We start from the raw sequence: 43,649 nt of genomic DNA on the forward strand, positions 1-43,649 counted from the left end.
CAGCAAAAACTCTTCCTCGACGCCATCCACAAGCCCTACGGCATGGTGCTTGTCACCGGCCCGACCGGGTCCGGCAAGACCGTGAGCCTGTATACCGCGCTGGGTATCCTCAACGATGAGACCCGCAACATCAGCACGGTCGAGGACCCGGTGGAAATCCGTTTGCCCGGCGTCAACCAGGTCCAGCAGAACGCCAAACGTGGCATGACCTTCGCCGCCGCCCTGCGCAGCTTCCTGCGCCAGGACCCGGACGTGATCATGGTCGGCGAAATCCGCGACCTCGAAACCGCCGAAATCGCGGTCAAGGCCGCCCAGACTGGCCACATGGTGCTCTCCACCCTGCACACCAACGATGCCCCGCAAACCATCGCCCGCATGATGAACATGGGCATCGCGCCCTACAACATCACCAGTTCGGTGAACCTGGTCATCGCCCAGCGGCTGGTACGCCGCCTGCACAACGACTGCAAGCGCGCGGTTTCGCTGCCCGAGCACGCCCTGCTGGCGGAAGGATTCACCGCAGACGAGATCCACGAGGGCTTCCAGGTCTTCGAGGCGGTGGGCTGCCCGGAGTGCACCGGGGGCTACAAGGGCCGCGCCGGCATCTATCAGGTGATGCCGATGAACGACGAAATCCAGCAAATCATCCTCGCTGGTGGTAATGTCCAGCAATTGACCGAGGCATCGTTGCGCAGCGGTGTCCGCGATTTGCGGCGCTCTGCACTCGACAAGGTGAGACAGGGGGTCACCAGCCTCGTCGAGATCAATCGCGTCACCAAGGACTGAAGGGGAACGCCATGAACGCACGCGCCGCAGCAATCGCGAAGTCACGCAACCGGGCCGAATCCCGCCAAGCGAACCCACTGCAGGAGTTCGTTTGGGTCGGCAAGGACAAGCGCGGCAAGGAGATGAAGGGCGAGCAATTGGCGCGCAGCGCCAACCTGCTTCGCGCGGAACTGCGCAAGCAGGGCATCACCCCGACGGTGGTCAAGAACAAGCCCAAGCCACTCCTCGGCGGCAGCGGCAAGAAGATCACCGCACGAGACATCGCCGTGTTCAGCCGCCAGATCGCCACCATGATGAAATCCGGCGTGCCGATCGTGCAGGCCCTGGAGATCATCGGCGGTGGCAACAAGAACCCGAACATGAAGAAGATGGTCAATGGGCTGCGCAACGACATCGAGGGCGGTTCGTCCATCTACGAGGCGATGAGCCAGTACCCGGTGCAGTTCGACGAGTTGTACCGCAATCTGGTGCGCGCCGGCGAGGCGTCCGGCGTGCTGGAAACCGTGCTGGAAACGATCGCCAACTACAAGGAAAACATCGAGAGCATCAAGGGCAAGATCAAGAAAGCGCTGTTCTATCCCGCAGCTGTCATCGCGGTGGCGATCTTGGTCTGCGCGGTGCTGATGGTGTACGTGGTGCCCATCTTCAAGGAGACGTTCAAGGATTTTGGCGCCGACCTGCCCGCCTTCACGACCCTGGTGTTCGGGATTTCCGATGTCCTTGTCAAGTGGTTCTGGCTGATCGGCATCGTGGCCGCCGGCGGCATCGGCTTCTTCATCTACAGCTACAAGCGCTCCGACAAGCTCAAGCGCGCCGTCGACGGCATGATGCTGCGGATGCCGATCATCGGCGGCGTGCTGCACCAGTCCGCAGTGGCCCGCTTCGCACGCACACTGGCGGTGACCTTCAAGGCAGGCGTGCCGCTGGTCGAGGCCCTCGACAGCGTGGCAGGCGCCACCGGCAGCATGGTCTACGAACAAGCCGTCCGCAAGATGCAAGAGGACGTTGCGGTGGGCTATCCGGTCAACGTGGCGATGAAGCAGATCGGCCTGTTCCCGCACATGGTCGTGCAGATGACCGCGATCGGCGAAGAAGCAGGTGCACTGGACACCATGCTGTTCAAGGTGGCCGATTTCTATGAGGAAGAAGTCAGCAACACGGTGGACTCGTTGTCCAGCCTGATCGAGCCGATGGTGATGGTCATCATCGGCGGCTTGGTCGGTTCGATCGTGGTGGCAATGTACTTGCCGATCTTCAAGATCGCCATGACGGTGATGTAATCCGACAGGAATCAACCGACAGATGGCTTACCTGGATGCGCACCCCGGCTTCGGCTTGCCCGCCGTCGCCGGGTTGGGCCTGCTGATCGGGAGTTTCCTCAACGTCGTCATCTTGCGCCTGCCGCCGCGGCTGGAATGGAGCTGGCGGCGCGATGCCCGTGAGATCCTCGAACAGAACGACCTCTACGAACCCCCGCCACCGGGCATCGTGGTCGAGCGCTCGCACTGCCCGCGCTGCAACCATCAACTGGCGTGGTTCGAGAATATCCCGCTATTGAGCTGGCTTGCCTTGCGCGGCAAGTGCCGCAGTTGCAGCAACCCGATCTCGTTCCAGTATCCCTTGGTCGAACTGCTGACCGGGCTGCTGTTCCTGGCCTGCGCCTGGCGCTTCGGATTCGGCTGGAAGTGCTTCGGAGCGCTGCTGTTCACCAGCTTCCTGATCGCGCTGTCCGGGATCGACCTGCGCACGAAGCTGCTGCCCGACCAACTCACCCTGCCCCTGATGTGGCTGGGACTGGTCGCTGCCAGCGACAACCTGTACATGCCCACCAAGCCGGCCCTGCTTGGCGCAATGGCCGGGTACATGAGCCTGTGGTCGGTGTATTGGGTGTTCAAGCAACTCACCGGCAAGGAAGGCATGGGCCACGGCGACTTCAAATTGCTGGCGGCGCTGGGGGCGTGGATCGGCCTTGCCGGCATCCTGCCCACCATCCTGATGTCGTCCTTGCTCGGCGCCTTGATCGGATCGATCTGGCTGCTCGCCAAGGGTCGCGACAAGGCCACGCCGATCCCGTTCGGGCCCTATCTGGCCGTTGCTGGCTGGATCAGCTTCATGTGGGGCCCGCAGCTGGTGGACTGGTACATGGGTGTCGCCGGGTTGGCGTAGTTCGCCCGCACGCCATAATGCCCGCATGAGCGATTACATCATCGGACTGACCGGCGGGGTGGCCTCGGGGAAAAGTGCAGTGGAGAAGCGCTTCCGCGCCATGGGCGTGACCGTCGCCGATGCCGACGCGGCAGCGCGCGCAGCAGTGGCGCCGGGCAGCCCCGGGCTGGCCGAGGTGGTGGCCTCCTTCGGCGCGGATGTGCTGGCCGCGGATGGCAGCCTCGACCGCGCCGGCATGCGCCGGCGCGTGTTCAACGATCCAACGGCACGGACACGCCTTGAGGCCATCGTGCATCCGATCGTGCGCACCTCACTCGCTGCAGCCTGCAGCGCTGCAACCGGGGTCTACGCGATCGCATCGATCCCCCTGCTTGCCGAGGGGGGAGGGCGCACGCCCTATCCTTGGCTTGAACGAATCCTGGTCGTGGATGCCCCCGAGGCCACGCGGCTGGAACGGTTGATGCGACGTGACGGCATCGATGCCAACCTGGCCCGCACGATGATCACGGCACAGGCCACGCGAGAGGGGCGTTTGGCGATAGCGGACGACGTGCTGATCAATGATCGGGACGAGGCTGGCCTGGATGCACATGCGGCGGCATTGGATCGCCTCTATCGGCGGCTGGCAGCAGCGCACTGCGCACGTCCACCGGTTGCAGTGTCCCGATAGGCGCCTAGCCGAGAGCGGTCCCACGCGTTTGCGAAGCGCTTCCGTTGGCCTCCCGCAAGCGCTTCAGCAGTTCCTCGACCACGGGACGATCCGCAGGCGGCATCGGGTAGTCGGACAACTTGTGCAGCGGCACCCAGGCCAGCGCCTGCCCTTCGAGCCCGCGTGGACGCCCGCTGTGGCTGACTTCTCGCACATCCAGCAGCAGCCTTTTATCAACATCTTCGTGGGCCACACAAACGACCGGCGCGCCCACCGTGACCGCAATCCCCAATTCCTCGCGCAACTCGCGTACCAGCGCAGCTTCGGGGGATTCTCCACGCTCAACCTTGCCGCCCGGGAATTCCCACAATCCGGCCAGCTCCCGACCGAGCGTTCGTCGGGCCAACAGGATGCGACCACGCAGGTCACGCAGCACGCCGGCAACCACGTGGACTTGTTTCATGGCGATCACATTCCCTGCCTGCGCATCCGGAGAGGCAACGTCATTCGGCGGGGATTCGAGGCACACCCATGGCCCCCCACGGTCAGCGTGAGGAGCTTGGAGATGCAGCCCGTTCCAGACATCACCACGGGCAACCCGGCGTCAGCTGAGCTTCCCGTGGCAATACTTGAATTTCTTGCCGCTGCCACAGGGGCAAGGATCGTTGCGGCCGATATTGGCCTGTGCCAGGTCACGCACCACCTCCGCCGCTTCCTCGTCAGCCCCCAGTCCGCCGCTTTCGGCATGCTGGAATTGCGACTGCCGCGCCGCGGCTTCGGCGCGCGCACGTTCCTGCGCTTCGGCCTCGACCACCTCCTGCTCGCTGCGGATGCGCACCCGCGTGAGCAGCGAAACGACCTCGAGCTTGACCTTCTCGAGCAATTCGGTGAACAGCTCGAAGGCCTCGCGCTTGTATTCCTGCTTGGGCTGCTTTTGCGCGTAGCCGCGCAGGCCGATGCCCTGGCGCAGGTAGTCCATCCGCGCCAGGTGTTCCTTCCAGTTCTGGTCGAGGACATTCAGCATGATGTGCTTTTCCAGCATGCGCATGGTGTCGCCACCGATCTGCGCTTCCTTGCCGGCAAGCAGATTCGCCACTGCATCCTCGACCCGGGACAGCATCATGGCCGCGTCAAGTTCGGTTTCCTGCTTGTGCAAGCCAACCAGGTCCATCTGCATCCCGAACTGGCCCTGCAGTTCCGCCTCCAACCCTGGCAGGTCCCACTGCTCGTCGATCGAATCCCGTGGCACGAATTTCTCGACCATCGCAGCGACCACGTCTCCGCGGATGCCGTCGATGTTGTCCTTGATGCTCGGGGCTTCCAGCAGTTCGTTGCGTTGACTGTAGACCACCTTGCGCTGGTCGTTGTTGACGTCGTCGTATTCGAGCAATTGCTTGCGGATGTCGAAGTTGTGCGCCTCGACCTTGCGCTGGGCATTGGCAATCTGGCGGGTCACCAGCGGCGACTCGATGACGTCGTCTTCCTTCAGGCCCATCTTCGCCATCACCTTCTGCACCCAGTCGGCGGCGAAGATGCGCATCAGGTTGTCTTCCAGCGACAGGTAGAAGCGGCTGGATCCCGGGTCGCCCTGGCGGCCCGAACGACCACGCAACTGGTTGTCGATGCGCCGGCTCTCGTGGCGTTCAGTGCCGATGATGTGCAGGCCACCGGCCGCGATGGCGGCGTCGTGGCGCTGTTGCCAATCGCTCTTGAGGCGGTCGCGCTCGAGCATGCTGGCATCGTCGCCGAGTGCGGCCATGGCCGCATCCAGCGAACCACCAAGCACGATGTCGGTGCCGCGGCCAGCCATGTTGGTGGCGATCGTGACCGCGCCCGGCACGCCGGCGTTGGCGACGATCTGCGCCTCGCGCTCGTGCTGCTTGGCGTTGAGCACTTCGTGCGGGATCCTCGCCGATCCCAGCGCATTGCTGAGCAACTCGGACACTTCGATCGAGGTGGTGCCGACCAGCACCGGCTGGCCGCGCTGCACGCAATCCTCGATGTCGCGAATCACCGCACGATACTTGCCGGCGCGGTTCAGGAACACCTGATCGGAGTGGTCGACGCGCACCATCGGCAGGTTGGTGGGGATGACCACCACTTCCAACGCATAGATGTTGTTGAACTCGAAGGCCTCGGTGTCCGCAGTGCCGGTCATTCCCGACAGCTTCTTGTACATGCGGAACAGGTTCTGGAAGGTGATCGAGGCCAGCGTCTGGTTCTCGCGCTGGACCGGCACACCTTCCTTCGCCTCGACCGCCTGGTGCAGGCCATCCGACCAGCGTCGCCCCGGCAGGGTGCGGCCGGTGAACTCGTCGACGATGATGACTTCACCGTCCTTGACGATGTAATCGACGTCGCGCTGGTAGATCGCGTGGGCGCGGATCGCAGCATTGAGGTGGTGGACGACGTGGATGTTCTGCGCTGCGTACAGGCTCTCATCCTGGCCAAGCACGCCCGCATCGCGCAGCAACTGCTCGGCATGTTCCTGGCCGATTTCGGACAGGTGGATCTGCTTCTGCTTCTCGTCAACCCAGTAGTCGCCCTCGCCGTCCTCTTCTTTCTGCCGCACCAGCGTCGGAACGATCCGGTTGACCTTGATGTACAGGTCCGGCGACTCGTCAGCCGGACCGGAAATGATCAGCGGCGTGCGCGCCTCGTCGATCAGGATCGAATCCACCTCATCCACGATGCCGAAGTTCAGCCCGCGCTGGAAACGGTCTTCCTTGGCCAGCGCCATGTTGTCACGCAGGTAATCAAAGCCGAACTCGTTGTTGGTGCCGTAGGTGATGTCGCACGCATAGGCCGGACCCTTGTCGGCATGGTTCATGCCCGGATAGATCACACCGACCGTGAGTCCGAGCCAGTTGTAGAGCTTGCCCATCTGCGCGGCATCGCGACGCGCAAGATAGTCGTTCACGGTGACGACGTGCACGCCCTTGCCTTCCAGCGCGTTCAGGTACACCGCGAGTGTCGCAGTCAGGGTCTTGCCCTCGCCGGTGCGCATCTCGGCGATCTTGCCGGCGTGCAGCACCATGCCACCGATCAGCTGGACGTCGAAGTGGCGCATCCCGAACACCCGCACCGAGGCCTCTCGACACACAGCAAACGCTTCCGGAAGCAGCCGGTTCAGGGTTTGGCCTTCGCCGATGCGGGCGCGAAACTCGGCGGTCTTGGCTTTGAGTTCATCGTCCGAGAGCGCTTGCATCTTCGGTTCGAGTGCACTGATCTTCTTGACGATGGATTTGTACTGCTTGAGCAGTCGATCGTTGCGGCTGCCGAAAATACCGGTGAGCAGGTTATTGAACATGGGTGGTGCAATCCTTGGCGGGATGCGCGCAGTGGCGCGGCATCGGGATTCGGCGACAGCGATGGGCTCCGACCCGAGCGCGTTGCCCGGGCGGAGCCGACCATTTTAACGGGATGTGGTCCGCCGTGCCTGCGGACCGGCCGTCTTGTCAGCCGCGCGACGGCCCGTGGCGGGCCAGCGCGTCGTTGTGGCCAAGGAAACGGAGCGGATCGACGACAACGCCGTCCTGCCAGACCTCGAGGTGGACGTGGGACCCGGTGGAACGCCCCGTGGACCCGGCCTTGGCAATTTCCTGCCCCGCGCGGACCAGATCGCCGACCTGATGGGTCAGGCGCGAATTGTGGGCATAGCGGGTGACGTAGCCATTGCCGTGATCGATTTCGATGGTATTGCCATAGCCGTTGCGGACCCCGGCAAAACTGACCACGCCATCGGCCACCGCCAGCACCGGATCGCCGGTATTGGCCTCGAAATCGATGCCCTTGTGGAATTCACCACCGCCACCGAAAGGATCGGCACGACGTCCGAATCCGGAGGTGATGAAACTGCCGATGACCGGGAGGCGAGAGGGCGTTGCGCGGAGATCGAGCAGGCGATTGAACAACAGGGATTCGATCACCGACAGCTGGGTATTGGCATGCCGATAGTCGGTTTCCAGCGCCGAAAGACGCAGTTTCAACTCAGCCACCGGCATGTCGCTGGTACGTTTCCCGCTGCCACCCTGGCCCACCGGATGGTTGAAATCGAATTCGCCGTCCTCGAGCTGTCCGTTCTGGGCCAGCCGGCTACCCAAGGCATTGAGGCGGTTGGCCTGCGCCTGCAACTCGGCCAGCCGTGCGGCCAGCGCATTGACCTCGCGCTGGGCGTCGCGACGCGCCTTGTCGAGTTCGGCTTGGCTCTGCGCATTCGATGCCTGCAATGCCTCCACCTGCGCCATCCCCACCGCGCTGCGCACCGCCGCGCCACACAGCATGCCGGCACCGAGCAACAGCGCCAGCGCAGCCAGCGGCCGTGCCAGCGCCCAATGGCGAAAACGCTCCAGCGGCAGGTGCATGCGGGTCCGGGTATCGTGTTGCGTGTTCGTCTTGTTGGTCATCTGCCATGCCTGATTCGCGATCCACGCCCCCGCGGGGCAATACCCCGACCCAGGATCCGCGCGCTGCGCTGGATGCACTGCTCGCCGGTTCCGCCGGTGGCACCTTGCGTCGCGCACTATGGCTCGACGCGGTGGACCAGATGTTGCGTCCGCACCTGCCCCCGGGCCTGCCGGCGCATGCGCGTCTGGCCAATATCCGCGGTGACAAACTGGTTTTCGTCGTCGACTCGCCGGTGTGGCACGCCAAACTCCGGCTTGCCGCACCCGCGCTGGTCGACGCTGCCCACTCCATCGGGCTCGAAGTCACCAGCGTGATCGTCAAGACCACGCCCGATCCACTGCGCCCCGCATTGCCGGACGGCAGCAGCCACACTCCGATGTCAGCAACCGCCCGCGCTGAGCTGGCGGCCGCCTTGGCCTTGCTGCGGCCCCGGCCCGTGGAGGATGAATCCACGGGGCGACCGTCGGGACGGAAAAAGCGGGGAACGTAGAACACCCCGATGACCGGCCACAACCCATCGTAACCGTGTAACTGCCCGAATTTGTTAAGAAATCCGAAACGGGCGGGGAACGTGCGCCCAGAACACCAAGGCGTCGACGGATCCGTGACGCCGGTCACGCCCCTCCCGAACGGGATCAATACGCCGGCTGGATCGCCCCATACAAGGGCATCGGAAGCGACGGCGCAGCCTCGTCGGCAGACACCAACTCCCACGCCTCCGCATCGGCCAGCAGGGCGCGCACCAGCGCATTGTTCAGGGCATGGCCGGATTTGTAGCCTTCATAGGCACCGAGGATGGCGTGCCCGGCGAGGTACAGGTCGCCGATCGCATCCAGTACCTTATGACGCACGAATTCATCGGCGTAGCGCAGGCCGTCCTCGTTCAGGACCCGGAACTCGTCAAGCACGATCGCATTGTCCATCGAGCCGCCAAGGCCGAGGTTGTGCTCGCGCATGGACTCGAGATCGCGCATGAAACCGAAGGTCCGGGCGCGGCTGATTTCGCGGATGTAGTTTTCGGTCGAGAACGCCAACTCGACCCGGGACAGCGCGTCCGGGATGGCCGGATGGTCGAACTTGACCGTGAAGCCGAGTCGGAATCCTTCATAGGGCTCGAACCTGGCCAGTTTGTCCCCCTGGCGCACGTCCACCGGCTTGCGGATGCGGATGAAGCGCTTGGGTGCGTTCTGCTCCACGATCCCGCCCGATTGGAGCAGGAACACGAATGGCCCGGCCGAACCGTCCATGATCGGCACTTCCGGTGCAGTCAGGTCGACCACGACATTATCGATGCCAAGGCCAGCCAAGGCCGACATCAGGTGCTCGACCGTCTGCACCTTGACGCCGTCGCGGCCCAGCCCGGTGCACAGCGTGGTCTCGCTGACCAGCAGTGCGCTGGCGGGTAGGTCCACCGGCGGATCGAGGTCGATGCGACGAAAAACGACACCGGTGTCGACCGCGGCCGGACGCAAGGTCAGGAAGACCTTTTCACCGCCATGCAGTCCGACGCCGGTGGCGCGGATGACGTTCTTGAGTGTGCGCTGTCGCAGCATCATGGAAGCCTAGCACGCAAGAGCCTGAACCCAGCCCGAAGCGCAACCCTGGCGCGGGTTACAGCCGCCGGGGAAAGCGGCCGGTCGGCGTGCCGACCGGCCGAAAGGCACCTCGGGCCGGTCACCCGAGGTGCAAGGACCGTCCACGGCATCCATGCGGTACCGCTTCGGAATCGGATCGCAGCAGCCGCGCCCCGATTCCCCGCGGCCGGCCATCCCTGGCCGGCGCGGTCTTCCATCAATCCGCCTGGCGACGCAGGAAGGCGGGAATATCGAGGTAGTCGTCCTTCGGCAACTCGGCACTGATCGGTGCCGACGCCGTCGAACCGCCGCTACCGCCACGACGCAGCGCGCTGGCGAACGAGGTCTGCGCCATCGGCTCGAACGGATCGGCCACCGCATCGATCGCAAGACCGGTGGTGCCGTCGCGGCGCGCGGCGGTGTTGATCAGCTGCACCTGCGGGCGACGCGGAGCATCGCTGGTCGGCTCGAAGCGGTAGTCGCGACGTGCGTTGTCGCTGGTGATCGGCTGGCGCAGGCCGGCGGTCGCGCGGCTGAGGCCGGTGGCGACCACGGTGACGCGCACTTCGTCCTGCATGTCCGGATCGAGCACGGTGCCGATCACCACGGTCGCGTCCTCGGAGGCGAACTGCTCCACGGTGCGGCCCACTTCGTCGAATTCGGCCATGGTGAAATCCGGGCCGGCGGTGATGTTGACCAGGATGCCATTGGCACCGGACAGGTTGACGTCGTCCAGCAGCGGGTTCTGGATCGCCGCTTCGGCCGCTGCCTGGGCACGGTCGTCGCCGCGGGCGCTGCCGGTGCCCATCATCGCCAGACCCATTTCCGACATCACCGTGCGCACGTCGGCGAAGTCCACGTTGATCAGGCCGGGGCGAACGATCAAATCGGCGATGCCCTGCACCGCGCCTTGCAACACATCGTTGGCGGCGCGAAAGGCCTGGATCATGGTGGCATTGCGGCCGAGCACCGTGATCAGCTTTTCATTGGGAATCGTGATCAACGAATCGCAGTGCTGCGACAGTTCCTCGATGCCCTTCAGCGCCACCTGCATGCGGCGACGACCCTCGAACGGGAACGGCTTGGTGACCACGGCCACCGTGAGGACGCCCATTTCCTTGGCCAGTTGCGCCACCACCGGCGCGGCGCCGGTGCCGGTGCCGCCGCCCATGCCGGCGGTGATGAACACCATGTCCGCACCCTGCAGCACGTCCATGATCGCGTCGCGATCCTCCAGCGCAGCCTGGCGACCGACCTCCGGGTTGGCGCCGGCGCCCAGGCCCTTGGTGACGTTGCCGCCGAGCGTCAGTTGCCGGCTGGCGCCGCAGTTCTTGATCGCTTGAGAATCGGTGTTGGCGGTGATGAACTCCACGCCATCAATGTTGCTGTTGACCATGTGCGCCACGGCATTGCCGCCGCCGCCGCCAACGCCAATGACCTTGATCACCGCATTGGGCGCCACCTGCTGGATCAGTTCGAAATGTGCCATGTCCGTGTCCTTGTTGATGTGGTTTTGGTTCTTTGTTCGCTGAGTCTTCACGTTGCTGATTGCATCGCTCCGCCGCCGCCCTGCCGCCTGTTTTCATCCCCCCGAGCCGTCTTCAGAACTCCCCGCGGAACCACCTGAAGACCCTGTCGATTCCCTTGCCGGCCTTGCCTGTCGGCGGCTTAGGCCGCCGTGGTGCATCGGCCTGGCTGCCGATCAACAGCAGCCCCACGCCAGTGGCATGGATTGGATTGACGACCATTTCACCCAGCCCGGTGACGTTCTGGGGCACGCCGATCCGCACCGGCATCTGCAGCATTTCCTCGGCCAACTCGACCACGCCTTCCATCTTCGCGGCGCCACCGGTGAGCACCATGCCGGCACGCACCCGCTGCTCGAAACCGGAGCGCCGCAGCTCAGCCTGCACCAGCTCGAAGATCTCCTCGTAGCGCGCCTGCACGGCCTGCGCCAAGGCATGGCGTGGCAATCGCCGCGGCGGCCGATCGCCGACGCTTTCGACCTGGATGCTTTCTTCGGCTCGCGCCAGCTGTGCCAGCGCGCAGGCGTACTTGACCTTGATGTCCTCGGCGTGCGGCGTGGGCGTACGCAGCATGTGCGCGATGTCCTCGGTGATCTTGTCGCCGGCCACCGGCAAATTCGCGGTGTGGCAGATCGCGCCCTGCACGAACACCGCGATGTCGGTGGTACCCGCGCCCATGTCCACCAGCACCACGCCCAGCTCGCGTTCGTCGTTGGTCAGCACTGCCGTACTCGACGCCAGCGAGGACACGATCAGCTCGTCGACCTGCAAGCCACAACGCTGCACGCACTTGCTGATGTTCTGCGCCGCCGACTGCGCGCAAGTGATGAGGTGGGCATGGACTTCCAGTCGCACCCCGGTCATGCCAACCGGGTTCTTGATGTCTTCCTGGGAATTGTCGAGCACGTATTCACGCGCGATCGCGTGCAGGATCCGCTGGTCGGCCGGGATCGCGACCGCCTTGGCCGCCTCCAGCACGCGATCGAGGTCAGCCTGCGCCACCTCGCCATCGCGGATTGGGGCCACGCCGTTGGAATTCTGGCACTGCACGTGGTTTCCGGAGATCGAGGCATAAACGCTACGCACCTCGCAGCCGGCCATCAGCTCGGCTTCCTCCACCGCGCGCTGGATCGACTGCACGGTGGAATCGATGTCGACCACGACGCCACGGCGCATGCCCCGCGACTCATGGGTGCCGATGCCGATCACCTCGATCGGTGAGCCCGGCGCATATTCGCCCACCAGTGCCGTCACCTTGGAGGTGCCGATGTCGAGGCCGACGATGAGGGATTTGCCGCCTTTGGGGTTCATGTCCTGGTGCCGGGAGTCTGGATCGGAGAAGGTAGGGTTGGGCGCGCATCGGTCTCCGATGGGCGCGTGACGGCGGGATCAGCCTTTACCCAGGTCAGGGCAAAGCCGTTGGTGTAGCGGAGGTCGGCGCGCGCGAGCCGGCGCTGCGGGTCTTGAGCCTGCAGCTGCGACAGCAAGGCAGCGAAGCGAGAAAGCCGCTGCTCGGGATCATTGCGGCCCAACACCAGGTTGGTGCCGTCCTTCAGCGTGATCGTCCAGCTGCCGCGGCGATCAAGCACCACGCCATGCACGCCGCCAACACTGGCCAACTGGTCGCTTGCCTGGTTGTAGAGCCTGACCACATCGGGCACACGCGCATCCGGACCATCGAACACGGGCATGCCGGCGGGCAGACGCAGCGTTCCGGCCGGGAATAGGTGGCCTCGTTCCGACAGCACCCGACCCCGTCCCCAATGCGCGTACGGCCGGTACTCGCGGATCCGCACTTCGATGACATCCGGCCATTGCTTGCGCACCTCCGCGCGTTCGACCCAAGCCACCTTGCCGACCGCGCCCTGGATCGCGGCGAGATCCACGGCGAAGAATCCACGACGCGCCAAAGGCAACACCGCGGCGCGCAGCTGCGCGCGATCCACCCGCTGCAACGCACCATCCACACGCAAGGTGCGCAACGGCCAGTACGCGCCGCCCCACCAGCCTTGGACCACGCCGGCCACCGGCAGCGCGATCAGTGCCAACGCAAGCAGCCACACCAGCAGGCGCGACACGGCATTCACGGCGTCGCACCTCCGTCGATCGGCAGCGTCTGTTCCAGGATCCGCCAGCACAGGTCCTCGAACGCAACCCCGAATTCACGCGCCGCCTTGGGGAACAGCGAATGACTGGTCATGCCCGGTGCGGTGTTGACCTCCAGCAACCAGAGCTTGTCGCTGTCGATTTCACGCATCACGTCGACTCGGCCCCAGCCCGTGGCCGCGGCCGCCCTGAACGCCGCCAAGGCCAGCGCACGGATCGCGTGTTCTTGCTCGCCCTGCAAGCCCGGGCACAGGTATTGGGTGTCCTCGGCGACGTACTTGGCCTGATAGTCGTACCAGCCGCCCTTGGGCACGATCCGGATCGACGGCAGCGCGACATCACCAAGGATGCCGACGGTCAATTCGTCACCGACAACCAAGGCTTCCATCAACATTTCACCGCCGTATTCGCGTGCGACGCGCTCGGCTTCTTCCAGCGCCGCTTCGTTTTCCACCCGCACCGCACCGACGCTGGACCCTTCACAGGACGGCTTGACGAATACCGGCAAACCCAGTGCCTGCGCCGCTGCGCGCAGGTCGGCGCCGGGAGGCAGGCGGACAAATCGCGGGGTCGGCAGGCCGGCGCTCAGCCACACCTGCTTGGTGCGGATCTTGTCCATGGTCAGCGCGCTGCCGAGCACGCCGGAGCCGGTGCAGGGGATCTCGAACGCCGCCAGGAAGCCCTGCAGCACGCCGTCTTCGCCGCCACCCTTGTTGCCGTGCAGGATGTTGAACACGCGGTCGAACATGCCGTGCACCAGCGCGTCGACCAGCGCCGGAATGCCGTCGACCGCGTGCGCGTCCACCCCGCGCGATTGCAGTGCGGCAAGCACGTTGCGGCCGGAATCCAGCGAGACGGCGCGCTCGCTGCTGGTGCCGCCCATCAGCACGGCCACGCGACCGAAGACAGCCGGATCGGTGGTGCGCAGCGCCGGCAGGAGGGTCGTGGTCATGCCAGTCCTCCCTGCGCGCATCCGTTCGGCAGGCCGTCGCGCGCCAACTGCTGCGCGGCCGCGCCGATGTCGCCCGCGCCCATCATCAGCAGCAGGTCGCCATCGCATAACATCCCCGCAAGCGTTTCGCCCAGTTCGGCGGCGCTGCCAACCACCACCGGGTCGACCCGCCCGCGGGTGCGAATCGAACGTGCCAGCGACTTCGCGTCGGCGCCGACGATCGCCGCTTCACCGGCCGGGTAAACTTCGGTCAACAGCAGCGCATCCACGCCCGAGAGGACCGCCGAGAATTCGTCGAACAGATCGCGGGTGCGTGTAAAACGATGCGGCTGGAAGGCCACCACCAGACGCTTCTCTGGCCAACCACCGCGGGCCGCCGCGAACACCGCCGCGAGTTCCTTGGGATGGTGGCCGTAGTCGTCGACGAGCAGCGCCTCGCCACCCGCAGGCAACTGCAACGCGGCCAGTTGATTGAACCGCCGACCGATGCCCTGGAAATTCTCGAACGCCCGAGCAATGGCCGCGTTCGGCACCCCAAGGTGCCAGCCGATGGCAGCCGCGGCGAGTGCGTTCTGCACGTTGTGCCGGCCCGGCAAGGCCAGCGTGCACGGCGTGCGGGTTCCGTCCGGAAGGCACAGGGTGAAAAGCATGCGGGCACCCTGCTGGCAGACGTCGGCCGCGCGCACATCGGCCTCGGGATTAAACCCATAGGTCACGAGGTGGCGACTGACGTGGTGCGCCAGTGCCGCCACTTCCTCGTTGTCGATGCACAGCACCGCAAGACCGTAGAACGGGAGGCGATGCAGGAATTCTGCAAAGGCCTGCTTCACCCGTTCGAAGTCGCCGCCGTAATTCTCGAGATGGTCGGCATCGATGTTGGTGATCACCGCCACCGCCGGATTCAGGCGCAGGAAGCTGCCATCGCTTTCGTCGGCCTCGGCCACCAGCCACTCGCCCTTGCCGAGGCGTGCGTTGGCGCCAGCAGCAAGCAATTTGCCGCCAATCACGAAGGTAGGATCCAGCCCGCCTTCGCCAAGCACGCTGGCAGTCAGCGAGGTGGTGGTGGTCTTGCCGTGGGTGCCGGCCACGGCGACGCCGCGCTTGAAGCGCATCAACTCGGCCAGCATCTCTGCGCGCGGCACCACCGGGATGCGCTGCGCGTACGCCTCCAGCAATTCCGGATTGTCTGGCTTGATCGCGCTGGAAATCACCACGCACTCGGCGTCCAGCACATGCGCGGAGGCATGGCCTTTGTGGATGACGATGCCGAGATCGGCGAGCCGGCGCGTCACCGGGGAATCGGCGGCATCGGAGCCACTGACCGGGTAGCCCAGTGTGCGCAGCACTTCGGCGATCCCACTCATGCCGGCGCCGCCGATGCCGACGAAGTGGACGCGCGGCTTTGCCCGCGACACATCGCCGAGATGCCGAAGGTAGGGAATGTGCGCGTTCATCGAGCCGCCTCGCCGGACAGGGTTGCAAGCACCACGGTGGCGACCTCGCGGGCGGCATCGGGGCGCGCCAGCGAACGCGCGGCCATCGCCATCGCCAGCCGCTTGCCGGGATCGTCTGACAGCTCGGCAAGCACATCGCGCAAACGCTTTCCCAAGTCGCCGGACTGCGGCAGCAGCTGTGCCGCACCGCGCTCGACCAGATACTCGGCATTGCGGGTCTGGTGATCGTCCACCGCCTGCGGGAACGGCACCAGCACGCTGCCGACGCCGACTGCGCACACCTCGGCCAAGGTCAATGCTCCGGCACGGCAGACGACCAGATCGGCCCAGGCATAGGCGCTGGCCATGTCGGCGATGAATGGTTCGACGTGGGATTCGACGCCGGCATCGGCATAGGCCTTGCGCGCTTCGTCGAGCAATTTCTCGCCGGCCTGATGCAGCACCTCCACAGGCCGGCCCAGCGCCGCGACCGCTTCCGGCACTGCGGAATTGAGCGCACGCGCGCCCTGGCTACCACCCAGCACCAGCAGGCGCAGCGCGCCGGCATGGTTGAACGCGCGCGCTTGCGGCGGTGGTACCTGCGCGATCTGCGCGCGCACCGGGTTGCCGACCAGGGTTTCCTTCGCGAATGTTTGAGGGAACCCGACCAGGACACGTCGGGCCAGCTTCGACAGCACCTTGTTGGTCATCCCGGCCGCGCGGTTCTGTTCATGCACCAGCAGCGGAATCCCGGCCAGCCTTGCCGCGATCCCGCCCGGGCCAGCCGCATAGCCGCCGAAGCTGACCACCGCATCGGGCTTTTCCCGGCGCAGCACGTTGCCAGCCGCACGCACCGCACGCAACACGCGCAGCGGCGCACCCAGCAAGGTCAGCACGCCCTTGCCACGCACACCCTTCACCGCGATGGTGTCGATCGCAATGCCTTGCGGCGGCACCAGCCGGGTTTCCATGCCACCGTCCGCGCCCAGCCAGCGCACCCGCGCACCGGCATCCAGCAGCGCCTGAGCCACCGCAAGGCCGGGAAAGATGTGGCCACCGGTGCCGCCGGCCATCACCACCACCAGGGGCGAATCCATGCTCAACGCGCCCTCCCCAGTGCGGGCTCGCAGGCAGGACGCCCCAGCACCGGCTCGATCCGGCCACGACCGCGCACGCTGCCGCGCACGCCGGATTCCACCGCAGTCACAGGTGGTTGTGCGGCTACGGGCGGCACCCCCTGCGCGGATGCACTGCCGACCGACCGCCGCAGCGCAACTTGCCTTGCCGCGCGCTCGTATTCCCAAGACACCCGCAGCAGCAGTCCCACCGCGCCGCAGGTCATCAACACGCTGGAGCCGCCGTAGGACACCAACGGCAGGGTCAGGCCCTTGGTCGGCAACATGCCGAGGTTGACGCCCATCGAGACGAAGCTTTGCAGCGTCACCCACAGGGCGATGCCGAAGGCAAGATAGCCGGAGAAATGACGCTTCATTTCCACGCACTTCAGGCCCAACCAGAATGCCCGTCCGGCCAGCAGCAGGTAGAGGCCGACCACCACGCAGACGCCGACCAGACCAAGCTCTTCGGCCATCACCGAGAAAATGAAATCGGTGTGCGCTTCCGGCAGGTAGGACAGTTTCTGTACCGATGCGCCCAGGCCGACGCCGAACCATTCACCGCGCCCGATCGCCATCAGCGCATTGCTGAGCTGGTAGCCGGCGCCGAGTTGGTCCTGCCACGGATCCATGAACGAGGTGACGCGCCGCATGCGGTAGGGCTCCAGCACCACCAACGCGATCAAGCCCGGGATCAGCACCAGCACGGGCAGGATCAACCGTTTGATCGGCGCCCCGCCCAACAGCAGCATGCCGGCGGTGATACCCAACAGCAGCACCGAGGAGCCAAAGTCTGGCTGCACCAGCAACATGCCGACCAGCAGCACCGCCACCATGGCGGGCTTGATCATCGCGTACCAGGTTTCGGCGACATCCTCGTTGTAGCGCTTGAGGTAGCTGGCCAGCCAAACGATGAAGAACACCTTCACCATCTCCACCGCCTGGAAGCTGGCGGGGCCCAGGTTGATCCAACGCCGCGCACCATTCACGGTCTTGCCGACGAAAGGCAGCCACACCATCGCCAGCACCGCGAAGCAGGCCAGCAACAGCCAAAGGCCATTTTTCTCGATGGACTTCAACTCGACCCGCATGACCAGCGCCGCAACCACGAACCCGCAGCCCAGATAAAACGCATGCTTGGTCAGGAAATGCCACGGCCCCGCGCCCTGGCCACCGCCGGCGATCGCCGCCGAACCCACCATCACCACCCCGAGGCAGGCCAATGCGAGCACGCTTCCCAGCAACCACGGATCGTAACGGCCACCGATCTCGCCGACCCGGGTGGCCTGGCGGCGGCTGTCATGGGTGGCGGCGTCGAGGACGGCGTTCATCAGCGCACCTTCAACGTGGCCAAGCCGACCAGCACCAGCACCACGCTGATGATCCAGAAGCGCACGATCACCCGCGGCTCCGGCCAGCCCTTGAGTTCGAAGTGATGGTGGATCGGCGCCATCCGGAACACGCGCTTGCCGGTGATCTTGAAGCTGGCGACCTGGATCATCACCGACAGGGTCTCGATCACGAAGATCCCGCCCATCAGCACCAGCACCAGCTCCTGGCGCACGATCACGGCGATGGTGCCAAGCACCGCACCCAGCGCCAGTGCGCCGATATCGCCCATGAATACCATCGCCGGGTAGGTGTTGAACCAAAGGAAGCCGAGACCGGCACCCGCGATAGCGCCACAGATGATGATCAGTTCGCCTGCCCCTGGCACCTTCGGGATCTGGAGATAGGTCGCGAAGGTGGCGTGGCCCGAGGCGTACGCGAACACGCCCAGCGCACACGCAACCAGCACGGTCGGCATGATCGCCAAGCCATCCAGCCCATCGGTCAGGTTGACCGCATTGGAAAAGCCGACGATCCAGAGATAGGCGATCGCCACGAACCCCGCGCCTGCCATCGGCAAGGCAATCGATTTGAACAGCGGCACGTAGAACGTCGTCGCCGCTGGCACATCGGCGAATGCGTACAGGTAGATTCCCGCGACCAAGCCAAGCAGCGACTGCAGCGCGTACTTGGTGCGCGAGCGCATGCCGTTGGGATCGCGCTTGACGATCTTGATCCAGTCGTCGGCCCAGCCGATCGCACCGAAACCAAGCATCACCACCAGCACCACCCAGACATACTTGTTGCGCAAGTCGCCCCACAGAAGCACGGCAACCGCCACCGACAGCAGGATCAGCGAGCCACCCATGGTCGGCGTGCCGGCCTTGGAAAAATGCGACTGCGGGCCGTCGGTGCGGATCGGCTGGCCGCCCTTCAGTTGGGCCAGTTGGCGGATCATCCGCGGCCCCCACCACAGCGACAGCACAAGCGCCGTGAGCGCAGACAGGATGGCGCGGAAGGTCAGGTAGTTGAACAGCCCGAAGTGGCGCTGCAGGGTCTCCAACCAGCGGGTGAGTTCAAGCAGCATCGGGAGTCTCCTTGCCACGACCGACATCGCCCTGCAGCAGCGCGTTCACGATCCTGTCCATCGCGCTGCCGCGTGAACCCTTGACCAAGATGGCCAACGCCACTGGACGCCGCGGATCGGCATCGGCCTCCCGCAGGGCGGTCGACAACGCGGCGATCAAGGCCTCGTGACTGTCGAAATGGCGCCCTTCGGAACCGAATCCTTCGACTGCGCGTGCGCTCAGTGGTCCATGGGCATACAGCCGCGAGATTCCCGCCGCGCGCGCGCGTTCGCCGGCGAGGGCATGCAGCTCGGCTGCGCCATCGCCCAGTTCGCGCATGTCGCCCAGCACCAGCCAGCGCTGGCCAGAAGCCTCCGCCAACACATCGATGGCCGCGTCCAGTGATCCCGGGTTGGCGTTGTAGCTGTCATCGATCAGCAGCGCGCCATCGCCAAGGCGGTGGGTGACGAGGCGCCCTGAGACCGGCGCTGACTGCGCCAGGCCTGCGCGGACTTGCTCGAGGTCGGCCCCCACCGCCAGCGCCATCGTTGCAGCGGCCAGCGCGTTGCGCACGTTGTGCCGACCCGGCAACGGCAAGGACACTTCGACCTCGCCGATGGGGGTGGACAGCACGAATTGCACGCCGGCCATGCTGGCGTGGATTTCACTTGCCGTTACATCGGCATGGGCGTCCAAACCGAAACGCAGGGTGCGACAACCATGGACGCGCTCGGCAAAATACAGTGCGAACGCGTCATCGGCATTGACCACGGCCACGCCATCCTCCGGCAAGGCGTCGTAGATCGCACCCTTGGTCTCGGCCACGCCTTGCAGGCTGCCCATGCGCTCCAGGTGCGCCGCTGCGACATTGTTGACCAACGCCACGTCCGGACGCGCGATCGCCGTGAGGTAGGCGATATCGCCCGGCTTGCCGGCGCCCATTTCGTACACCGCGTAGCGCGCCATCTCCGGCGCGTCCAACACAGCCAGCGGCAGGCCGATCTCGTTGTTGCGGTTGCCGGGATTGGCGTAGGCACCACCGAGTTCGCGAAGGATCGAATGCAGCAGGGTCTTGACCGTGGTCTTGCCATTGCTGCCGGTGATCGCCAGCACGCGGGTGGCGCGCTCGCGTTGCACCGCGGCGGCGAACTCGCCGAGCGCACGCTCGGTGTTCCCCACCACCACCTGCGGAATCGCGACATCCACCTCATGCGCGACCAGTGCGGCCACGCAGCCGCCCGCCGCCGCCGCCGCGACATGCGCATGGCCATCGAACTGTTCGCCCTTCAGTGCCACGAACAGCGGCGCCCCGTCCGAAGGCAGCGCGCGGGTGTCGGTGGCCACGGCATTGATCGAACGGTCCACGCCGATCAAGCGACCGCCGGTCGCCTGCGCGAGCCATGAGAGCGGGCGCGGCTTCATGCGTGCCTCCGCAGGCAGTCGCGCGCCACTGCGGCATCTTCGAACGGGTGCTTGATGCCGGCCACGTCCTGATACGGCTCATGGCCCTTGCCGGCGATCAGCACCACATCGTCGCCACCCGCAGCGGCGATGGCGTTTGCAATTGCGGCGGCACGATCACGCTGCACGGTCACGCCCTCCCCGCCGGCAAAGCCTGCGAGGATGTCGGCGACGATTGCGTCGCCGTCCTCGTGGCGAGGGTTGTCGTCGGTGACGATGACGCGATCGGCCAAGCGCTCGGCAATCGCCGCCATCTGCGGGCGCTTGCCGGTGTCGCGCTCGCCACCGCAGCCGAACACGCAGGTCAACGTGCCGACCGTATGCGCACGCAGCGAGGCCAACGCCTGTTCAAGGGCATCCGGCGTGTGCGCGTAATCCACCACCACCAGCGGCAACCCGGCCTCGCCACCCAGGCGATTCATGCGGCCGTCGACCGGCGAAAGTTCCGACAGGGTTTGCGCAATCAGTGCCGGCGCCATGCCCATGGCGAACAGCGTGGTCGCCACGCCGAGCAGGTTGTCGACGTTGAAGCGGCCCAGCAGCATCGAACGCACGGGATGCGCTTGGCCACCGGCGTGGAGCATGAAGGCGATGCCGGCGCCGTCGAGCACCAAGCCCTCTGCGATCACGTCCGCCCCGGCCGCGCCGCGCGATGAGAACCCGAGCGCGCGAACCTTGCCCGTAACCGCCGCATGCAACTCGCGGCCGAACGCATCATCCATGTTCACTGCCGCGGCGCGCAGTCCCGGCAAATGGAACAGCCTGGACTTGGCGGCACCGTAATGCGCCATGTCGCCGTGGTAATCGAGGTGGTCGCGGGTCAGGTTGGTGAACACGGCGACATCGAAGTGCACGCCATCGACGCGGCCCTGGTCGAGCGCATGCGAGGACACTTCCATCGCCACCGCAGCCGCGCCTTCGTCGCGCAACTCAGCCAGCAAGGCATGCAGGCGCAGCACCAGCGGGGTGGTGAATCCGGTCGGCATCGTGTTCGGCCAGATGCCGGCGCCGAGCGTGCCGATGGTGCCGACCCTCTGCCCTCGCAGCGTCCACGCCTGCGCCAGCAACTGCACGGTTGAGGTCTTGCCATTGGTCCCGGTGACGCCAACCATCGCCAAGCCGGCGCTGGGATGCCCATGGAAGGCATCGGCCATCGTCCCCATGCGCGCACGCAGGCCCGGCACCGCGATGGCGTCTGCAGGGGCAGGCAGGGCGTCGGGCGCCGGTGGTTCGTACAGGATCGCGGCGGCACCTTCGGCGCGCACCTGGTCGCAGAACGTCAACCCATGGGTGCCGAACCCGCCAATCGCAACGAAGGCATCACCCGGCTTGAGCTCACGGCTGTCCTGCACCAGCCCGGTGATGGCCAACTCAGCCGACAACCCTTCCAGCTCCGGCAGCAATTCGCCCAGAAGCATCGATCGGGTCATGGTGCCCTCCCCGCAGCGGAAGCCGCAGCAGTGGCGGGCGTCGCTGGCGCGGCGCGACCTTGCGCTCGCAGGCGCTTGGCATCGGCCTCGGCCTGTGCCGCAAGCCATGCCGGGAGGTCGTCGGGCGGCACGTCCATGAGCCGCAGCGCACCTTCCATCACGTTGTGGAACACCGGCGCTGCGACCACGCCGCCGTAGTAGCTGCCGCGCGCCGGATCGGGATCGTTGACTGCGACCACCATGGCAAAACGCGGATGGTCCACCGGCACCAAGCCGGCGAAATACCCGATGTAACGCCGTGAATAACCGCCCCCACTGGCCTTGCGCGAGGTGCCGGTCTTGCCGGCGACGTGGTAACCGAGGATGGCCGCGCGGATCGCGGTGCCGCCCGTCTCGGTGACGGTCTGCATCATGCGCAGCACTTCGGCTGCAACCTTGGGGTCCAGCACCCGCCGTGCCGGCTTGTTCTCGCCCCGGATGAAGCTCGGCTGGTGCAGCAGGCCACCATTGCCGAGCGCGGCATACGCCATGGCGATCTGCAACGGTGTTACCGACAGCCCGTAGCCATAGCTCATGGTCTGCTTGGTGGTGCCGCTCCAACGCGCGGGCTGTGGAAACAGGCCCGCCGCTTCGCCCGGAAAGCCGCTGCCGGTGCTCCTGCCGTAGCCGAAGCGACGCAGGAAATCATCGAATTGGACATCGGTCAGGCGCCTGGCGATCAGGGCCGCACCGACGTTGGAACTCTTGCGGATCACCCCGGTGGTGTCGAGCACGCCGTAGTTGTGGGTGTCGGTGGTCCGGTACTTGCCGTTTGCAATCCAGCCTGGGCTGGTGTTGAACAGCGTTCCCGGCGTGATCACGCCGGCTTCCAGCGCCGCCGCCACGGTCAGCGGCTTCATCGTCGACCCCGGCTCGAGCAGGTCGGTGACAGCGCGGTTGCGGTGGGCATCCCGCGGCGCGCTTCCCACCGCATTCGGATTGAAGGTCGGCAGGTTGGCCATCGCCAGCACTTCACCGGTGTGGACGTCGAGCACCACCGCCGAGCCACTGCTGGCGCCGGTTTCGACGATGGCATTGCGCAGCTCACGATGGGTCAGGTACTGGATGCGCCGGTCGATGCTCAGGGTCAAGTCATGCCCGGGCTGCGCTGCGTGGACCAAGTCGACGTTTTCGACGATCCTTCCGGCACGGTCACGGATGACGCGCTTGACGCCAGGTTTGCCACTCAGCCAGTCGTCGAACGCCAGCTCCAGCCCTTCCTGGCCGCGATCGTCGACGTCGGTGAACCCCAGAATCTGCGCCAGTGCCTCGCCCTGTGGGTAGAAACGGCGGTATTCACGCTGGCTGAACACGCCGGGGATACCGAGCGCAAGGATACGCGCCGCCTCGTCCGGGTTCATGCGCCGCCTGAGGAATACGAATTCCTTGTCGGCGCGCGCACTCAGGCGATTGGCCAGCTCGTCGCGGGCAATACCCAGCGCATCAGCCAGTTCGGGAAGCCGCTCCGGCGCCGCGAGCAGTTCCTTAGGGTTGGCCCAGACCGATTCCACCGGCGAGGAAATCGCCAGCGGCTCGCCGTTGCGGTCGGTGATCATGCCGCGCGAAGCCACGATCGGAATCTCGCGCAGGAAGCGTGCATCGCCCTGTTGCTGGTAGAACGCATGGTTGATGACCTGCAGGTCCAATGCGCGCGCCAGCAGCGCCATCGAACCAAGGGCCAGAAATCCAGCAACCAGCAACATCCGCCGACGCAAGTCGAAAGCCATCGGGTACCCGCGCACGGCGCGCGCTCGGCGATCCCCGCCACCGAGCCAACGCAGGCGCTTGCCGAAACGCGTCATCATCGCCGCAGCACCACCACATCTTCGGTGCGCGGATACAGCATGCCCAACTTCGCGGTCGCCACCTGATTGATGCGGCCGCTTTCCGCCCATGTCGCCTGTTCGAGCTGGAGTCGCCCGAACTCGATGTTCAGTTCATCGCGCGTTTTCTCCAGCCGGGTCAGGTCGATGAACGCCTGCCGATGCTCGTGGCGATCGCGGACGATCAACAGCGCAGTGGCCACGTTGGCGCAAACCAGCAGCGTCAGGAGCAACATGCGCATCATGCGGCGACCCCCGGCCCCGCGACCGGCAGCTTGCTGGCCACCCGCAACACCGCGCTGCGCGCGCGCGGATTGGCCGCAAGCTCCGCCTCGCCTGCTTTCTGCGCGCCACCGATCAAGGCCAGCACCGGCGTGAACGCGACTTGGACCGGCATCCGCCGATTCGCCGGCGGAGCCTTGGCATGACGGGCCATGAATTGCTTGACGATGCGGTCTTCCAGCGAGTGGAAGCTGATCACCGCCAATCGACCTTCCGGCTTCAGCCGTGCCAGCGCCGCGTCGAGGCCGGATTCGAGGTCGGCCAGTTCACGATTGATATGGATGCGAATGGCCTGGAAGCTGCGCGTCGCCGGATGGGTCTTGCTGGCGCCACGCGGCAGCACCGAGGCGATCAGGCTGGCCAATTGGGCAGTTCGCCGTAGCGGCGCTTCTTCGCGCTGCGCCACGATGGCGCGTGCGATCCTGCGGCTCTGGCGCTCCTCGCCGTAGCGCCACAGCACATCGGCAATCTCTTTTTCCGACGCGCGTTGCAACCAATCGGCGGCACTCTCGCCGGAGTCCGGGTCCATCCGCATGTCCAGCGGTCCATCCTTGGCGAACGAGAACCCACGCTCGGCCACATCCAACTGCGGCGAAGACACGCCCAGATCAAGCAGCACGCCATCGAGGCCGTCGGCTCCCGCCCATTCCGCCAAGCCCGCGAAGCTGCCGCGCCGCCATTGCAGGCGCACGTCAGCCGCCGCCATCCGGGTGGCCACCGCGATCGCTTCCGGGTCCTTGTCCATCACCAGCAGCCGTCCCTTCGGACCCAGCCGCTGCAGGATGCCGCGGGCATGTCCGCCACGCCCGAAGGTGCCGTCGAGATAGATCCCGTCCTGTTTCACCGCCAGCCCGTCCATGACCTCCGCGAACATCACCGGCAGGTGGGCGGACGTGGCGTCCGCGCCACCGCCGCTCATGGATTGAAGCCCTCGAGCTCGTCACCCAGGTCCTCATCCCCCAGTGCCTGCTGGGCAAGGGCCATGTGGTCGGCCTCACTCATCAGCTGGAACTTGTCCCCCATCCCCACCAGCACCGCACGGCGATCGATCCCCGCCACCTTGCGATGGCTGGCAGGAATCGAAATCCGCCCATTTCCGTCCAATTCGACGATTTCCGCCGCACCCACCAACTTCAACTGCAGCACGCGATGCGCACGCTTGGTCTTCGACAGCGCGTTGACGCGATCACGCACCGGCTCCCATGCCGGGTACGGGTAGATGTAGAGCCCGGTGCTTTCGAAGGCGTCATAGGTGATGACGAGGCGATTCCCGCACACGGACGCAACTTGCTCGCGGAAGGCGGTCGGGATCGCCAGCCGGCCCTTGTCGTCGATGGTGATGGCGGTTTCGCCCTGAAACATGCTGCCCAGTCGTCCCGGTTCGGTCGATGCGGGTGGATCGATTCACGCGAAGGAAAACCACAAATTCCCCGGTTTCCCCACGTATCTCCACATTAGGCAGCGACCGAAGCACTGTCAACAAGTTTCGACGTGTTTTTCTTTTGTCCGGTCAAGGACTTGCAGTAAACTTCAAGAAGTTACTCAAGGCTTATCCACAAGCTAATGTTTCGTCTCAAATTTTGAGATTTGAACCGCGCGCACGACGGCGCCCGCCCAAGGCTCAGTCGTCACGCGGCCGTGCTGCACCGCACAAATCAAGGCCCCATTCATCGCGCACAATCGCCGCATGTGCCTGGTCGGAATCGGTTGGAACACTCACCCACGCTGGCGGCTGGTCATGGCCGGCAACCGCGATGAATGGCATGCCAGACCGACCGCGGACCTGGCCGCCTGGACCGACCTGCCCATCCTTGCCGGCCGCGACCTGCGCTCGGGCGGGACCTGGATGGGCCTGGGCCCGCAAGGACGCGTCGCGGTGGTCACCAATGTCCGCGACGGCCTGCCTGCTCCCTTCCATGGCCCCTCGCGCGGCGCCCTGCCAACCGACTTCCTCGTTGGATCCGCCGCTGCCGACGCCTGTGCGGAAGCCATTGCGCGCCACGCCGAGGCCTATGCACCCTTCAATCTGGTGCTGGCGGATGCAACGACTTGCGCCCACGTGGGCAACCATCCCGCGCACGGCATGCGACCGATCACGCCCGGCGTGCACGCCATTTCCAATGGCCCCTTCGATGCCCCATGGCCAAAGACACAGCGCTTGCAGGCGGTGCTGCGGGATTGGGCCCGCCGTGGAGCCACGTCGCTTGACCCGTTGTGGGATGCGCTGGCCGACGCGCGGATCGCCGATGACGATGCACTGCCGCAAACCGGCATTCCGCGCGACATGGAACGGCACCTTTCCTCGGCCTTCGTCGTCGGTCAGGACTACGGCACCCGCGCCAGCACCCTGGTGCTGGTCGATCACGGCGGCAACGGCACGATCATCGAGCGCCGTTTCGGGCCGAATGGCGTGTTCCTGGGCGAAACCACGCTGGAATGCGGCGATTGAGCTTGCCGCCACGCGCAGGCCGTACAATGGACGCGACGGAGTCGGCCAGGCAATCGCGTCACCGAGCAACCGGTGCCGAGGAAAGTCCGGGCTCCACAGGGTACGGTGCCAGGTAACGCCTGGGCGGCGCGAGCCGACGGAAAGTGCAACAGAAAGATACCGCCGACGGTCCTTCGGGATGCGGGCAAGGGTGAAATGGTGCGGTAAGAGCGCACCGCGAGTCTGGCAACAGACCGGCACGGCAAACCCCACCGGGAGCAAGACCAAATAGGGAGGCGGTGATGCGACCCGCGGAGCCTCCGGGTAGGTTGCTTGAGCGTACGGGTGACCGTGCGCCTAGAGGAATGATTGCCACGGTGCGCAAGCACCGCACAGAACCCGGCTTATCGGCCGGCTCCGTCGCCAGCTTCAATCGTGCTCGGCACGATTGAAGCTCCCAACGTTTGCTACGCAAACGTCGGGCCCCAGGCCCTTTCCCTCCACACGCCCCATTCAAGCCTGGGTCGCGAATCCCCCAAAATTTCGCATCCCCCGCAAGCCTGTCGAATTTCGATGCCTCCATTCGTCGTACAGGCATTCCACGATCGGAGACGCCGATGTCCACGCCCGCGCTGCGCCTGTACGCCCATCCGTTCTCATCCTATTGCCAGAAGGTGCTGACGGCGCTGTACGAGAACGCTACGCCGTTCGACTATCGCAATCTGGAAATCGCACAAAACAGTACCGAACTGGCAGCGTTGTGGCCGATGAAGCGCTTCCCGGTGTTGGTGGATGGGTCGCGCACGGTGCTCGAGGCCAGCTGCATCATCGAGTATCTGCAGGTGCACCATCCCGGGCCCACGACCTTGATCCCACCAGACGCAGAAGCCGCGCTGGACGTACGGATGCTGGATCGTTTCTTCGACAACTACATCTCCACGCCGCAGCAGAAGGTGGTGTTCGACCGCCTGTGTGCCGAGGCCAACCGCGACCCCCACGGCGTCGACAAGGCGCGCGCGATGCTGGAGACCGCGTATGCTTGGCTGGATGCGCACATGACCGGACGCGAATGGGCAGCGAGCGATGCGTTCTCGATGGCCGATTGCGGTGCAGCACCGTTCTTGTTCTATGCGGACTGGACGCACGCCATCGACCCGCGTTTCACCCGCGTGCATGCCTATCGCCAACGCCTGCTTGCGCGCCCCGCATTCAAGCGGGCAGTGGATGAAGCACGTCCGTTCCGCAGCCATTTCCCGCTCGGTGCGCCAGACCGCGATTGAGGACCACCGGACGGATCGGCAATTCCCTGGGCGCTTTGTTCAATCCGAGCCGTACAAAGCCTTGCGCGGCGCACCCGACAGCTCCGCGGCCAGCTTGGCGGCGGTCGATGGCGGCAAGTGCTGGCTGAGTTTGGCGTACAGGCGACGGCCTTCGATGATCCTGGCGTCAGCATCATCCTCGGCCCCGTGCACCAGCAGCACGAATTCGCCCTTGCGTTGGTCGGGATCGGTTTCGACCCTGGCCTGCAATTCGGCCAAGCGACCGTCCAGCACGGTCTCGAACAGCTTGGTCAACTCACGCGCCAGCACCGCGCGGCGCCCTGCGCCAAACAGCTGCACCATGTCGGCCAGGGTGTCGTCGATGCGGTGCGAGGATTCGTAGAAAATCAGTGTCCGCGATTCAGCCGCCAATCCCTGCAAGCGCTCGCGACGGGCGTTGCCCTTGGCCGGCAGGAAGCCCTCGAAGACGAAACGGTCGCTGGGCAGGCCGGCCACGCTGAGCGCGGCGATCAAGGCACTGGCGCCGGGCACCGGACTGACCCGGACGCCGGCGACGCGTGCCGCGTGCACCAGCCGGAAGCCAGGATCGGACACCAGCGGCGTGCCCGCATCGGAGACCAATGCCATCGATTCGCCGGCCAGCAGGCGAGCGACGATCCTGGCCGCAATGGCGTCCTCGTTGTGTTCGTGCAGCGCCAGCAAGGGCGTGGAAATCCCGAAATGGGCCAGCAGTTGCCCACTGCGACGGGTGTCCTCGGCGCAGATCGCGGCCACGCCGCGCAGGGTGTCCAACGCACGCGGCCCGATATCCCCGAGGTTGCCGATCGGGGTGGCGACCACGTAAAGCGTTCCGGTCCCATCCATGCCTGCATCCGTCCACGCGGTTAGAATCCCCTTCAGTTTATCGACAGGCGTCCAAGACCGTGGCCTTGATGCGATCACTTCCCCTGATCCTGACGTTGGCGCTGGCCGGCTGCTCCGGTGTTTCCAACGTCTCGCGCACGCCCGTGGCCCATGCGTACTCCGGCGCGTTTTCAGAAGCGCGGGCACTCGCCGCAAATCACGCTGGCCTCAGCGGGCAGGCCCGCCGCGACAATGGCGCGGCGATCGACCGCCTGCTCGCCCAGCTGGATGACACCAGCCTTTCGCGGGATGCAGCCCAGCTTCCGGCAGGCGATCCGCTGTACAACTTCGCCGGTCGCGCCTTGCTGCGTCGTGGGCTGCCGCTGCCGCATGCCTTCGACCGTGGAGACACCAGCTTCGGCGACGCCGGACGACCGCCCGCAGCTGGCGATGGCTACCGCCCTCCCCTGCGGGTTGGCCTGCTGCTGCCGATGTCTGGCAGCCAGGCAGCGGTCGCAGCGGCAGTCCGAGATGGCTACTTGACCGGCTATTACGGCGAATCGCGCCGACGTCCGACCCTGCATTTCTACGACACCAGTGGCGGGGCCGCTGCCGCGATCGCCCGCGCAGAAGCGGATGGCAATGACCTGTTGGTCGGACCGCTGTCGCGCGAGGATGTGGATGCGGCATTTGCCGACGACACGCCGGATGTTCCGCTGCTGGCACTCAATCGCGGCAGCAAGACGCCGCCGCCAGGCAGCGCAGCATTCTCGCTGTCGCCAGAAGATGAGGGCGTCAGCCTCGCCCAAGCGCTGGTCGATCGCGGCAGTCACGCCGTGCTGATCGTCGCGGGCAGCGAGGAGGTGCAGCGGCGCACCGCAGAGGCGGCCAAGGCGGCGCTGGAACGCCGGGGCGTTCGCATCATCGGCAGCCTCGGCTACAGCGCGCAGATGACCGATGCGCTGAAGGCACAGGCCGGTGCGTCGCCAGATGCCGTGCTGTTGGTCCTGAAAGGCGCACAGGCACGCACGCTGGCCCCGCAATTGGCAGCGGCTGGCCTGTCCGGATTGCCGCGACTGGCCAGCTCGCAGATCGTCAGCGGCACGGGTAAACCGACCGAAGATGCCGTGCTGGATGGCATCATCTTCCCGACCGAGACTTGGCTGGTACAGCGCGTGCACGGCCTGCCCGCGCAATCCAACGCAGCGGCGCAGGCGCGCACCGCCAAGGGCCCGGCCGCACGGCTGTTCGCCTTCGGCTATGACGCCTGGTTGCTGACCGGCCATCTGGAGCAATTGGCACTGCAACCCAACACCAGTGTGGCCGGTGCCACCGGCCGACTGAGCTTGGACGGCTTCGGCAATATCCTGCGTCGTCCGAGCTGGTCGCAGTTCACCGGCGGCGTCCCGGTGCCGCTGGGCGATGGCGCACGCTGAGCCGAATCGACAACTCCGCGGCGCGGCCAGCGAAGACGCCGCGCTCGATTTCCTGCGAGCACAGGGGCTGCGACTGCTGGCGCGCAATGTGCAGATGCGTGGCGGCGAACTGGATCTGGTGATGCAAGACGGCGACAGCGTGGTGTTTGTCGAAGTGCGCTACCGAGAACATGCTGCCTTCGGTGGCGGCGCGGCCTCGGTGGATGCCGGCAAGCGCCGCAAACTGGTGCGTGCGGCGCTGTTGTTCCTCGCCCGCAATTCCGGTTACGCCAACGCACCATGCCGGTTCGACGTGATCGCGGCCAGCGGCGATCCTGCCGCACCGAAAATCACATGGCTGCGCGATGCGTTCCGTGCCGACGAGTGCTGACATGCCATCGCCGCCTTCGTTACCGGCCCCATTGATGCACGAACTCGCGGCCCTGCTCGGCGCGGGTTGGCGCACCGATGCGGCCGCGTGCGAAGCCCTTGCCAGCGACGATTCTCGCCGCCACGCCCTGCCGGCAGCAGTGGCATTGCCGCAGGACCGTGCGCAGGTGCAGGCCATCGTGCGCGCCTGCCGCCGTCATCGCGTGCCGATCGTGGCGCGTGGCGCCGGCACCGCCACCACCGGCGCGGCGGTGCCCGCCGCAGGCGGCGTGGTGCTGTCCTTCACGCGCATGAACCGCATCCTCGCCATCCGTGCCGACGACCGCTGCGCCGTGGTGGAACCGGGCGTGCTCAACGCTGAACTGCAGCAGGCCCTGCAGCCGCATGGCCTGTTCTGGCCACCGGATCCGTCCAGTTTCGAGACCTGCAGCATTGGTGGCAACCTCGCCACCAATGCCGGCGGCCCGCGTGCGGTGAAGTACGGCGCCACCCGCGACAACGTGCTCGGCCTGGTCGCCGTCACCGGTGCCGGTGCGCTGATCCATGTGGGTGGTGCTTATACGAAGTGTTCCTCCGGATACGACCTCACCCGCCTGTTGATCGGCAGCGAAGGCACGTTGGCGCTGATCGTGGAGGCCACGTTGAAGCTCGCGCCATGCCCGCAGGCGCAAGCCGGGCTGCGGGCGTTCTATCGCGACGCCAGCGCCGCCGCCGCGGCGGTGTCGCGGCTGATGGCGCAGCCCGTCGTGCCGGCGATGCTGGAGTTCCTGGACCGGCGCAGCCTCGAATTGCTGCGGCAGAACGGCAGCGAGGTTCCCGATGCCGGCGCGATGTTGCTGATCGAGGCCGACGGCAGCCACGAGGCTCTGCCCGACATCCTTGCCGCGCTCGGTGCCGCCGCCGATGGCGACGGCCTGCTGGACATGGACGTGGCGACCGACGGCACCGCCCGCGACCGGCTCTGGGCCGCGCGTCGCGCGCTCTCGCCGGCCCTGCGCAGCATTGCACCGGGCAAGATCAACGAGGACGTGGTGGTGCCGGTGTCGCAAATCCCGGCCCTGGTGGCGGGCGTGGAAGCGCTGGCAGAGGAATTCGCCCTGCCCATCGTCAGCTTCGGGCACGCCGGCAACGGCAACCTGCACGTCAACATCCTCTATCACCCGGACGATGCCGACGAAACCGCGCGTGCGCAGGCGGCGCTGCCGCGCATTTTCGGATTGGCGCTGGCGCTGGGCGGCGCGCTGTCGGGCGAACACGGCATCGGCCTATCCAAGCGCGACTTCATGACGTGCGCTTTCGATCCGGCCACTTTGGCGACGATGCGCGCGGTCAAAGCCGCGTTCGATCCGGACGGCATCTTCAATCCGGGCAAGTTGTTGCCGGATTCGGCCTGATCCAAGCCCTCCAGCGATGACTTCTGGCCGATTGCCGCGCGACCGGAAACACCCACAATCGACTTTTCCATCCTGCGCGAGCACGGCCATGCTTCCCCGGATCCTGGTGTCGGTCCTGTTGGCACTGCCGCTGGCCACCAGCAGACCTGCGCAGGCACAGACACAAGCCAACAGCTTCGACCCGCAGACCCTGTTCGCACCGCTGCAACTGCCCAACCCCGCCACCGCGATCCGCGATGGCGCCGGTCGCCCCGGCAGCGCGTTCTGGCAGAACCGTGCCGATTATTCGATCAGCGCGCGCATCGATCCGGCCACCCGCAGCCTGCACGGCGATGTCACCATCACCTACACCAACCACAGCCCGGATGCGCTGGATGTGCTGTGGCTGCAGCTCGACCAGAACGCCTACCGCCCCGACTCGCGCGGCGCGCTGACCTCCCCCCGGCCGAAGAAACCGGGCATGTCCACCGACGGCTATCAGCTCGACGCCATCGAGATTGACGGCAAGCCCGTTCACTATCTCGTGGACGACACCCGCCTGCGCGTCGACCTGCCTACCGCACTGCGCGGCCACGGCGGCCAGCTCAAGTTGCACATCGCCTATCACTACACCGTGCCCGGCACCTGGGGCGGGCGCACCGCGATTACCCCGACCAGGAATGGCGAGATCTACGAGATCGCGCAGTGGTATCCGCGGATGGCGGTGTACGACGACCTGCGCGGATGGGACACCCTGCCCTACCTCGGCTCGGAGTTCTATCTCGAATACGGCACGATTGATTATTCGGTGACGGTGCCGTGGAACTGGATCGTGGCCGGTTCCGGCGAATTGATGAATCCCGCCGAGGTGCTCACCGCCGAGCAGCGCCAGCGCCTCGCGCAGGCCGCGCAAAGTGACGCGACCGTCTATATCCGCAAGCCAGAAGAAGTGGACGATCCGGCCTCGCGCCCAACCCGCACGGGCACCCAAACCTGGCGCTTCCACATGAGCCCGACCCGCGACGTGGCCTTCGCCGCCTCGCCCGCCTTCGTTTGGGACGCCGCGCGGGTCAACCTGCCGGACGGCAAGCACGCACTGGCGATGTCGGTGTACCCGGCCGAAGCCGTGGGCCAGGACAAGTGGGACCGCTCCACCGAATACCTGAAGGGTGCGCTCGAACATTTCTCCTCGACGTGGGCGCCCTACCCGTGGCCGGTGGCGATCAACCTCGGTGGCCACGGCGCCGGCATGGAATACCCGGGGATCGTGTTCGACGGGTACGAAGACGGCGGCAAGTTCCTGTTCTGGATCACCGCCCACGAGATCGGCCACACCTGGTTCCCGATGATGGTCGGCTCCAACGAACGCCGCGAAGCCTTCATGGACGAGGCCTTCAACACCTTCATCGACGTCTACGCGCAGGACGCCTTCAACCACGGCGAATACGCGCCCAAACGCGACGGCGAATATGCGCCCGGCGGCGGCAATCCGGTCGATGAAATCCTGCCGCTGCTGGCCGACGCCAACGCGCCGACGCTGATGGCCTTGCCCGACACCATCAGCGAGAAATATCGCCACCCGCTGACCTATTTCAAGGGCGCGCTCGGGCTGGTGCTGCTGCGCGAGCAGATCCTTGGCCCGGAGCGTTTCGACCCGGCCTTCCGCGCCTACATCGCCACCTGGAAATGGCGGCACCCGACCGCATCGGATTTCTTCCGCTTCATGGAAAGCGCCGCCGGCGAGGATCTGTCGTGGTGGTGGCGCGGCTGGTATTTCAACAACTGGCAGCTCGACATGGGCATCACCAGTGCCGGCTATGTCGACAATGACCCGATCAAAGGCATCAAGGTGCAACTGCTGAGTCGGCAGAAGCTGGTGATGCCGGCCACCTTGCGGATTGCCTTTGCCGATGGCAGCCAGCGCGACATCCGGGTGCCGGTGGAAGCCTGGCGCTACGGCGGCACGCCTTCGATCACCATCGACAGCACCCAATTCGCCATCCGGCTGACCATCGACCCCGACCACACGCTGCCGGATGCCGATCGCAGCAACAATGACTTCCTGCTGCCCGCACGGAGTTAGAGTATCGCCGACGACGATCGGCTTCGCCGCCAAGCCCTTGCAGAGGATCATCACGATCATGCGCACACATCATTTCGTCTCACTCCTACTCTTTCTGCTTGCCCTCAATCCTGGACCGACCCAGGCCCAGGCCCCCACCGCCCCCCCCGCACGCGCCTATCGGGTCCTGCTGGTGGGCAACGACATGACTTACACCAACAACCTGCCCGCCCTGCTGCGCGCGGTGGGCACGGCGCAAGGAACCCCGATCATTACCGAAACCTTCGCCGCACCGGGCGGAACCCTCAGCGACCGCCTCGACGACGGCCATGCCTCCGCTGCGTTGGGGCAAAACCGCTATGACGCCATCGTCCTGCAGGAGCAGGGAGGCAAGCTTGCGGCCTGCATGGCCAAGGCACAGCGTAATGCACCTTGCACCGCCAGCCTCCGTGCCTACAGGGCCTTCGCGAATCTGGCGCGCACGCAAAACGCAAAGGTCCTTGTGTTTTCCTCCTGGGGACCGGACCGCAGGTGGAATGCGCGCCTTGGCTACAGCGCCCGCAACGTTGCCGAACAGGTCGGAGGCTCGATATTCAACGCCGCTGGAGCACTTGATTCCTTTCGCAAGGCCCAGCCCGGAAGCAATCCCCTCCCGGATGGGCAGCACCCCAATATCCAGGCTTCGCTGCTGCTGGCGTTGACGCTGTACCGCGACATCACAGGCAACGTGCCCACCGCCAGAGACCTCCAGATCACTGCGCCGCTGCTGCCTTTCAATGCAGCAGTAGCAGCGGATCGTCCAATCGAAGCACAACCCGGGTTGGCGGGCGACGGCAAAGTGACCGTGGTTCCGGCTGCCTTGATCGCCCCCTTGCTGCAAGCATTGCCCAAAGCGAGGCCGGATGGAGCATCGGGGGACGAGGAAGAAGACGAAGAAGAGTAGTCAGGTTGGCCGCTGGGCGTCGCGAAACCCGATGCCCCTTCCCGCCGAGCCATCCGGGCACTCCAACCCCGGATGCAACGTCGTCAAACCGTGCCGTCAGCGGCTGCCGCCTCATCCTTGGCCCCCCAGACCCATTCGATTCGTGCGACCGCCGAGGCCCATGCGGATGCCGCGGTAGGCTCGGCGGCTGGGGCCTGTCTGCATTGATGATGCGTCACCCCACTCCTCATCGTCCGCGACCTGCGCCCGGCGATGAGGCTACGCGGATTCCCCCAGTTCGCCCGGGACTCGCCCAGAGGGTTACTGTCTTCTTTCGGACGGCTTGGCGGCGGTCTCGCCGAAATGCACGTAACCGGCACTTGGAGGCAACCAAGTTTCACCTTGGCTGGATCTGACGATGACGCGACACCCCTCGGTGACCTGGCCAATCCGCTTCACCGGCGTCCCGATGTCCCTCGCGATGGCTTCCACCTGTGCCCGATGCACGGCCTGAGCGCAGAAACACAATTCGTAATCATCACCACCCGTGGCCTGCAGCTGCCGTCGGGTGCCGAGGTCAAACGCCGCATCCAATGCGGCCGACGCAGGCAGCGCCTCCAGTTGCAACTCGGCTCCAACGCCGCTGGCATCGCACACATGCGCCAGGTCGGCCAGCAACCCATCCGACACATCGATGCAGGCCGACGCGATCCCGCACAACGCGCGACCCAATTCGAGCCGTGGCGTTGGACGATCCAGCCGCGCACGCAGGGCCAAGTCAATCGGCGCATTGGCCTGCCATTGCGCCAACGCGGCGGCAGCATCGCCGAGCGTGCCGCTGACCCAAATGTCGTCCCCGGCACGCGCACCATCCCGGCGCAGCGCCTGTCCCGGCCCGATGAAGCCAAGTGCGGCGACACTGATTGACAACGGACCGCGGGTGGTGTCGCCACCCACGATGGCCACGTCATGCCGCTGCGCCATTGTCAGGAAACCGTCCAGGAACCCGTCTACGAAACCTGCCTCCGCTTCGGGCAGGGACAGCGACAAGGTGCACCAGGCCGGGCGTGCGCCCATCGCGGCAAGGTCGGAAAGATTGACTGCCAGCGCCTTCCAGCCGATATCGAAGGGCGCGGTTTCCTCCGGGAAGTGCACCCCGCAATTGAGCGTATCGGTGGTCACCGCCAGCTGCATGCCGGCCGGCGGACTCAACAGTGCGCAGTCATCCCCGATGCCGAGGACCACATCCTCGCGCAAGCCAGCCCGTTGCCGGATGCGTGCAATCAGGTCGAATTCAAGCATCCGGCCTTATCCGGCAGCCTTGCCTGCAAGCGCCAACGCGCGAAGCCGTGTCATGGCTGCGCCTCGAGCCTGCGCAGCGCGGCGGCGGCCTTGTCCAGCACGCCATTGACATAGGTGTGCCCATGTTCGGCACCGAAGCGCTTGGTCGCCGCGATGGCCTCGTTGATGACGACCCGATAGGGGATGTCGGGCCGATAGACCAACTCATAGGCGGCGATGCGCAAGGCAGCACGCTCGACCGGGTCCACCTCCTCCACCGTGCGGTCGATGTAGGTCGCAAGCGCACCATCGAGTTCGTCGGCATGGCGCAGCACGCCGCGTACGAGATCCTCGAAATACTCGAGATCGGCTTCTTCGTGCGCCTGCTCGTGCGCGAACTGCGCGATCAGTGCACGCACGTCACCGCCGCTGATCTGCCAGGCATAGATAGCCTGCAGCGCACGCCGGCGCGAACGCGAACGCGCCGCCGGATTGATCCCGTCCTTGCGATGTTTGTTCATCTGTCGGCTCCCATCGCCACAGTGTAAGCCGCGGCCATCAGCGCAGCCCGGCCGCGAGCTTGCGCTGCAGGTCCACGATCTCGATCGCGGCGAGTACGGCTTCCTCGCCCTTGTTGCCGTGGGCACCCCCGGCACGCGCCAGCGCATCCTCCATGCGCTCGACCGCCAGCACACCATTCAGCACCGGCACCCCGGTCTCCAGCGCCACCTGCATCAGGCCCTGCGCCGCGCCATCGGCCACTTCCTCGTAGTGTCGGGTGTCGCCGCGCACCACACAGCCCAAGGCGATGATCGCAGTGTGCTGGCCTGCCCGCGCCAGGTCGCGCGCCACCAGCGGAAGCTCCCACACGCCTGGCACACGGACCACGTCCACCGCAACCTCTGCCACGCCATTGGCGTGCAACGCCGCACGCGCACCTTCGACCAGCGCATCGACCACGCGCGGATGCCAACGGCTCGCGAGGATCGCGTAGCGGGTATCCGAATGGACGCGCAGATCGCCTTCGTAGTTCGGCATGGGCATCAGGCCGGATTGGGGTCGACCAGTTTAGCGCGGCAGCACTTCCACGTAGTCCACCACTTCCAGCCCGTAACCGGCCAGCCCGACCTGGCGCCGCGGGGTGCCAAGCACGCGCAGTCTGTGTGCACCCAGGTCCGCCAGGATCTGTGCACCGGCCCCCGTGCGTCGCCATTGTGCCAGCGTGCCTGTCTTGTTCACGGTGGGCGCCGGTTGCTCGCGGATACGTGCCAAGGTCGTCTCGGCGTCGGGGGCATCGCCCAGCAGCACCAGCACGCCGGTGCCTTCAGCGGCGATCATCGCCAACACATCGCCGGTCAATGGCCCGAAATCCTGGCGTCGCCAATGCAGCGCGTCGGCCAGCGGATTCTGCGCCTGCACGCGCACCAGCAATGGCTCGGCCGTGGTGATTTCACCGCGTGCCAGCGCGAAATGCAGGCCATGGCTGAGGCGATCGCGGTAGGTATGCAGGGTGAATTCGCCGTGGTCGGTGGCGATGGCGCGGCTGTCGATGCGTTCGACCGTGTGCTCGGTTTCCAGGCGGTGGCGGATCAGGTCTTCGATCGAACCGATCTTCAGCCCGTGTGTGCGTGCGAACACTTCCAATTCCGGTCGCCGGGCCATGCTGCCATCGGCATTGAGGATCTCGACCAGCACGCCTGCAGGCTCAAAGCCGGCCAGCAGGGCGAGATCCGCCGCTGCTTCGGTATGCCCGGCGCGGCTCAGCACGCCGCCGGGCTGCGCCATCAGCGGGAAGATATGGCCGGGCTGCGACAGGTCATGCGGCTTGGCATCCGGGCGCACGGCGGTGCGCACGGTGTGGGCGCGGTCATAGGCACTGATTCCGGTGGTGACGCCTTCGGCAGCCTCGATGCTGACGGTGAAATTGGTGTGGTGCGGCGAGGTGTTGTCGCGCACCATCGGATTCAGACCCAACTGCGCGCAGCGCTCGCGGGTCAGCGACAGGCACACCAGGCCGCGCGCGTGGGTCACCATGAAATTGATGTCGGAGGGCTTGACCAACTCGGCGGCCATGATCAGGTCGCCCTCGTTCTCGCGGTCTTCGTCATCGACGATGACCACCATGCGCCCGGCGCGCAGTTCGTCCAGCAGTTCCGGGATGCTCGCAAAACTCATGTCCAGTCCTTCGTGGCCTGCAGGCGCTCGGCGTAGCGCGCCAGCAGGTCGATTTCGATATTCACCTGCGCGCCCGGATGCAGGGCATGAAACGCGGTGTGCGCAACGGTGTGCGGGATCAGCGCAACCTCGAACCCGCGGTCATCGGCAGCGTTCACGGTCAGGCTGACGCCATCGACGCAGACCGAGCCCTTGTTCGCGATGTAGCGCAGCAGCGGCTTGGCGAGTTCGAAGCGCCAGCGCACCGCGCGCGCGTCGTCCCAACATTGCGTGGCCGTGGCCAGCCCATCGACATGGCCGCTGACCAGGTGCCCGCCGAGACGATCCGTCGGGAACATCGCCCGCTCCAGATTCACCGGCGTGCCGATGGCCAGCGCGCCCAATGTGGTCAACGCCAGCGTCTCGTTCGAGGCATCGACCGCAAACGAATCCGTGTCGAACTCGACCACGGTGAGGCAGCAGCCGTTGACCGCGATGCTTTCGCCCAGCGCCACATCGGTGAAGGGCAAGCTGCCCACATCGATCAGCAAGCGTGCGTCGCCGCCGCGCAACTCGCGTGCGCGCAGGTTGCCGACACCTTCCACCAAGCCGGTGAACATCAGGCCGACTCCGGCCGCAGCAACAGACGGAAATCCTCGCCCACCACCGCACTGTCGATCCTGCGCATCTTCAATCGCTGTGCCATCTGGTCGATGTGCAAGCCGTCGAACAAGGGCCGTGCACTCGGGCCCAGCAGGACCGGAGCGACATAAAGCAGCAGCTCATCGACCAGGCCCGCATCGAGGAAGGCACCGGCAAGTGTCGCCCCGGCCTCCATCTGCACCTCATTTATCCCGCGCGAACCGAGCAGCTTCAGGACGGCCAGCGGATCAAACCTCCCCTTCTCCACCGGTATCGCCACATGGTCGATGTCGATTCCACGCGGAAGCTTGGCATCCGGTGCGTGCAGGTACAGCGTCGGTGCATCGCCTTCACGCACATGCCCGCGGGCGACGGTGGCCAGCCCCGGATCCAGCACCACCCGCAGCGGCGGCACGAATGCTGTGCCTTCGTCCAAACGCACGGTCAGATGCGGATCGTCTGCCAGCACCGTGCCGGCACCGGTCAGCAACGCACCGCAACGGGCACGCCAGCGGTGCACATCGCGCCGCGAGGCATCACCGGTGATCCATTTCGAATCGCCGGATGCGGTGGCGGTGCGGCCGTCCAACGTCGTCGCCAGCTTCACCCGCAGCCACGGCCAGCCGCGCTCCATGCGTGCGATGAAGCCCTTGTTCAACTCGCGCGCCTGCGCCTCCATCAGCCCGGATTCGGTGGTGATTCCGGCGGCGCGCAATTTTTCGAATCCTGCACCATCGACCTGCGGAAACGGATCGCGCATCGCGGCCACCACACGGCTTACGCCGGCGGCGATCAGCGCATCCGCACAAGGTCCGGTGCTGCCGACATGCGCACAGGGCTCCAGCGTCACGTACGCGGTCGAACCCTTGGCGCGCTCACCCGCCGCCTGCAGCGCGAAGACTTCCGCATGTGGCCCGCCCTTGCGCTGGTGCCAGCCCTCGCCCACCACCTCCACGCCCTGCGCGATCACACAGCCAACCATCGGATTGGGCCGGGTGGTGAAGGCACCACGCTCGGCCAGCCGCAATGCACGCGCCATCAAGACGTGGTCGGTGGCGGTGAAGTTCATGGCTCGCCCTGTTCGTCGCTCCGTTCATAACGGCCAAGTTCGCGGCCCTTGACGAACTCGTCCATGTCCCAGGGCCAGAACGGGACCAAGGCATGGCCGTCGATGCGCAGTCGCATCCGATCGAATTTCATCTCCGCGCCCTGTGGCGGATAACGCATCTCCTCCACCTGCAGCTCGACCGTGTTTCCGATGCGCTGCCATTTGCCCCGTGCGTACAGGTCCAGCGCGCCGTAGCCGAAGCCCCACTCGAAACTGCCATCGGCACGCAACTGCAGGCCGGAGCCGGCATCCATCACCCCGGCCAATTCGTATTCACCGGCCAACGCAACATCCGCTGGCGACGGCGCTCGTGCCAACTGACCGGATGCCTGTGTTGCAGGCTGTGTGGCAGGTGGCGGTTGTTGCGCTTGGCTCATCGTGGCACAGCCGGCCAACATGCAGGCCAGCACCCAGTTCAGTGCTTTCATTTTCGCCCTCATTTTCGCTTCCCCTTGCTATCCGGCTCACCGCCCAAGAGCGACAGCTGGCTGTCACTGGCCGGCAAGTCACGTTCCAGTTTTTCGATTTCCTCGCGAAAGTCCGCCACGTCCTCGAAGCTGCGATACACCGAGGCAAACCGCACATAACCGACATGGTCGAGCTTGCGCAATTCTGCCATCACGAATTCACCGATCTTGCGCGTCGCGACTTCGCGCTCGGCTGCCATCCGCAGCTGGTGCACCACCGCACGCACCGCCGCTTCGATCTGTTCTTCGGACACCGGCCGCTTCTGCAGCGCACGATCGAAGCCCACCCGCAGCTTGCGCGCATCGAACGCCTCACGCCGGCCATCCGACTTGACGATCACCGGCAGCTTGAGTTCCACCACCTCCAGCGTCGAGAACCGCTCACCGCAGGCTTCGCATTCGCGACGACGACGAATGGTCGCGCCGTCCTCGGACACGCGTGAATCGATCACGCGGGTGTCACCGTGCTGGCAGAACGGGCAGAACAAGGCTTATCCGTAGACCGGGAACTGCTTGCACTGCAGCTCGACGTTGCCACGCACGCCGGTGATCACGCTGTCTTCATTCGGGTTGTCCAGCACGTCGCAGATCCAGTTCGCCAGCGCCACGCAATCCGGCTCCTTGTAGCCGCGGGTGGTCACGGCCGGGGTGCCGATGCGCAGGCCGGAGGTGACGAAGGGCTTGCGCGGGTCGTTCGGCACCGAATTCTTGTTGACGGTGATATGGGCCTTGCCCAGCGCTTCTTCCGCCTGCTTGCCGCTGACCTCCTTGCCGATCATGTCGACCAGCATCAGGTGGTTCTGGGTGCCACCGGAGACGATCTTGTAACCACGGGCGATGATCACCTTGGCCATCGCCTGCGCGTTCTTCACCACCTGCTGCTGGTAGTCCTTGAACGCGGGATCCAGCGCCTCCTTGAACGCCACTGCCTTGGCCGCGATCACGTGCATCAACGGGCCGCCCTGGATACCGGGGAAGACGATGGATTGCAGCTTCTTCTCGATCTCCTCGGCCTGCTCGCCCATGCCCGCCTTGCTCGCGACGATGATGCCGCCACGCGGACCACGCAGGGTCTTGTGGGTGGTCGAGGTCACCACATGCGCATGCGGCACCGGGCTGGGGTAGACGCCCGCCGCAATCAGGCCGGCGACATGCGCCATGTCCACGAACAGATACGCGCCAACCTTGTCGGCGATGGCCCGGAAGCGCGCCCAGTCCACGACCTGCGAATACGCCGAGAACCCGGCCACGACCATCTTCGGCTTGTGCTCCAACGCCAGCCGCTCGACCTCGTCGTAGTCGATCAGGCCGGCATCGTTCACCCCGTACTGCACGGCGTTGAACAGCTTGCCCGAGGCATTGACCTTGGCGCCGTGGGTCAAATGGCCACCGTGGGCCAGCGACATGCCGAGGATGGTGTCGCCCGGCGCAAGCAGCGCGAAATACACCGCCTGGTTGGCCTGGCTGCCGGAATGCGGCTGCACGTTGGCGTAATCGCCACCGAACAGCTGCTTGCAGCGGTCGATGGCCAACTGTTCGGCCACGTCCACGTAGTCGCAACCGCCGTAGTAGCGCTTGCCGGGATAGCCTTCCGCATACTTGTTGGTGAGCTGACTTCCTTGCGCTTCCATCACCCGCGGGCTGGCGTAGTTTTCGGACGCGATCAATTCGACGTGGTCTTCCTGCCGTCGGTTTTCATCGGCGATTGCTTTGGCAAGTTCGGGGTCGAATCCGGCAATCAGGTCGGCACGGGGAAACATCGCGGCTCCGGGGGCGTTGGGGGTTTGTGATTGTATCCCGCGCCAGCCACGCACCGGGACCGCCCGTGGCGCCTAGCCACTTTGCGCCCGCATTGCTGAATGCCCGGCCGCCAAACCCGCGTTCTCGCGCAGTGCGTCAGCCGCCGTTCAACCATCGAACCGGCATCGGCAGTCGGTATAATTCGCGCATTCCGCACCACCTTTTCGCAGCCCATGCCCGACGCATGGCTGCCGCCGCACGCCCGGAGCACGCATGTCCTCGCAATACATCTACACCATGAACCGCGTGTCCAAGGTGGTCCCGCCCAAGCGGCAGATCATCAAGGACATCTCGCTCTCGTTCTTCCCCGGCGCCAAGATCGGCCTGCTGGGCCTGAACGGCGCCGGCAAGTCCACCGTGCTGAAGATCATGGCCGGGGTGGACAAGGACTTCGAAGGTGAAGCCCGCCCGCAGGCCGGGATCAAGGTCGGCTACCTAGCGCAGGAGCCGGAACTCAACCCCGAGCACACGGTGCGTCATGCGGTGGAAGAAGGCGTGGGCGAAGTGCTGCAGGCGCAGGCCGCGCTGGACGCCGTGTACGCCGCCTACGCCGAGGAAGGCGCCGATTTCGACGCGCTGGCCAAGGAGCAGGAACGGTTGGAAGCCATCCTCGCCGCCGGTGATGCGCACACCCTGGAGAACCAATTGGAAGTGGCCGCCGACGCGCTGCGCTTGCCGCCGTGGGATGCCATCGTGGGCAAGCTGTCCGGCGGCGAGAAGCGCCGCGTGGCCCTGTGCCGGCTGCTGCTGCAAAAACCCGACATGCTGCTGCTGGACGAACCGACCAACCACTTGGACGCCGAATCGGTGGAATGGCTGGAGCAGTTCCTGCACCGCTATACCGGCACCGTGGTGGCGGTCACCCACGACCGCTACTTCCTCGACAACGCCGCCGAGTGGATCCTCGAACTCGACCGCGGCCGCGGCATCCCGTGGAAGGGCAACTACACCGACTGGCTGGTGCAGAAAGACGAGCGCCTGAAGCAGGAAGAGAATCAGGAAAAGGCGCGGCAGAAAGCGATCCAGAAGGAACTGGAATGGTCGCGGCAGAACGCCAAGGGCGGCCGCAGCAAGGGCAAGGCGCGTTTGGCGCGGCTGGACGAACTGCAATCAGTCGATTACCAGAAACGTCAGGAAACCAACGAAATCTTCATCCCGCCGGGCGAACGCCTCGGCAATTCGGTGATCGAGTTCAAGAACGTCAGCAAGTCCTTCGGCGACCGCCTGCTGATCGACAATCTGTCGATGATCGTGCCGCCCGGCGCCATCGTCGGCATCATCGGCCCCAACGGCGCCGGCACGTCCACCCTGTTCAAGATGATCACCGGGCAGGAAAAGC

At 65.7% G+C, this 43,649-nt stretch carries 40 protein-coding genes, 1 other RNA gene and 1 pseudogene; 14 read left to right on the forward strand and 28 right to left on the reverse strand.

Translation table 11 applies throughout. The annotated features are described in order from the left end of the window. From IT472_RS04230 to coaE, 4 genes are all read left to right on the forward strand, one after another. A partial coding sequence (locus tag IT472_RS04230; protein WP_297178875.1) for an ATPase, T2SS/T4P/T4SS family occupies positions 1-786 on the forward strand: 786 nt, incomplete at its 5' end. A gap of 11 nt (positions 787-797) precedes the next feature. Beyond that, positions 798-2,066, forward strand: a complete 1,269-nt coding sequence (locus IT472_RS04235) for a type II secretion system F family protein (RefSeq protein WP_297178877.1) — start codon at positions 798-800, stop codon at positions 2,064-2,066. Positions 2,067-2,088: 22 nt separating this feature from the next. Then, entirely contained in the window at positions 2,089-2,952 is an 864-nt protein-coding gene (locus IT472_RS04240; protein WP_297178880.1) for an A24 family peptidase, read from the forward strand. A gap of 25 nt (positions 2,953-2,977) precedes the next feature. Beyond that, positions 2,978-3,622, forward strand: a complete 645-nt coding sequence (gene coaE / locus IT472_RS04245) for a dephospho-CoA kinase (protein WP_297178883.1) — start codon at positions 2,978-2,980, stop codon at positions 3,620-3,622. Positions 3,623-3,698: 76 nt separating this feature from the next. Here coaE and IT472_RS04250 read toward each other — a convergent pair. From IT472_RS04250 to IT472_RS04260, 3 genes and pseudogenes are all read right to left on the reverse strand, one after another. Next, positions 3,699-4,064: pseudogene (locus tag IT472_RS04250) on the reverse strand (NUDIX domain-containing protein); the annotation flags it as partial. A 141-nt stretch (positions 4,065-4,205) separates the two neighbouring features. Continuing rightward, positions 4,206-6,911, reverse strand: a complete 2,706-nt coding sequence (secA, locus tag IT472_RS04255) for a preprotein translocase subunit SecA (protein WP_297178887.1) — start codon at positions 6,909-6,911, stop codon at positions 4,206-4,208. A 148-nt stretch (positions 6,912-7,059) separates the two neighbouring features. After that, on the reverse strand, positions 7,060-8,007 hold the full coding sequence (locus tag IT472_RS04260) for a M23 family metallopeptidase (protein ID WP_297178891.1): 948 nt from the start codon (positions 8,005-8,007) through the stop codon (positions 7,060-7,062). A 5-nt stretch (positions 8,008-8,012) separates the two neighbouring features. Between IT472_RS04260 and IT472_RS04265 the strand changes: the two genes are divergently transcribed. Further along, complete coding sequence (locus IT472_RS04265) at positions 8,013-8,498, forward strand: DUF721 domain-containing protein (protein WP_297178894.1); 486 nt, start codon at positions 8,013-8,015, stop codon at positions 8,496-8,498. A 145-nt stretch (positions 8,499-8,643) separates the two neighbouring features. Here the strand turns inward: IT472_RS04265 and lpxC are convergent, their stop codons facing one another. The 15 genes from lpxC to IT472_RS04340 form a co-directional block, all read right to left on the reverse strand. After that, a complete protein-coding gene (gene lpxC, locus IT472_RS04270) occupies positions 8,644-9,561 on the reverse strand; it encodes a UDP-3-O-acyl-N-acetylglucosamine deacetylase (RefSeq protein WP_297178896.1) in 918 nt (305 codons plus the stop codon). A 238-nt stretch (positions 9,562-9,799) separates the two neighbouring features. Then, on the reverse strand, positions 9,800-11,071 hold the full coding sequence (gene ftsZ / locus IT472_RS04275; protein ID WP_297178899.1) for a cell division protein FtsZ: 1,272 nt from the start codon (positions 11,069-11,071) through the stop codon (positions 9,800-9,802). Between the two features lie 112 nt (positions 11,072-11,183). Beyond that, a complete protein-coding gene (ftsA, locus tag IT472_RS04280; RefSeq protein ID WP_297178902.1) occupies positions 11,184-12,419 on the reverse strand; it encodes a cell division protein FtsA in 1,236 nt (411 codons plus the stop codon). Continuing rightward, positions 12,416-13,195, reverse strand: a complete 780-nt coding sequence (locus IT472_RS04285; RefSeq protein WP_297178905.1) for a cell division protein FtsQ/DivIB — start codon at positions 13,193-13,195, stop codon at positions 12,416-12,418. The genes ftsA and IT472_RS04285 overlap by 4 nt, the downstream gene beginning before the upstream one ends. Then, positions 13,192-14,166: a D-alanine--D-alanine ligase gene (locus tag IT472_RS04290; RefSeq protein WP_297178908.1), complete on the reverse strand. Its 975-nt coding sequence runs from the start codon at positions 14,164-14,166 to the stop codon at positions 13,192-13,194. The genes IT472_RS04285 and IT472_RS04290 overlap by 4 nt, the downstream gene beginning before the upstream one ends. Further along, positions 14,163-15,620, reverse strand: a complete 1,458-nt coding sequence (murC, locus tag IT472_RS04295; protein ID WP_297178911.1) for a UDP-N-acetylmuramate--L-alanine ligase — start codon at positions 15,618-15,620, stop codon at positions 14,163-14,165. The genes IT472_RS04290 and murC overlap by 4 nt, the downstream gene beginning before the upstream one ends. Next, the gene (gene murG, locus IT472_RS04300; protein ID WP_343231807.1) at positions 15,617-16,696 is read right to left on the reverse strand and encodes an undecaprenyldiphospho-muramoylpentapeptide beta-N-acetylglucosaminyltransferase; all 1,080 of its coding nucleotides are present in this window, start codon (positions 16,694-16,696) and stop codon (positions 15,617-15,619) included. Before murG ends, murC begins: the two co-directional genes overlap by 4 nt. Positions 16,697-16,698: 2 nt before the next feature. Then, a complete protein-coding gene (gene ftsW / locus IT472_RS04305; RefSeq protein WP_297178914.1) occupies positions 16,699-18,045 on the reverse strand; it encodes a putative lipid II flippase FtsW in 1,347 nt (448 codons plus the stop codon). Continuing rightward, positions 18,045-19,130: a phospho-N-acetylmuramoyl-pentapeptide-transferase gene (gene mraY / locus IT472_RS04310; RefSeq protein ID WP_297178917.1), complete on the reverse strand. Its 1,086-nt coding sequence runs from the start codon at positions 19,128-19,130 to the stop codon at positions 18,045-18,047. The genes ftsW and mraY overlap by 1 nt, the downstream gene beginning before the upstream one ends. Continuing rightward, positions 19,120-20,532, reverse strand: coding sequence for a UDP-N-acetylmuramoyl-tripeptide--D-alanyl-D-alanine ligase (gene murF, locus IT472_RS04315; RefSeq protein ID WP_297178920.1), 1,413 nt, complete (start codon positions 20,530-20,532; stop codon positions 19,120-19,122). The genes mraY and murF overlap by 11 nt, the downstream gene beginning before the upstream one ends. Further along, positions 20,529-22,001 (reverse strand): UDP-N-acetylmuramoyl-L-alanyl-D-glutamate--2,6-diaminopimelate ligase, encoded by a 1,473-nt coding sequence (locus IT472_RS04320; RefSeq protein ID WP_297178923.1) that lies wholly within the window; start codon positions 21,999-22,001, stop codon positions 20,529-20,531. Before IT472_RS04320 ends, murF begins: the two co-directional genes overlap by 4 nt. Then, entirely contained in the window at positions 21,998-23,767 is a 1,770-nt protein-coding gene (locus tag IT472_RS04325) for a penicillin-binding protein 2 (RefSeq protein ID WP_343231808.1), read from the reverse strand. The genes IT472_RS04320 and IT472_RS04325 overlap by 4 nt, the downstream gene beginning before the upstream one ends. 74 nt (positions 23,768-23,841) lie before the next feature. Continuing rightward, positions 23,842-24,108, reverse strand: coding sequence for a cell division protein FtsL (ftsL, locus tag IT472_RS04330; protein ID WP_297178926.1), 267 nt, complete (start codon positions 24,106-24,108; stop codon positions 23,842-23,844). Next, on the reverse strand, positions 24,105-25,064 hold the full coding sequence (gene rsmH, locus IT472_RS04335) for a 16S rRNA (cytosine(1402)-N(4))-methyltransferase RsmH (RefSeq protein WP_297178930.1): 960 nt from the start codon (positions 25,062-25,064) through the stop codon (positions 24,105-24,107). Before rsmH ends, ftsL begins: the two co-directional genes overlap by 4 nt. After that, positions 25,061-25,516 carry a division/cell wall cluster transcriptional repressor MraZ gene (locus IT472_RS04340; RefSeq protein WP_297178985.1) on the reverse strand — a complete coding sequence of 152 codons (456 nt, stop codon included), beginning with the start codon at positions 25,514-25,516 and terminating at the stop codon, positions 25,061-25,063. Before IT472_RS04340 ends, rsmH begins: the two co-directional genes overlap by 4 nt. A 316-nt stretch (positions 25,517-25,832) precedes the next feature. On the opposite strand from IT472_RS04340, the gene IT472_RS04345 reads away from it, so the two are divergent. From IT472_RS04345 to IT472_RS04355, 3 genes are all read left to right on the forward strand, one after another. Continuing rightward, entirely contained in the window at positions 25,833-26,594 is a 762-nt protein-coding gene (locus IT472_RS04345) for an NRDE family protein (protein ID WP_297178934.1), read from the forward strand. A gap of 37 nt (positions 26,595-26,631) precedes the next feature. Next, an RNA gene (gene rnpB, locus IT472_RS04350) (RNase P RNA component class A) lies at positions 26,632-26,996 on the forward strand. Positions 26,997-27,190: 194 nt separating this feature from the next. Then, complete coding sequence (locus tag IT472_RS04355; RefSeq protein WP_297178937.1) at positions 27,191-27,853, forward strand: glutathione S-transferase family protein; 663 nt, start codon at positions 27,191-27,193, stop codon at positions 27,851-27,853. A gap of 39 nt (positions 27,854-27,892) precedes the next feature. Here IT472_RS04355 and rsmI read toward each other — a convergent pair whose 3' ends face one another. Next, positions 27,893-28,717 (reverse strand): 16S rRNA (cytidine(1402)-2'-O)-methyltransferase, encoded by an 825-nt coding sequence (rsmI, locus tag IT472_RS04360; RefSeq protein ID WP_297178940.1) that lies wholly within the window; start codon positions 28,715-28,717, stop codon positions 27,893-27,895. Positions 28,718-28,785: 68 nt separating this feature from the next. Between rsmI and IT472_RS04365 the strand changes: the two genes are divergently transcribed. The 5 genes from IT472_RS04365 (at position 28,786) to IT472_RS04385 (ending at position 34,879) form a co-directional block, all read left to right on the forward strand. Beyond that, a complete protein-coding gene (locus tag IT472_RS04365) occupies positions 28,786-30,132 on the forward strand; it encodes a penicillin-binding protein activator (RefSeq protein ID WP_297178943.1) in 1,347 nt (448 codons plus the stop codon). Then, positions 30,119-30,502: a YraN family protein gene (locus IT472_RS04370; RefSeq protein WP_297178946.1), complete on the forward strand. Its 384-nt coding sequence runs from the start codon at positions 30,119-30,121 to the stop codon at positions 30,500-30,502. The genes IT472_RS04365 and IT472_RS04370 overlap by 14 nt, the downstream gene beginning before the upstream one ends. A gap of 1 nt (position 30,503) precedes the next feature. Next, a complete protein-coding gene (locus IT472_RS04375) occupies positions 30,504-31,895 on the forward strand; it encodes an FAD-linked oxidase C-terminal domain-containing protein (protein WP_297178949.1) in 1,392 nt (463 codons plus the stop codon). 88 nt (positions 31,896-31,983) lie between these two features. Continuing rightward, on the forward strand, positions 31,984-33,957 hold the full coding sequence (locus tag IT472_RS04380; protein ID WP_297178952.1) for a M1 family metallopeptidase: 1,974 nt from the start codon (positions 31,984-31,986) through the stop codon (positions 33,955-33,957). Further along, the gene (locus tag IT472_RS04385) at positions 33,911-34,879 is read left to right on the forward strand and encodes a hypothetical protein (RefSeq protein WP_297178955.1); all 969 of its coding nucleotides are present in this window, start codon (positions 33,911-33,913) and stop codon (positions 34,877-34,879) included. The genes IT472_RS04380 and IT472_RS04385 overlap by 47 nt, the downstream gene beginning before the upstream one ends. Before the next feature lie 300 nt (positions 34,880-35,179). Here IT472_RS04385 and thiL read toward each other — a convergent pair whose 3' ends face one another. From thiL to glyA, 9 genes are read right to left on the reverse strand one after another with little or no spacing between them, the layout of a single operon-like run. After that, positions 35,180-36,160, reverse strand: a complete 981-nt coding sequence (gene thiL, locus IT472_RS04390) for a thiamine-phosphate kinase (protein ID WP_297178958.1) — start codon at positions 36,158-36,160, stop codon at positions 35,180-35,182. 50 nt (positions 36,161-36,210) lie between these two features. Beyond that, on the reverse strand, positions 36,211-36,660 hold the full coding sequence (gene nusB, locus IT472_RS04395) for a transcription antitermination factor NusB (protein WP_297178961.1): 450 nt from the start codon (positions 36,658-36,660) through the stop codon (positions 36,211-36,213). Between the two features lie 37 nt (positions 36,661-36,697). After that, positions 36,698-37,177, reverse strand: a complete 480-nt coding sequence (ribH, locus tag IT472_RS04400; RefSeq protein WP_297178987.1) for a 6,7-dimethyl-8-ribityllumazine synthase — start codon at positions 37,175-37,177, stop codon at positions 36,698-36,700. 30 nt (positions 37,178-37,207) lie between these two features. Then, complete coding sequence (gene ribB / locus IT472_RS04405) at positions 37,208-38,314, reverse strand: 3,4-dihydroxy-2-butanone-4-phosphate synthase (protein WP_297178964.1); 1,107 nt, start codon at positions 38,312-38,314, stop codon at positions 37,208-37,210. Next, positions 38,311-38,913: a riboflavin synthase gene (locus IT472_RS04410; RefSeq protein WP_297178967.1), complete on the reverse strand. Its 603-nt coding sequence runs from the start codon at positions 38,911-38,913 to the stop codon at positions 38,311-38,313. The genes ribB and IT472_RS04410 overlap by 4 nt, the downstream gene beginning before the upstream one ends. After that, on the reverse strand, positions 38,913-40,004 hold the full coding sequence (ribD, locus tag IT472_RS04415; RefSeq protein ID WP_297178970.1) for a bifunctional diaminohydroxyphosphoribosylaminopyrimidine deaminase/5-amino-6-(5-phosphoribosylamino)uracil reductase RibD: 1,092 nt from the start codon (positions 40,002-40,004) through the stop codon (positions 38,913-38,915). Before ribD ends, IT472_RS04410 begins: the two co-directional genes overlap by 1 nt. After that, the gene (locus tag IT472_RS04420) at positions 40,001-40,471 is read right to left on the reverse strand and encodes a hypothetical protein (RefSeq protein ID WP_297178973.1); all 471 of its coding nucleotides are present in this window, start codon (positions 40,469-40,471) and stop codon (positions 40,001-40,003) included. Before IT472_RS04420 ends, ribD begins: the two co-directional genes overlap by 4 nt. An 8-nt stretch (positions 40,472-40,479) precedes the next feature. Continuing rightward, positions 40,480-40,998 (reverse strand): transcriptional regulator NrdR, encoded by a 519-nt coding sequence (gene nrdR / locus IT472_RS04425; protein ID WP_297178976.1) that lies wholly within the window; start codon positions 40,996-40,998, stop codon positions 40,480-40,482. A gap of 3 nt (positions 40,999-41,001) precedes the next feature. Beyond that, on the reverse strand, positions 41,002-42,270 hold the full coding sequence (glyA, locus tag IT472_RS04430; protein ID WP_297178979.1) for a serine hydroxymethyltransferase: 1,269 nt from the start codon (positions 42,268-42,270) through the stop codon (positions 41,002-41,004). 253 nt (positions 42,271-42,523) lie between these two features. On the opposite strand from glyA, the gene ettA reads away from it, so the two are divergent. Continuing rightward, the coding region (gene ettA / locus IT472_RS04435) for an energy-dependent translational throttle protein EttA (protein ID WP_297178982.1) at positions 42,524-43,649 on the forward strand (1,126 nt) is incomplete at its 3' end.

It is taken from the genome of Thermomonas sp. (genome assembly GCF_020850895.1).
Classification (GTDB): domain Bacteria; phylum Pseudomonadota; class Gammaproteobacteria; order Xanthomonadales; family Xanthomonadaceae; genus Thermomonas.

Excerpts from the sequence above, each read along its gene's own strand:
- IT472_RS04290 (WP_297178908.1), bottom strand. The coding sequence starts at position 14,166 with ATGACCACGACCCTCCTGCCGGCGCTGCGCACCACCGATCCGGCTGTC.
- ribB (WP_297178964.1), bottom strand. The coding sequence starts at position 38,314 with ATGAGTTTTGCGAGCATCCCGGAACTGCTGGACGAACTGCGCGCCGGG.
- ftsL (WP_297178926.1), bottom strand. The coding sequence starts at position 24,108 with ATGATGCGCATGTTGCTCCTGACGCTGCTGGTTTGCGCCAACGTGGCC.
- murC (WP_297178911.1), bottom strand. The coding sequence starts at position 15,620 with ATGAACGCGCACATTCCCTACCTTCGGCATCTCGGCGATGTGTCGCGG.
- IT472_RS04240 (WP_297178880.1), top strand. The coding sequence starts at position 2,089 with ATGGCTTACCTGGATGCGCACCCCGGCTTCGGCTTGCCCGCCGTCGCC.
- IT472_RS04380 (WP_297178952.1), top strand. The coding sequence starts at position 31,984 with ATGCTTCCCCGGATCCTGGTGTCGGTCCTGTTGGCACTGCCGCTGGCC.
- IT472_RS04355 (WP_297178937.1), top strand. The coding sequence starts at position 27,191 with ATGTCCACGCCCGCGCTGCGCCTGTACGCCCATCCGTTCTCATCCTAT.
- ribH (WP_297178987.1), bottom strand. The coding sequence starts at position 37,177 with ATGCCGAACTACGAAGGCGATCTGCGCGTCCATTCGGATACCCGCTAC.
- murG (WP_343231807.1), bottom strand. The coding sequence starts at position 16,696 with ATGGATTCGCCCCTGGTGGTGGTGATGGCCGGCGGCACCGGTGGCCAC.
- IT472_RS04410 (WP_297178967.1), bottom strand. The coding sequence starts at position 38,913 with ATGTTCACCGGCTTGGTGGAAGGTGTCGGCAACCTGCGCGCACGCGAG.
- lpxC (WP_297178896.1), bottom strand. The coding sequence starts at position 9,561 with ATGCTGCGACAGCGCACACTCAAGAACGTCATCCGCGCCACCGGCGTC.
- ftsZ (WP_297178899.1), bottom strand. The coding sequence starts at position 11,071 with ATGGCACATTTCGAACTGATCCAGCAGGTGGCGCCCAATGCGGTGATC.
- IT472_RS04385 (WP_297178955.1), top strand. The coding sequence starts at position 33,911 with ATGCCGATCGCAGCAACAATGACTTCCTGCTGCCCGCACGGAGTTAGA.
- IT472_RS04345 (WP_297178934.1), top strand. The coding sequence starts at position 25,833 with ATGTGCCTGGTCGGAATCGGTTGGAACACTCACCCACGCTGGCGGCTG.
- rsmH (WP_297178930.1), bottom strand. The coding sequence starts at position 25,064 with ATGAGCGGCGGTGGCGCGGACGCCACGTCCGCCCACCTGCCGGTGATG.
- IT472_RS04370 (WP_297178946.1), top strand. The coding sequence starts at position 30,119 with ATGGCGCACGCTGAGCCGAATCGACAACTCCGCGGCGCGGCCAGCGAA.
- IT472_RS04365 (WP_297178943.1), top strand. The coding sequence starts at position 28,786 with ATGCGATCACTTCCCCTGATCCTGACGTTGGCGCTGGCCGGCTGCTCC.
- IT472_RS04260 (WP_297178891.1), bottom strand. The coding sequence starts at position 8,007 with ATGACCAACAAGACGAACACGCAACACGATACCCGGACCCGCATGCAC.
- coaE (WP_297178883.1), top strand. The coding sequence starts at position 2,978 with ATGAGCGATTACATCATCGGACTGACCGGCGGGGTGGCCTCGGGGAAA.
- IT472_RS04265 (WP_297178894.1), top strand. The coding sequence starts at position 8,013 with ATGCCTGATTCGCGATCCACGCCCCCGCGGGGCAATACCCCGACCCAG.
- ftsW (WP_297178914.1), bottom strand. The coding sequence starts at position 18,045 with ATGAACGCCGTCCTCGACGCCGCCACCCATGACAGCCGCCGCCAGGCC.
- IT472_RS04235 (WP_297178877.1), top strand. The coding sequence starts at position 798 with ATGAACGCACGCGCCGCAGCAATCGCGAAGTCACGCAACCGGGCCGAA.
- secA (WP_297178887.1), bottom strand. The coding sequence starts at position 6,911 with ATGTTCAATAACCTGCTCACCGGTATTTTCGGCAGCCGCAACGATCGA.
- nusB (WP_297178961.1), bottom strand. The coding sequence starts at position 36,660 with ATGAACAAACATCGCAAGGACGGGATCAATCCGGCGGCGCGTTCGCGT.
- IT472_RS04420 (WP_297178973.1), bottom strand. The coding sequence starts at position 40,471 with ATGAAAGCACTGAACTGGGTGCTGGCCTGCATGTTGGCCGGCTGTGCC.
- murF (WP_297178920.1), bottom strand. The coding sequence starts at position 20,532 with ATGAAGCCGCGCCCGCTCTCATGGCTCGCGCAGGCGACCGGCGGTCGC.
- IT472_RS04375 (WP_297178949.1), top strand. The coding sequence starts at position 30,504 with ATGCCATCGCCGCCTTCGTTACCGGCCCCATTGATGCACGAACTCGCG.
- mraY (WP_297178917.1), bottom strand. The coding sequence starts at position 19,130 with ATGCTGCTTGAACTCACCCGCTGGTTGGAGACCCTGCAGCGCCACTTC.
- rsmI (WP_297178940.1), bottom strand. The coding sequence starts at position 28,717 with ATGGATGGGACCGGAACGCTTTACGTGGTCGCCACCCCGATCGGCAAC.
- glyA (WP_297178979.1), bottom strand. The coding sequence starts at position 42,270 with ATGTTTCCCCGTGCCGACCTGATTGCCGGATTCGACCCCGAACTTGCC.
- thiL (WP_297178958.1), bottom strand. The coding sequence starts at position 36,160 with ATGCTTGAATTCGACCTGATTGCACGCATCCGGCAACGGGCTGGCTTG.
- ribD (WP_297178970.1), bottom strand. The coding sequence starts at position 40,004 with ATGAACTTCACCGCCACCGACCACGTCTTGATGGCGCGTGCATTGCGG.
- IT472_RS04325 (WP_343231808.1), bottom strand. The coding sequence starts at position 23,767 with ATGGCTTTCGACTTGCGTCGGCGGATGTTGCTGGTTGCTGGATTTCTG.
- IT472_RS04320 (WP_297178923.1), bottom strand. The coding sequence starts at position 22,001 with ATGACCCGATCGATGCTTCTGGGCGAATTGCTGCCGGAGCTGGAAGGG.
- ftsA (WP_297178902.1), bottom strand. The coding sequence starts at position 12,419 with ATGAACCCCAAAGGCGGCAAATCCCTCATCGTCGGCCTCGACATCGGC.